The organism is Micromonospora cabrerizensis (assembly GCF_022230955.1).
Classification (GTDB): Bacteria; Actinomycetota; Actinomycetes; order Mycobacteriales; family Micromonosporaceae; genus Micromonospora; species Micromonospora cabrerizensis.
In genome coordinates, this window is the sequence record NZ_JAKKFI010000003.1 from 1 (window position 1) to 46,506 (window position 46,506).

General features: G+C 71.7%; 43 protein-coding genes. 13 read left to right on the plus strand and 30 right to left on the minus strand.

Annotated features, from left to right (window positions below):
- The 6 genes from LADH09A_RS00580 to nadD form a co-directional block, all read right to left on the minus strand.
- Positions 1-183: helix-turn-helix domain-containing protein (locus tag LADH09A_RS00580; RefSeq protein ID WP_238642671.1), on the minus strand; the 183-nt coding region annotated here is incomplete at its 3' end.
- A gap of 139 nt (positions 184-322) precedes the next feature.
- Positions 323-1,096: an SDR family NAD(P)-dependent oxidoreductase gene (locus LADH09A_RS00585; RefSeq protein WP_238642685.1), complete on the minus strand. Its 774-nt coding sequence runs from the start codon at positions 1,094-1,096 to the stop codon at positions 323-325.
- Positions 1,097-1,100: 4 nt separating this feature from the next.
- The gene (locus LADH09A_RS00590; RefSeq protein WP_238642688.1) at positions 1,101-1,955 is read right to left on the minus strand and encodes a DegV family protein; all 855 of its coding nucleotides are present in this window, start codon (positions 1,953-1,955) and stop codon (positions 1,101-1,103) included.
- Between the two features lie 48 nt (positions 1,956-2,003).
- The gene (locus LADH09A_RS00595) at positions 2,004-2,663 is read right to left on the minus strand and encodes a histidine phosphatase family protein (protein ID WP_238642691.1); all 660 of its coding nucleotides are present in this window, start codon (positions 2,661-2,663) and stop codon (positions 2,004-2,006) included.
- A complete protein-coding gene (rsfS, locus tag LADH09A_RS00600; RefSeq protein WP_088949720.1) occupies positions 2,660-3,067 on the minus strand; it encodes a ribosome silencing factor in 408 nt (135 codons plus the stop codon). The genes LADH09A_RS00595 and rsfS overlap by 4 nt, the downstream gene beginning before the upstream one ends.
- 110 nt (positions 3,068-3,177) lie before the next feature.
- On the minus strand, positions 3,178-3,774 hold the full coding sequence (nadD, locus tag LADH09A_RS00605; protein WP_238642693.1) for a nicotinate-nucleotide adenylyltransferase: 597 nt from the start codon (positions 3,772-3,774) through the stop codon (positions 3,178-3,180).
- A 208-nt stretch (positions 3,775-3,982) separates the two neighbouring features.
- Between nadD and LADH09A_RS00610 the strand changes: the two genes are divergently transcribed.
- Together LADH09A_RS00610 and LADH09A_RS00615 are read left to right on the plus strand one after the other, a co-directional pair.
- Complete coding sequence (locus LADH09A_RS00610; protein WP_238642695.1) at positions 3,983-4,747, plus strand: PadR family transcriptional regulator; 765 nt, start codon at positions 3,983-3,985, stop codon at positions 4,745-4,747.
- A gap of 153 nt (positions 4,748-4,900) precedes the next feature.
- Positions 4,901-6,115, plus strand: coding sequence for an FAD-dependent oxidoreductase (locus tag LADH09A_RS00615; protein WP_238642696.1), 1,215 nt, complete (start codon positions 4,901-4,903; stop codon positions 6,113-6,115).
- A 99-nt stretch (positions 6,116-6,214) separates the two neighbouring features.
- Here LADH09A_RS00615 and pepN read toward each other — a convergent pair whose 3' ends face one another.
- Positions 6,215-8,731 (minus strand): aminopeptidase N, encoded by a 2,517-nt coding sequence (gene pepN, locus LADH09A_RS00620; RefSeq protein WP_238642698.1) that lies wholly within the window; start codon positions 8,729-8,731, stop codon positions 6,215-6,217.
- Positions 8,732-8,800: 69 nt separating this feature from the next.
- Between pepN and LADH09A_RS00625 the strand changes: the two genes are divergently transcribed.
- Entirely contained in the window at positions 8,801-9,019 is a 219-nt protein-coding gene (locus tag LADH09A_RS00625; RefSeq protein WP_030336536.1) for a DUF397 domain-containing protein, read from the plus strand.
- A gap of 58 nt (positions 9,020-9,077) precedes the next feature.
- Here the strand turns inward: LADH09A_RS00625 and LADH09A_RS00630 are convergent, their stop codons facing one another.
- Positions 9,078-9,479 carry a hypothetical protein gene (locus LADH09A_RS00630; RefSeq protein ID WP_238642706.1) on the minus strand — a complete coding sequence of 134 codons (402 nt, stop codon included), beginning with the start codon at positions 9,477-9,479 and terminating at the stop codon, positions 9,078-9,080.
- Positions 9,480-9,638: 159 nt separating this feature from the next.
- Here LADH09A_RS00630 and LADH09A_RS00635 point away from each other — a divergent pair, with 159 nt between their 5' ends.
- Positions 9,639-10,886 carry a cytochrome P450 gene (locus LADH09A_RS00635; RefSeq protein WP_238642713.1) on the plus strand — a complete coding sequence of 416 codons (1,248 nt, stop codon included), beginning with the start codon at positions 9,639-9,641 and terminating at the stop codon, positions 10,884-10,886.
- 53 nt (positions 10,887-10,939) lie between these two features.
- Here LADH09A_RS00635 and LADH09A_RS00640 read toward each other — a convergent pair whose 3' ends face one another.
- Both LADH09A_RS00640 and LADH09A_RS00645 read right to left on the minus strand, forming a co-directional pair.
- Entirely contained in the window at positions 10,940-12,109 is a 1,170-nt protein-coding gene (locus LADH09A_RS00640; protein WP_238642714.1) for a zinc-dependent alcohol dehydrogenase, read from the minus strand.
- A complete protein-coding gene (locus LADH09A_RS00645; RefSeq protein WP_238642716.1) occupies positions 12,106-12,744 on the minus strand; it encodes an SRPBCC family protein in 639 nt (212 codons plus the stop codon). Before LADH09A_RS00645 ends, LADH09A_RS00640 begins: the two co-directional genes overlap by 4 nt.
- A 159-nt stretch (positions 12,745-12,903) precedes the next feature.
- Between LADH09A_RS00645 and LADH09A_RS00650 the strand changes: the two genes are divergently transcribed.
- Entirely contained in the window at positions 12,904-13,947 is a 1,044-nt protein-coding gene (locus tag LADH09A_RS00650; RefSeq protein ID WP_238642718.1) for a glycosyltransferase family 2 protein, read from the plus strand.
- 82 nt (positions 13,948-14,029) lie between these two features.
- On the opposite strand, the gene LADH09A_RS00655 is transcribed toward LADH09A_RS00650, so the two are convergent.
- From LADH09A_RS00655 to LADH09A_RS00665, 3 genes are read right to left on the minus strand one after another with little or no spacing between them, the layout of a single operon-like run.
- A complete protein-coding gene (locus tag LADH09A_RS00655; RefSeq protein ID WP_238642725.1) occupies positions 14,030-14,680 on the minus strand; it encodes a DUF3618 domain-containing protein in 651 nt (216 codons plus the stop codon).
- Positions 14,677-15,144, minus strand: a complete 468-nt coding sequence (locus LADH09A_RS00660; protein ID WP_238642727.1) for a phage holin family protein — start codon at positions 15,142-15,144, stop codon at positions 14,677-14,679. Before LADH09A_RS00660 ends, LADH09A_RS00655 begins: the two co-directional genes overlap by 4 nt.
- A gap of 31 nt (positions 15,145-15,175) precedes the next feature.
- Entirely contained in the window at positions 15,176-15,973 is a 798-nt protein-coding gene (locus LADH09A_RS00665) for a hypothetical protein (protein ID WP_238642729.1), read from the minus strand.
- Between the two features lie 230 nt (positions 15,974-16,203).
- Between LADH09A_RS00665 and LADH09A_RS00670 the strand changes: the two genes are divergently transcribed.
- Both LADH09A_RS00670 and LADH09A_RS00675 read left to right on the plus strand, forming a co-directional pair.
- The gene (locus LADH09A_RS00670) at positions 16,204-16,695 is read left to right on the plus strand and encodes a DUF4383 domain-containing protein (RefSeq protein WP_238642731.1); all 492 of its coding nucleotides are present in this window, start codon (positions 16,204-16,206) and stop codon (positions 16,693-16,695) included.
- A gap of 65 nt (positions 16,696-16,760) precedes the next feature.
- Positions 16,761-17,420 (plus strand): DUF6766 family protein, encoded by a 660-nt coding sequence (locus LADH09A_RS00675; protein WP_238642732.1) that lies wholly within the window; start codon positions 16,761-16,763, stop codon positions 17,418-17,420.
- 15 nt (positions 17,421-17,435) lie between these two features.
- Here LADH09A_RS00675 and LADH09A_RS00680 read toward each other — a convergent pair whose 3' ends face one another.
- The 11 genes from LADH09A_RS00680 to LADH09A_RS00730 form a co-directional block, all read right to left on the minus strand.
- Complete coding sequence (locus LADH09A_RS00680; RefSeq protein WP_238642734.1) at positions 17,436-17,885, minus strand: GNAT family N-acetyltransferase; 450 nt, start codon at positions 17,883-17,885, stop codon at positions 17,436-17,438.
- A gap of 70 nt (positions 17,886-17,955) precedes the next feature.
- Positions 17,956-19,431 carry a GTPase ObgE gene (obgE, locus tag LADH09A_RS00685; protein ID WP_238642735.1) on the minus strand — a complete coding sequence of 492 codons (1,476 nt, stop codon included), beginning with the start codon at positions 19,429-19,431 and terminating at the stop codon, positions 17,956-17,958.
- 94 nt (positions 19,432-19,525) lie between these two features.
- Entirely contained in the window at positions 19,526-19,780 is a 255-nt protein-coding gene (gene rpmA, locus LADH09A_RS00690; protein WP_007464062.1) for a 50S ribosomal protein L27, read from the minus strand.
- An 11-nt stretch (positions 19,781-19,791) separates the two neighbouring features.
- Positions 19,792-20,106 carry a 50S ribosomal protein L21 gene (rplU, locus tag LADH09A_RS00695; RefSeq protein ID WP_007464063.1) on the minus strand — a complete coding sequence of 105 codons (315 nt, stop codon included), beginning with the start codon at positions 20,104-20,106 and terminating at the stop codon, positions 19,792-19,794.
- Positions 20,107-20,272: 166 nt separating this feature from the next.
- A complete protein-coding gene (locus tag LADH09A_RS00700) occupies positions 20,273-20,746 on the minus strand; it encodes a hypothetical protein (RefSeq protein WP_238642737.1) in 474 nt (157 codons plus the stop codon).
- Positions 20,747-20,863: 117 nt separating this feature from the next.
- On the minus strand, positions 20,864-23,962 hold the full coding sequence (locus tag LADH09A_RS00705) for an Rne/Rng family ribonuclease (RefSeq protein WP_238642740.1): 3,099 nt from the start codon (positions 23,960-23,962) through the stop codon (positions 20,864-20,866).
- A 131-nt stretch (positions 23,963-24,093) separates the two neighbouring features.
- Positions 24,094-24,906, minus strand: a complete 813-nt coding sequence (locus LADH09A_RS00710) for a TIGR03936 family radical SAM-associated protein (RefSeq protein ID WP_274528766.1) — start codon at positions 24,904-24,906, stop codon at positions 24,094-24,096.
- Positions 24,907-25,056: 150 nt separating this feature from the next.
- Complete coding sequence (gene mycP, locus LADH09A_RS00715; RefSeq protein ID WP_238642747.1) at positions 25,057-26,433, minus strand: type VII secretion-associated serine protease mycosin; 1,377 nt, start codon at positions 26,431-26,433, stop codon at positions 25,057-25,059.
- Positions 26,434-26,443: 10 nt separating this feature from the next.
- Positions 26,444-27,913 carry a hypothetical protein gene (locus LADH09A_RS00720; protein WP_238642780.1) on the minus strand — a complete coding sequence of 490 codons (1,470 nt, stop codon included), beginning with the start codon at positions 27,911-27,913 and terminating at the stop codon, positions 26,444-26,446.
- 10 nt (positions 27,914-27,923) lie between these two features.
- Positions 27,924-28,364 (minus strand): AFG2-interacting ribosome maturation factor family protein, encoded by a 441-nt coding sequence (locus LADH09A_RS00725; RefSeq protein ID WP_238642749.1) that lies wholly within the window; start codon positions 28,362-28,364, stop codon positions 27,924-27,926.
- A 246-nt stretch (positions 28,365-28,610) separates the two neighbouring features.
- Positions 28,611-30,605, minus strand: coding sequence for a TIGR03960 family B12-binding radical SAM protein (locus LADH09A_RS00730; RefSeq protein ID WP_238642751.1), 1,995 nt, complete (start codon positions 30,603-30,605; stop codon positions 28,611-28,613).
- A 78-nt stretch (positions 30,606-30,683) separates the two neighbouring features.
- Here LADH09A_RS00730 and LADH09A_RS00735 point away from each other — a divergent pair, with 78 nt between their 5' ends.
- A complete protein-coding gene (locus LADH09A_RS00735; protein ID WP_238642782.1) occupies positions 30,684-31,904 on the plus strand; it encodes a hypothetical protein in 1,221 nt (406 codons plus the stop codon).
- A 117-nt stretch (positions 31,905-32,021) separates the two neighbouring features.
- On the opposite strand, the gene LADH09A_RS00740 is transcribed toward LADH09A_RS00735, so the two are convergent.
- Both LADH09A_RS00740 and ileS read right to left on the minus strand, forming a co-directional pair.
- Positions 32,022-32,711 carry a lysophospholipid acyltransferase family protein gene (locus LADH09A_RS00740; protein WP_238642753.1) on the minus strand — a complete coding sequence of 230 codons (690 nt, stop codon included), beginning with the start codon at positions 32,709-32,711 and terminating at the stop codon, positions 32,022-32,024.
- Between the two features lie 95 nt (positions 32,712-32,806).
- On the minus strand, positions 32,807-35,956 hold the full coding sequence (gene ileS / locus LADH09A_RS00745; RefSeq protein WP_238642755.1) for an isoleucine--tRNA ligase: 3,150 nt from the start codon (positions 35,954-35,956) through the stop codon (positions 32,807-32,809).
- Positions 35,957-36,391: 435 nt separating this feature from the next.
- Between ileS and LADH09A_RS00750 the strand changes: the two genes are divergently transcribed.
- From LADH09A_RS00750 to sigJ, 3 genes are all read left to right on the plus strand, one after another.
- Positions 36,392-37,549 (plus strand): acyltransferase family protein, encoded by a 1,158-nt coding sequence (locus tag LADH09A_RS00750; RefSeq protein WP_238642757.1) that lies wholly within the window; start codon positions 36,392-36,394, stop codon positions 37,547-37,549.
- 113 nt (positions 37,550-37,662) lie between these two features.
- Positions 37,663-38,103 (plus strand): carboxymuconolactone decarboxylase family protein, encoded by a 441-nt coding sequence (locus LADH09A_RS00755; RefSeq protein ID WP_099856627.1) that lies wholly within the window; start codon positions 37,663-37,665, stop codon positions 38,101-38,103.
- On the plus strand, positions 38,100-38,978 hold the full coding sequence (gene sigJ / locus LADH09A_RS00760) for an RNA polymerase sigma factor SigJ (protein WP_238642758.1): 879 nt from the start codon (positions 38,100-38,102) through the stop codon (positions 38,976-38,978). Before LADH09A_RS00755 ends, sigJ begins: the two co-directional genes overlap by 4 nt.
- Positions 38,979-39,054: 76 nt before the next feature.
- Here sigJ and ndk read toward each other — a convergent pair whose 3' ends face one another.
- On the minus strand, positions 39,055-39,480 hold the full coding sequence (ndk, locus tag LADH09A_RS00765) for a nucleoside-diphosphate kinase (RefSeq protein WP_238642760.1): 426 nt from the start codon (positions 39,478-39,480) through the stop codon (positions 39,055-39,057).
- A 142-nt stretch (positions 39,481-39,622) separates the two neighbouring features.
- Here ndk and LADH09A_RS00770 point away from each other — a divergent pair, with 142 nt between their 5' ends.
- On the plus strand, positions 39,623-41,137 hold the full coding sequence (locus tag LADH09A_RS00770) for a VOC family protein (protein ID WP_238642769.1): 1,515 nt from the start codon (positions 39,623-39,625) through the stop codon (positions 41,135-41,137).
- A 42-nt stretch (positions 41,138-41,179) separates the two neighbouring features.
- On the opposite strand, the gene LADH09A_RS00775 is transcribed toward LADH09A_RS00770, so the two are convergent.
- From LADH09A_RS00775 to LADH09A_RS00785, 3 genes are all read right to left on the minus strand, one after another.
- A complete protein-coding gene (locus LADH09A_RS00775) occupies positions 41,180-41,599 on the minus strand; it encodes a DUF4233 domain-containing protein (protein ID WP_372492198.1) in 420 nt (139 codons plus the stop codon).
- Between the two features lie 131 nt (positions 41,600-41,730).
- Complete coding sequence (locus LADH09A_RS00780; protein ID WP_238642772.1) at positions 41,731-43,065, minus strand: bifunctional folylpolyglutamate synthase/dihydrofolate synthase; 1,335 nt, start codon at positions 43,063-43,065, stop codon at positions 41,731-41,733.
- A complete protein-coding gene (locus LADH09A_RS00785; RefSeq protein WP_238642775.1) occupies positions 43,062-45,680 on the minus strand; it encodes a valine--tRNA ligase in 2,619 nt (872 codons plus the stop codon). The genes LADH09A_RS00780 and LADH09A_RS00785 overlap by 4 nt, the downstream gene beginning before the upstream one ends.
- A 69-nt stretch (positions 45,681-45,749) precedes the next feature.
- Here LADH09A_RS00785 and LADH09A_RS00790 point away from each other — a divergent pair, with 69 nt between their 5' ends.
- Positions 45,750-46,436 (plus strand): hypothetical protein, encoded by a 687-nt coding sequence (locus LADH09A_RS00790; protein ID WP_238642777.1) that lies wholly within the window; start codon positions 45,750-45,752, stop codon positions 46,434-46,436.
- The last annotated feature ends 70 nt before the right edge of the window (positions 46,437-46,506 follow it).

The window sequence follows — 46,506 nt, forward strand, 5'->3', positions numbered from 1 at the left end:
ACACTGTTGCCGTTCCGCTCTTGCAACGCCCTCGACGCGATAACGGTCGGCCCACCGTTTCGCGGTGGTAGGGCTGACCTGGAACCGTTCCGCAGCCCGGCGCAGCGGCCAGTCGTCGTCAACGACACAGCGAGCCAGCCGCAGCCGGCCGGTCTCGGACAAGGGTGCATTACGGTGGGGCATGAGGGCCTCCGCTGGTTCGGGGTAGGACGTCGCAATCCACACCGAACCCGAAGGCCCTCACCTATTTCAAGATCTCCCCGTCACCAACGTCCGTGGTCAGTACACCTAGAAATCCGATCGGCACGAACTCCCGGCAGCGTCAGCGGGCCTCCGGGTCGAGGCCGAGCACGGCCCGTCCCCCGTCCACCGGCAGGACCACCCCGTTGACGAAGCTCGCCGCCGGCGACAGCAGGTACGCGACGGCCTCGGCCACCTCGTCGGCCCGCCCGATGCGGCCCACCGGGTGCAGCCGGGTCAGCTCGGCGTCGATCCACCGAGCCTGGGAGGGTTCCTGCGCGGCCAGGAAGTCGGCGTGCCGCTCGGTGGCGATCGAACCGAGCGCGACCGCGTTGGCCCGGATGCCGTGCCTGCCGTACTCGACAGCCAGCGCCCGGGTCAGCCCCTCCACCGCGGCCTTCGCCGTCGCGTACGGCAGGGCGCCGGACACCGGCCGGCGGGCCTGGTGCGACGAGACGTTGACGATCGCGCCGCCGGCGGCGCGGGCCAGGAACCGGCGTACGGCCACCGCGGCACCCACCACGGCCGGGCGTAGGTTCAGCTCGATCAGCTCCAGCACCGTGTCGGCGGACGCGGAGTGCAGCGCGGCGTCGCGGAAGACCGCCGCGTTGTTCACCCAGCCGGACAGCGGCGCGGCGCGTTCGGCCAGCTCGGCGGCGTGCTCGGCCACCCGCTCGTCGGCGGCGTCGCCGATCACCGCGACGAGCCGGTCGGCGGCCGGGTGCCCGGTCAGCCAGTCGACCGCGTCCGCGTCGCGTTCGAGCACGACGACCGTGACACCGGTCGTCACCAGGCGCTCCACCACGGCCCGGCCGACACCACGGCCACCGCCGGTGACCACACAGGACGTCGCCATCGGCTCAGCCGGCCGGCCTGCGGTGGACGACCACGCTGGCCAGACCCGGGCCGGCGTGCGCGGCGACGACCGCGCCCGCCTCGGAGACGTACGTGTCGTGCAGCCGGTCACCGAACCGCCCGGTCAGCGCGGCGAGCAACGCCTCGGCCCGCTGCGGCGCGGCCAGATGATGCACCCCGAGGTCAACGTCATCGTCCCCGGCCGCCTCGACGGCCAGGTCCACGAGACGGGCCACTCCCCGACTGGCGGTGCGGACCTTCTCCCGCAGCACGATCGCCCCGTCCGGCATGTGCATGATCGGCTTGACGGACAGGGCGGTCCCGAGCAGCGCCTCGGCGGCGTTGATCCGGCCGCCTCGGCGAAGGAACTCAAGGGTGTCGACGTAGAACCAGACGGTGGTGCGGGCGACGGCGGCGAGCGCCGCGTCGCGTACACCGGTCAGGTCGGCACCGGACGCGGCGGCGGTGGCGGCGGCGATGGCCGGGAAGCCGAGGCCCATGCCCGTGGAGCGACTGTCCACGACCTCGACGCGGCCGTCGAAGTCGGCGGCGGCGAGCCGGGCGGCCTCCACCGTGCCGGACAGGGCGGCGGAGATGTGCACCGAGACGACGCCGTCGGCGCCGCCGTCGAGCAGTCGGCGGTACGTGCGGGCGAACTGCTCGGGTGCCGGCCGGGAGGTGGTTGCGGTGACCCGCCGGGCGCTCAGCGCCAGTGTGGCGTCGGCCGGATGGGTCTCCACCCCCTCCAGCCCCTCCGCGCCGTTGAGCACGACGGTCAACGGCACGACGGTCAGCCGGTGCGCCTGCACCAGCTCGGGCGGAAGGTAGGCGGTGGAGTCGATGACAACCGCGACGGGCATGCCCGGCACGCTAGCCGATCGAGAGGTCGAACGACGAGGCGGAAGCGGTCAGATCGCGTCGACGACGACCGGGGCGGTGACCAGGCCGACGTTGTGCGCCCGCAACTGCCAGCCCCGGACGTCCTGCGGACGCCCGACAGCCGGCGCGCGGTCGTCGTGCCGCAGCTCGCTCCAGTGGCAGTTGGCCAGGGAGCCGATGGTGCGCAGCACGCTGGTGTCCCAACCGAGCAGGTGACCGATGCCCTGCCGGGAGCCGCCACCGTGGGTGGCGATCACCACGGTGCCGCCCGGTGCCGCGTCGGCCGCCTCCCGCAACGCGGCGCCGACCCGCTCGCCGAGGTCGTGCAGCGGCTCCAGATCGGCGCCCGGATCGGGGTCACCGGCCCGCCAGCGCGCGTACTCCTCGGGGAAGCGCTCGGCGACCTCGGTGAGATGCAGGCCCTGCCACTGGCCGAAGTGCCGCTCCCGCAGCCGGGCGTCGGCGCGTACCGGTAGCCCCGTCAGCGCGGCGAGCGCGCCGGCGGTCTCCGCGGCGCGGCTCAGGTCGCTGGAGACGATCGCGTCGGGCCGCAGCGCCGCGAGCAGCGGGGCGGCGGCGCGGGCCTGGTCGCGGCCCAGCTCGTTGAGGGGTACGTCGGTCTGCCCCTGCACGCGGTTGGCGGCGTTCCAGTCGGTGTTGCCGTGCCGCCAGACGATCAGCCGGGTCATTCGGCTGCGGCGGACCCGCTGGCGTCGGCCTCGACCAGGTCGCGGTCGACGAACGGGATGGTCGGGCAGTCCTTCCAGAGCCGGTCGAGCGCGTAGAACTCGCGCTCCTCGGTGTGCTGGACGTGCACCACGATGTCGACGTAGTCGAGCAGCACCCAGCGGCCGCCGCGCTCGCCCTCGCGCCGCACCGGCTTCGCCTTCTCCGGCAGCTCCAGCAGGCTCGCCTCGATGGCGTCGACGATGGCCAGCACCTGACGCTCGTTGGGGGCGGCGGCGAGCACGAACGCGTCCGTGATGGCGAGCTGGTCGCCGACGTCGATGATCGTGATGTCCTGCGCCTTCTTGTCGGCAGCGGCCTGGGCAGCCGCGATAGCCAGCTCGTGAGCGCGTTCGGAAACTGTCACCGTTCTCCTTCGATCAAGCGTGCGATCCTCCAAGCGTCTCATACCCGCCGACACCCCGACCGGTCAGTTCTGGTCGCTTAAGCGCACAGACCAGGCCATACCGGGCGTGATCAGCCCTGATACAGGCTCCGCTTGGCGATGTACTGCACCACACCGTCGGGCACCAGATACCAGACCGGCTCCCCCCGGGCGACCCGAGCGCGGCAGTCGGTCGACGAGATGGACATCGCGGGCACCTGGATCAGGCTGACGGTGTCCGCCGGAAGGTGCTTGTCGGTCAACGGAAAGCCGGGCCGGGTCACACCGATGAAGTGAGCCAGCTCGAAGATCTCGTCCAGGTCCTTCCACGACAGGATGCGCTGCAACGCGTCCGCGCCGGTGATGAAGAACAGCTGCACCTTGGGGCCGTACTCGGCCTGAAGATCGCGCAGGGTGTCGACCGTGTAGGTCGGGCCACTGCGGTCGATGTCGACCCGGCTGACCTGGAAGCGAGGGTTGGAGGCGGTCGCGATGACCGTCATCAGGTAGCGGTCCTCGGCTGGGCTGACCGGCTCGTCAGCCTTCTGCCACGGCTGGCCGGTGGGGACGAAGACCACCTCGTCCAGGCCGAACCGGTCCGCCACCTCACTGGCCGCGACGAGGTGGCCGTGGTGGATCGGGTCGAAGGTGCCACCCATGATCCCGATTCGCCGGATGTCTTCCTCCACCCCGTGATCGTAGGCCGGACGTCGCGGCGCGCCGTTGCGGCCCGGGATCAGCGGGATCCGTCGATGATCGACTCGGGTTCCTGAAAATCGGGGTCTCACACCCGCCCGGAGACCACGACTTCCTGGAAAACCGGGTCGACTTCCTGGAAAACCGAGTCGAGGGCTTATACTCGTCTACGAGTAATCGTGGGCGAGCAGAGGAGATGTCGTGCAGAAACGGCGCAAGGTCGGCAACCTGCTGGCACTGGCCGTGCTGTCCGCCCTGGTCCAGCGGCCGATGCACCCGTACGAGATCGCCACCGCGCTGCGTACCTGGGGCAAGGACCAGGACATGGAGTTCAAGTGGGGGTCCTTCTACACGGTGATCCGCAACATGGACAAACACCGCATGATCGAAGCGGTGGAGAGCGTCCGCGAGGGTCGGCGCCCGGAACGCACCGTCTACCGCATCACGGACGTGGGTCGGGCGGAGCTGGTCGACTGGGCCCGCGAGTTGGTCTCCACCCCGATGCCGGAGCATCCCCGCTTCCGAGCCGGCTTGTCCGTCCTCGCCGCCCTGCATCCCGACGAGGCCGCCGACCTGCTGCGGCAACGACTCGACCTGCTCGAGGACGCGATCCGCCAGGACCGGGAAGCACTCGACGCACACCTGCGGGAGGTGCCACGCCTGTTCCTGGTGGAATCGGAGTACGACCTCGCCATGCGGGACGCGGAGGCCTCCTGGCTGCGAGGGCTGCTCGCGGAGCTGACCTCGGGCAGCTACCCGGGGCTGGACACCTGGCGGGCCTTCCACGAGACCGGCGAGATGCCCGCAGCGCTGACCGAGCTGTCCGAGAGAACCACCACGCCGAGGGCCAGCGCCGAGAGCTCCGGCACCACCAGCGCCCGGAAAACCCACGCCGAAAGCGCCGGCACCGACACCAACGCCCCGAAAATCACCGCCCCGAAAGCCAGCAGCCGGGAAGCCGACTGAAGGACGGCTCCGGCGGGGTGCGCCAACACCCCGCCGGAGCCCTTACCCCGAACCGATGCCTGGGAAGGCGCCCGGCCCGAAGCGGCAACCAGAGGATAACCGGGCTCCCTCCCAGGTCGGTCGCACGCGACCACACACCCCAGGGAGAAGAGCATGACCACGGTACGAACCGCGATCGTCATCGGCGGCGGTATCGCCGGACCGGTGACCGCACTCGCACTGCGCCGCGCCGGCATCACGGCCACCGTCCACGAGGCGTACCCCGCGACCGCCAGCGGAGTCGGCGGCATCGGCGGCACCCTCGCGCTTGCGCCCAACGGCGTGGCGGCCCTGCGCACTGTCGGCGCGGACCGGGCGGTGACGGCGACCGCCACCCCGATCACGCGCAGCGTCATGGCGGTCGGGCGACGCCGCATCGACCTGCCCACGCTGACCGGAGTGCCACCGCTGCACGTGGTGCACCGCGCCGAGCTGCATCGGGCGCTGCACGACCAGGCGGTCGCCGAGGGGATCGGTTTCGCGTACGGCAAGCGGCTGGTCGGCGCCGAGCAGACGGAGAACGGCGTGACCGCCCACTTCGAGGACGGCAGCACCGCCACCGCCGACGTCCTGATCGGTGCCGACGGCATCCGGTCGACCGTTCGTGGTCTCATCGACCCGGCCGCGCCCGGCCCCCGCTTCACCGGCCTGCTCGGCTTCGAGGCGGTGGCCCGCCACGAGGTGGACGCGGAGCCGGGCACTATGACGTTCGCGTTCGGGCGCCGCGGCTACTACCTCTACTGGCCGGAGCCGGGCGGTGGCACCCGGTGGGGGGCCAACCTGCCGTACCAGCGGCCGGTGAGCCTGGTCGAGGCTCGCACGGTGCCGTCGGCGCAGTGGCTGGCGACGCTGCGCGGCACCTACGGCGACGACGACCCGGGCCGGGAGCTGATGGCGACCAGCACCGCCGACGAACTCCAGGTGGTCGGGGCGTTGCAGATCATGCCGCCGGTGCCGCACTGGCACCGGGGCCGGATGGTGCTGGTGGGCGACGCGGCGCACGCACCGTCAAACAGCTCCGGGCAGGGCGCCTCGCTGGCCATCGAGAGCGCGGTGCAGCTCGCCCGCTGCCTGCGTGACCTACCGGACGTGGCGTCGGCGTTCGCCGCGTTCGAGCGGCTCCGCCGTGCCCGGGTGGAGAAGGTCGCCGCACGCGCGGCGCGGATCAACCACACCAAGGCGCCCGGGCCGGTCGGCCGGACGCTGATGCCGCTGCTGATGCCCCTGCTGGTGCGCACCGCGATGGATCCGGAGAAGACGATCGCGCACGAGCAGCGGTATGTCATCGACTGGGACGCGTCGGTGACGGCGGAGCCCGCGCTGCGCTGAGCTACGGGTGCGGGTTGGCCCTCATTGATCGAGTCGGGGTCCGGGAGTTCGGTGGGTCGAACCGTCCCGGACCCCGCGAGATTCGTGACGTCGAGCGGATCACGCGGACGCGGCGGCCACCGCCGTTCGGGCGACCAGCGCGCGGCGCAGGTCGTCGTCGGCGTCGGTCACCACCCGGCGTAGGCCGGGGGTCAGGTCGTCGCGGCCCAGCAACGCCGCGGCCGCCTCCCGGGTCGGCTGCGCCACGGCGTAGCGGGGGAACGCCAGGGCCGCCACCCGGTCGGCCGTCCAGGGGGTACGCCGACGCGCGGCGGCCGGCATGTCCGCGAAGTACCGATCGACGTACGCGGCGGTCAGCTCGGCCTGCTCGGGTTGCCAGAACCCCTCGGCGGTGGCCTCCAACGGTCGGCTGGACAGCTCGGTGTCGCGCACGATGATGTCCCAGGCGGCCTGCTTCGCGGCCGGGTCGGGCAGGGCGGCCCGGCAGCGGGCGGCGCGTTCCGCGCCCGTGGAGCTGTTGTCGGCGGCTGCCTCGATGGCGATCTCCGTCTCGCCGGCGACGCCCAGCACCACCAGTCGACGCAGCACCGCCCAGCGCAGCTCCTCGTCGACCTTGAGACCGGTCGGCACGTCCCGGCCGGCGAGCCAGCCGACGAGCAGGTCCGCGTCGGTGGTCGCGGCGATCCAGCCCCGGGCGGCGGCGAGTTGCAGCGACTCTCCCGCCGGCGCGCCGTCGAGCAGCCGCTGGCACGCCCCGGCGACCCGGGCCAGCGCGGCGGAGCGGGCCAGTGGGTCGAGGTAGCGGTCGATCAGCGACCGGCTGAGCGTCAGCACGTCCTCCGCGATGATCACCTCGGTCTCGGCCGGCAGCGCGGCGACCATCAGCTCGACGAGGCCGGTGACCGGCCGTTCTCCGTCGGTCGCCGCGTCCAGCGCCTCGCTCCACAGCACCGCCCTCGTCAGTGGGTCGGTCAGCCCGGGAAGCACCAGCGGGACGGCGTCCGCCGATGCCGGGTCGAGGCGCACCTTGGCGAAGGTGAGGTCACCGTCGTTGGGCAGGAGCAGCCGGGCCGCCGGGGCGCCGGTCAGCTCGCCCAGGACCGTGCGGCCACCGTCGGCGACGGGGTCGACGCCCACCTCGTCCCGCTGGACGGTGCCGTCGACCGAGTAGCGGCCCACGCCGATGCGGTGTGGACGCAACACCGGGTGTGACTCGGGCGCGGTCTGCACCAGGGCCACCTCGGCGTAGCGGCCGTCGGCGTCGACGGCGACCTCGGCGCGCAGGGTGTTGACCTGTGGGCGGCGCAGCCACAGCTCGGCCCAGCCGGACAGGTCTCTCCCGCTGGCTGCGGAGAGGCTGGTCAGCAGGTCGTCGAGGGTGGCGTTGCCGAAGCGGTGCGCCGCGAAGTGCGCGTTCAGGCCGGCGAGGAACGCCTCGTCACCGAGCCACGCGACCAGTTGCCGCAGCACGCTGGCGCCCTTGGCGTACGAGATGCCGTCGAAGTTGAGCAGGCCCTCGTCGGTGTCGGCCACCTCCTCCGGGGCGACCGGGTGGGTGGAGGGGCGCTGGTCGGCGGCGTACCCCCAGGCCTTGCGGCGCATCGCGAAGGTCGTCCACGCCTGGTCGAAGCGGGTCGCCTCGGCGGTGACCCGGGTGCCCAGGTATTCCGCGAAGGACTCGTTCAACCACAGGTCGTCCCACCAACGCATGGTGACCAGGTCACCGAACCACATGTGCGCCATCTCGTGCGCGATGGTGGTGGCGCGCTGCTCCCGCTCGGTGTCCGTGACCGCCGAGCGGAACACATAGTCGTCACGGAAGGTGACGATGCCCGGGTTTTCCATGGCGCCCGCGTTGAACTCGGGCACGAACGCCTGGTCGTACTTGCCGAACGGGTAACGCTCGGTGAAGAGCTGGTGGAACCGGTCCAGGCACTGCCGGGTGACGGTGAAGATCTCCTCGGCGTCGGCGTCCAGGTGCTCGGCGAGCGACCGGCGGCAGTAGATGCCCAGCGGCACGCCGTCGTGCTCGGCCCGCCGGACGTGGTACGGACCGGCGATCAGCGAGAAGAAGTATGTGGCCAGCGGCGCGGTCGGGGCGAACTCCCAACGGCCGGGCGTCGGGGTGGCGGCCACCTCGGCGTTGCCGGCCACCGTCCATTGCGACGGGGCGGTCACCGAGAGGGTGAACGGGGCCTTGAGGTCGGGCTGGTCGAAGGCGGCGAAGATGCGCTGCACGTTGTCGAGGAAGGACACCGCGTAGAGGTAGGTCTCGCCGTCGGCCGGGTCGACGAAGCGGTGCATCCCCTCGCCCGTGCGGGAATAGGCCATCTCCGCCTCGACGACCAGCGTGTTGTCCGTGACCAGGTCGTCGAGCGGCAGCCGGTTGTCGATGAGCAGATCGGGGTCCAGGTCGCGGTCGTTGAGGCGTACGCCGAGCAGTCTCGCGGGCTTGACCTCGGCGAAGGTGGCGGTGCCGGCGGTCGCCCGGAACCGGATCTCGACGCGGGAGCGGAACAGCTCGGTGCCACCGGTCAGGTCGAGGTCCACCTGATAGGACTCGACAGTAATCGCCGCGCCACGCGCGGTCGCCTCTACACGGGTCAGGCTCGGCATCCGCTTATCCTGCCCGATGGGGATCGGCACCCGGTCACCACACGTCCCTCGGCACTGGAGGAAAGAACCATGGCGCAGCACCCCAAGGGCGACTTCGACCTCTCTCGGGCGGTCTGGCAGCGGGCCGAAGGGGACACCTCCGACAGCGCCGTCGAGGTCGCCTTCGTCGACGATCTGATCGGGATGCGCAACTCGGCCGAGCCGGACGGGCCGGTGCTGGTCTTCACGCAGGCCGAGTGGGACGCGTTCGTGGCCGGCGCGCAGGACGGCGAGTTTGACCTGGACTGATCGCGCCCGCCGGTGTGCGGTGGCCGTCGACCCGGGATCGACAACCCCGGGTTGGCGGTCAGCCACGGGCGGGGCCGTCGCCGTCGCCCCAGCCGAGACCGCCGGGGCCCGGGGCGTGGTGGAACCCGGGGTGGTCGGCCACGTCGACGCAGCGCTCGCCGTCCGGGCCGAGAGCGCCGCAGAACAGCCGCTCGGCCCGCTGCCACGCATCGGCCGGTGACAGGGCTGCCGCCCCGAGCGCCACCTCCGGGCGGAGCAGGGTGAGCGCCTCCGCGTACGCGACGGCCAGCTCGCGTGCCTCGACCACGCTGGGGGCGGTGAAGCCCAGGTGCACGGTGAAGAAGCGGTGTGGCCGGGTGGGCCGCCGGGGCGGCCCGATGAGTGGCCTCGGGTCGCGGCCGTGGCCCAGTGCCCCGATCGCTCGTCGCTGCCGCCAGTGCGGTGATGTGTTGTCGCGCATCCGCCCTCCCCGTGGTTGCCCCACCAGCAGCAAACCAGGTTCCGCTGCCCCTGGGAGGGGCCAGCCGGCGTGCCGTCGGCGCGGGGATTCAGCGGCCGTGAGGGGGGTACACGCAGCCGGCCGGTGGCGACCCCGGCCGCACCCGCGTGAGGAGACCCGATGCCGACCATGCCGGCCGACCGCAGCCCGGACAGCACCCTCGCGTTGCTCCGTGCCGGCTACCGGTTCATCGGCGAACGGTGCGAGCGGTACGGCAGCGACGTCTTCCAGGCCCGGATCCTGCTGGCACCGACCATCTGCCTGCGTGGCCGGCCAGCGGCGATGTTGTTCTACGACACCGAACGCTTCGAACGCGCGACCGCCATGCCGCTGCGGGTGCAGCGGACCCTCACCGGTCGGCGTGGTGTGCAGGGGTTGGACGGCCCTGAGCACTCCGACCGCAAGGCCATGTTCATGTCGATCATGACGCCGACCGCCATCCGACAACTCGGCGAGCTCTTCGACGAGGAGTGGCAGGCACGGGTTCCCGCCTGGGAGGCCGCCGGGCCGCTGCCGCTCTACGACGAGCTGGGCCGGTTGCTGACCCGGGTGGTCTGTGCCTGGGCGGGGGTGCCGCTGCCCACGTCGCAGGTCGAGCGGCGCGCCGTCGACCTGCACGCGATGATCGAGGCTCCGGCGGTGGTCGGTCCCCGGCACTGGCGGGGACGGCTCGCCCGTCGCCGCACCGAACGCTGGCTCGCCGACCTCGTCGAGCGGACCCGGGTCGGCTTCTGTCCGGCGCCGCCCGGCAGCGCCCTGGCCGTGATCGCCGAGCACCGGGACCGGCAGGGCCAACTGCTCCCCCGCCGGGTGGCGGCGGTGGAACTGCTCAACGTGCTGCGGCCGGTGGTCGCGGTGGACCAGTACATCGCGTTCGCCGCGCTCGCCCTGCACGACCACCCGGGCTGGCGGGAACGGGTCCGGGGCGACGGCGGGGCCACCGACAACTTCGTCCAGGAGGTACGCCGCTACTACCCGTTCTTTCCGATCGCGGCGGCCCGGGTCCGGCACTCCTTCGACTGGCAGGGCCACCACTTTCCGCAGGGACGCCGGGTGCTGCTCGACCTGTACGGCACCAACCACCACCCGACCCTCTGGCCGGAACCGGAACTGTTCCGCCCGGAGCGGTTCGCCGACCGTCGCGTGGACCCGTTCGAGCTGATCCCGCAGGGCGGCGGTGACCACTGGGCCGGGCACCGTTGCGCGGGCGAATGGATCACCATCGACCTGATGAAGCGGGCGGTCACCAACCTGACCAGCACCATGCGCTACGACGTGCCCGTCCAGGATCTGGCCCTGGACCTGCACCGGATGCCGGCGATGCCGCCGCTCGGCCTGACCCTCAGCAACATCCGTCGCACCACCTGACCTGCGCCTCGCCGGTCTTTCAGGGTGACCGGCGAGGCGGCGCGCCCAGCGGGTCAGGGGTGCAGGACGCTGCGGAGACAGCCGTCCTGCTTCTTCTCGAACAGCTCGTAGCCCTTTGCGCCCTCTTCCAGGGAGATCGGGTGGGTGGCCAGGTAGCCGGGGTCGATCTCGCCGGCGGCGAGCCGGTCGAGCAGCATCGGGATGTAGCGCTGCGCGTGCATCTGCCCCATCCGCAGCACCAGGGCCTTGTTCATGGCCGCGCCGAGCGGGAACTTGTCGACCAGACCGGCGTACACGCCGACGATGCTCACCGTTCCACCCTTACGGCAGGCCATGATCGCCTGGCGTACGGAGGTCGGCCGGTCGGTCTGCGACCGCGCCGCCTGCTTCGCCCGGTCGTACGCGTAGGTCGGCCCGACGTCGTGCGACTCCATGCCGACGGCCTCGATGCAGGCGTCCGGCCCACGGCCGGCGGTCAGCTCCCGCAGCGCCTCCAGCACGTCCGTCTCGGCGTAGTTGATCGTCTCGACGCCGACCCGCTCGGCCGCCGTGGCGAGCCGGTCCGGGAAACGGTCGATCATGATGACCCGCTCGGCGCCAAGGAGTTGCGCCGACCGGGCCGCCATCTGACCGACACCGCCGGCGCCCCAGACGGCGACCACCTCACCACCGGTGAGCCCGCAGAAGTCCGCCGCCATCCACCCGGTGGGCATCGCGTCGGAGGCGAACACCACCGAGTCGTCCGGCACCCCGTCGGGCACCCCGAACGCACCCACGTCACCGAACGGCACCCGGATGTACTCGGCGTGCGACCCCGAGTAGCCACCGGCGGCGTGCGAGTAGCCGAGGATGCCTGCCGGTGAGTGCCCCCACAGCTTCTCGGTGAACACCGGCTGGGGGTTGGAGTTGTCGCAGAGCGAGTACTGCTCGGTGCGGCAGTACCAGCAGCCACCGCAGGCGACCACCGACCCGACCACCACCCGGTCACCGACCTTGTGCCGTCGTACGCCGGGCCCGGTCTCCACCACCTCGCCCATGAACTCGTGGCCGAGGATGTCGCCCTCCCGCATCGCCGGCAGGTACCCGTTGATCAGGTGCAGGTCGGAGCCACAGACACTGCTGGCCCGGACCCGGACGATGATGTCCCCCTCGGCGCGGATCCTGGGCTCCGGCACGTCCCGCACCGCCAGCTTGCCGACGCCTTCCCAACACAGTGCCCTCACGCCCGGCCTCCCGTCATCAGCTTCTCCCGGACCTTGTCGGTCGCCTTCTCCTGCCTCGGGCTGCGGCCGGACGGGTCGTCGCGGGTGTCCATCACCTGGCCACACTCGATCAGCGACTTCACCCGCCGCAGGGCGTCCCGCAGCGCCAGATCGGGGTCGTCCCCACCGATCAGGCCGAAGACCCGGCGCACCGGGCCCGAGCGGTACCGCAGCTCGGCCCGGATCTCGGTGCCCCGGCCCTGGGGCGCGTCGACCAGCTCGATCCGCCCCTCCTGCGGCGCCGGCCCGTCCTCGACCCGCCACCGCAGCGTGCCCGGACCGTCGACGGTGATCTCCGCCCGCCACTCGGTGTCGCCGCCAGCCCGGTCGCGGGCCACGCACCGCCAGCGCCGGTCGTCGAGCTGCTCCAGGGTCGCCCACCCGGCCAGCGCGCGGTCCAGCCGTTCCCGGTCGGTCCAGAAGCCGATCACCCCGTCCCGGGACCGGTCCACGGTCACCCCGCGACGAACCACGTACCAGCCGTCCTGCCGCTCCGGCTGATGCCGGTGCCGACGTCGCGCCACCGCCCGACCCACACCGACCGCCGTGACCGCGGTGACGCCGAGCACCGCCCATCTCGTTCCGTTGTTGGTCATCTCGTCTCCTCCACCCGGACATCCGGGGATGGACAGCTCTTTCCGGCAGCGCTACCCGGCGGCGGGCGGTCGAAACAACACGTCCGTTTGATCGCCGGGAATGCGGGCAGGTGCTGCTCAGCCACCGGCTCACCGCTGTCCTGCCGAGGAGGGACGTCGATGTCCTTGTTCAGCCCACCTGGTGACGCCCGGCCCGCCGCCCGCGGGTGGGGCGTCGCAGACGACCGCGCCGGCACGGCGCCGGTCCGACTGCCGATGACGTACGTGCTGCCACTGCGTTGGCACTCCGACACCGGCCTGGCCGAGTTGACCGGCTACCTGCGGTGGCTGGCCGACCGGGTCGACGTGATCGTGGTCGACGGCTCCGCACCGGATCTTTTCGCGCGGCACGCCGACGTCTGGCGGGGGCTGGTCCGGCACCTTCCGCCCGACGCTGCCACTCGCGGGCTCAACGGCAAGGTGCTCGGCGTACGCACCGGCGTGCGCGCGGCGGACCACGAGCACGTGGTGATCGCCGACGACGACGTCCGGTACGACGGGGCCGGGCTGACCGCCGTGCACCGGCTGCTGGACCGGGTCGACCTGGTACGACCGCAGAACTACTTCGACCCACTGCCCTGGCACGCCTGGTGGGACACCGGCCGGACGTTACTCAACCGGGCGCTCGGCGCGGACTACCCGGGGACCCTCGCGGTGCGGCGCAGCACCTTCCTCGCCATGGGCGGCTACGACCCGGACGTGCTCTTCGAGAACCTGGAGCTGATCCGCACCCTGCGCGCGTACGACGGCACCGAGGCCGCCCCGGCCTGGCTCTACGTACGCCGGCTGCCTCCGGACGCCGCGCACTTCCGCGGTCAACGGGTCCGTCAGGCGTACGACGATCTGGCCCAGCCGGCCCGCCTGCTGACCGCGCTCGCGGTCCTGCCGGCGCTGGCCGCGGCGGTCGCGGCCCGGCGGCCCGCGCTGTTGCTCGGCGCGGCGGCCGGCACCGTGGCCCTCGCCGAGCTGGGTCGCCGTCGCGCCGGCGGCACCGCGGTCTTCCCCGCGGCGACGGCGCTGGCGGCTCCGGTCTGGCTGCTGGAGCGCGGCGTGTGCGGCTGGCTCGCGGTCGCCCAGCGGGTCCTGTTCGGCGGTGTCCGCTACGGCGACACCCGAATCCGCCGGGCCGCCCACCCGATCCGCGCCCTGCGACGCCGCCGCTGATCACACCCCGCCCGTGGGCGGCACCGACGCGACAGCTCGCGGTCACCGAAGTGGCCGCGAGCTGTCGGGATCGAGGGTGGGGTCAGGAGTTGACCTGGTGCCGGGCCTGCTGGGCATGGTCCTTGACGTCCTGCGCGGCCGACTTCGAGTCGTCCTTGACCGCGTGCACGGCGTCCTGGGCGGTGGACTTCACCGACTCGGCGGCGTGCTGGGCCGGGTCCCGCAGCTCTTCCTTGAGCTCGCTGGCAACCTCGCCCAGCTTCTCCTTCACCGCACCGCTGTGCTCGCCGACCCGCTCCTTGAGCTGGGTCGCGGCCTCCTGCTCACGGCGGGAGGCCGGGATCAGCGACGAGGCCAGCCAGCCGACCCCGAACGCGATCAGACCGGCGGCGAGGGGGTTGCCCTGGGACTTCTGCCGGATCACCCGCGGAGCGCTGTGGGCGGCGTCGCTGACAGTGGTCGCCGCCGACTGCGCGGCGTCGCTGACGCTGGAGGCCGCCGACGAGGCGCGGTCACCCACCGAGTGGGCGGCCTGGCCGGTGCCGTGGCCGAGGTCAGACGCGGTTCCCATGACCTTGTCCCTCACATTCTGCAGAGCGGAACGGGCCCGCTGCTTGCGGTCGTCGACGATGCGGCTGGGGCTGACCTTGTACGCCAGCGCGTCCACATCGGAGCTGAGGCTGTTACGGGTGGCTTCGATCTCGCGGCGGATCTGATCGGGATCGGTGCTCATCGGGTGACTCCCTCCGGGTGCGGCTTGAGCGCGTCGGGGATCCGCTGCACGCTGTCGTTGGTCTGCTTGAGCCCGCGTACGTGCTGGGCGTTCTTCTTCGCCTTGGAGTAGAGGACCGCGGCGACCACGGCCCAGACGACGGCCACGATCAGTGCGGCCAGGCCAGAGTCCATGACGTTATCCAGGAACTGCCACACGGCGATGGACACGAACAGCGCCACCATGTAGCCGCCGAAGCCGGCACCGCCGAAGAGCCCGGCGGCCTTGCCGGCCTTCTTGCCCTCCTGGCGGATCTCGGCCTTGGCCAGCTCGACCTCCTGACGCATCAGCGTCGACAGGTCGGTGGTGACCTGACGCATCAGGTCACCCAGCGAGCTGCCCTTCACCTCCGTGGCGGTGTGCGGGGCACCCGCGTCGGGGTGGTATCCGGAGTCCAGCCCGGACCCCTGCGTCGGCATGCTCATGCCGTCGCCTCCCTTCGGATGACTCGGTGGCTCACGGGCGCGGGCTGCCGCTGGACGGCACGCCCGGCAGCGGGTCGGTCTGGGTCACCGGCGGCAGCGGCTGCCCGGTGCCGGTCGGCTCGGTGTACGTGCCGGGGGTCGGGTCGGTGTAGCCGCCGGGGGTCGGCTCGGTGTACGTGCCGGGCGTCGGATCGAGGTAGCCACCCGTCGGGACGGCGTCCGGCGCGGTGCGGGGTGCCGGCGGCGGCGTCGGGATCACGGCGGTCTGCTCCGGGTCGTACGCTCCGGCGCCCCGGTAGGTCGAGGATCCGTTGCCGGAGTCGTCGCCGGCGGCGGAGATGCTGCGGGTCAGCCGGCCGGCCAACACGCCGAGAACCGCCGCGCCGACCAGGAAGGTGCCCGGGTTGCGCCGCGCGTAGTCGCGTACCTCGGTGACCAGGTCGCCGGGCTCGCGCGCCTCGAGCCAGCCGGCGACGCCCTGCACCCGGTCGGCGGCCTGACGGGCCAGCTCGGTCACCGGGCCGGCCTGGCCACCCTGCTCCGCCATCGAGCGCATCTCGTCGGCCAGCGACCGCAAACCGCCGGCGGCCCGGCGCTGCTGCTCACCGGTCTGGCTGGCGAGCTGGGTACGGGCCTCGCCGTACAGGTTGCGGGCCTGCCGGGCCGCCTCGCGGCCAACCTCGGTGCCCTGCTCCTTGGCGGTCTGGGCGACCGCGCCACCAGCCTGCGCGGCCTCGGAACCGACCTGGCGCGCCTGGCCGCGAACGCCACCGCCGTTCGTCGACTCCTGCCCGTACGTGGAAGACGTAGGTGAAAGATCGTAAGACATAATTTCCCTTCCGCTCAGAAAGTCGTCGCGGTTGTGCTGCGGGGATGCGGCGCGTTGCCGCGGCCGCTGACCATTCACCTACCCTGCGTTTCGGCTTCCATACTTCTTCGCGCATTTCTCTGCGGGACCGGCCGCTCCGACTTCAAAATGGAGGATCGTCGGGCTGCGTCACGTCGCCGCTGCGGACAGTGAGGTTCGCGAGTGCTGGCAGATCCACGGAGGGGGCAGCGATGGCACGAGACGCGCGAGGGGGCCGAGCGGCCGTCCCCCGACCCCGGGTCCAGCTGGCCGCGTTGGCCGTCGCCGGGGTCTTCCTGCTGATCGGCGTGCTCGGCTTCATCCCCGGCATCACCACCGACTACGGCGAGCTGAGATTCGCCGGACACCACTCGGACGCCCGACTGCTGGGGCTGTTCCAGGTGTCGATCCTGCACAACGCGGTGCACCTGCTCTTCGGGCTGGTCGGCCTGGTGATGGCCCGCAGCATCGCCGGCGCACGCGTGTTCCTGGCCGCCGGCGGCGCGATCTACCTCGCTCTCTGGCTGTACGGCCTGGCGATCGAGGCGATCAACCCGGAGGGCGGGGCGAACATCCTGCCGGTCAACGACGCCGACAACTGGCTGCACCTCGCGCTCGGCTTCGGGATGCTCGCGCTCGGCCTGCTGCTGTCGAACCAGGCTGGCACCGGCGGGCGCCTCGACAATCCCGCCGACCGGCACTGACCTGGAGTTCTGGTGGTTTCGCCGCCACGCCGGCAGGGGTAATCGACCGGCGAAGGAGGTACGTCATGCCTCGTTGGCTACGCGACAACGGCCTGGCCGTCGCCATGCTGGGGGCCTTCCTGGTCTTCCTGGTGTTGCAGAGCGTCTTCGGCTGGCAGACCCACAATGAGGAGCTGACCGAGTTCGGGGCCGCGCCGTTGAGCTGGCCGGCGTACCTCACCAGCGGGCACTTCGCCGAGTCGGTCTTCGAGAACTGGGAGTCGGAGTTCCTCCAGATGGGCGGGTACGTGCTGCTCACCGCGCACCTGGTGCAGCGGGGCTCGGCCGAGTCGAAACCGGTGGACCAGACCGACCGTCCGGAGGACGACGAACACCGGGCCACCCCGCAGTCACCCTGGCCGGTGCGTGTCGGCGGCCTGCCGCTGGTGATCTACCGCAACAGCCTCTCCCTCGCGCTGCTGCTGATCTTCGCCGGTTCGTTCGTCGGTCACCTGCTCGGTGGCACCGCCGCGTACAACCAGGAGCAGGCGCTCCAGAGCGGCGCACCGCCGATCGGGGTGTGGGAGTTCCTCGGCACCAGCGACTTCTGGTTCCAGTCCATGCAGAACTGGCAGAGCGAGTTCCTCGCCGTCGGTGCGCTGATCCTGCTGAGCATCGTCCTGCGCCAGCACGCCTCACCCGAGTCGAAGCCGGTGACCGTCGAGCACGCCAGCACCGGTGCCTGACCGGCGACGCGACCCTCAGGCCGCGACCGGCAGCCGCTTGGCGAAACAGACGCTGTACGGGTTGCTCACGTACTCGCCGAAGACCGGGATCTGCTCGTAACCACACGAGGTGTACAGGCCGATCGCCGCCGGCAGATAGGTGCCGGTCTCCAGGCAGACCACCGAGTGCCCCTGCCGGAACGCGCACTCCTCCAGGGCGGCCAGCAACTGACGGGCGATGCCCCGCCCCCGGTACGCGGGCCGCACGTACATCCGCTTGACCTCGCCGGTCTCGGCATCGAGCGACTGGAGCCCTCCGCAGGCGACCGCCCGACCGGTGACCACCACCGCCAGGTAGCGGACGTCGTCGTGCGGCATGAAGACCTGCCCGTCCAACCCGCCGTCGGCCTCGCGCAGCTCACGCTGCTGTGCGACGACGAGGGCGGCGATCTCCGGATCGGTGCCAGGCCGGGACTCGATCAGCATCACCCCACGCTAGATCGGGTGGATTTCGCGGAGGTTTCCGGAAATCAACCCGATCACAGAGTGCAACGAACTACTCGGCGTCGTCCTCGTCGTCGATGTCGTCGTCGAGGTCGTCGGACGCGTCCGCGCCCACCTCGTCGGCCGACCGCACCCGGCGGGCCTTGCGGGCGGCGAGCCGGTCCGCCGCGGAGGCCCGGTTCGACTTCTCCTCCAGGCGGACGTCGGTGCCCCGGTTACCGGGTACGAAGTCCACGCCGGCGAAGAGCGTCGGCTGCCAGTCGAACTCGCGGGCGCCGATCCGGACCAGGTCACCGGGCTGCGCGCCGGCCTTGGCCAGCTTGTCCTCCACCCCGAGCCGGGCCAGCCGGTCGGCCAGGTAGCCGACCGCCTCGTCGTTGTCGAAGTTGGTCTGCTTGACCCAGCGCTCCGGGCGGACACCGCGGACGGTGAACGACCCGTCGGCCTCGGCCGTGATGGTGAAGCCGTCGTCGTCCACGGCCATCGGACGGATCACGATCCGGGTCGGTTCGGCGGGCGGCGCGGCCTTGCGCTCGGCCTCGACCAGATCGGCCATCGCGTAGGTCAGCTCCTTGAGCCCCTCCCGGGTGGCCGCGGAGACCTCGAACACCTGGTAGCCGCGTTCCTCCAGGTCGGGACGCACGATCTCGGCGAGGTCGCGGCCGTCCGGCACGTCGATCTTGTTGATGGCGACCAGCCGTGGACGGTCGGTCAGACCGCCGTACTGGCTCAGCTCGGCCTCGATGGCGTCGATGTCGGCCACCGGGTCACGGCCGGGCTCCAGGGTGGCCGAGTCGATGACGTGCACCAGCACGGCGCAACGCTCGATGTGCCGCAGGAACTCCAGGCCCAGGCCCTTACCGGTGGCCGCGCCGGGGATCAGGCCCGGCACGTCCGCGACGGTGAAGGTGTGGTTGTCCATCCGGACCACGCCGAGGTTGGGCACCAGGGTGGTGAACGGGTAGTCGGCGATCTTCGGCTTCGCGGCGGAGATCACCGAGATCAGCGACGACTTGCCGGCCGACGGGAAGCCCACCAGGCCCACGTCGGCGACGCTCTTGAGCTCCAGCACGATGTCGAGCTGGTCGCCGGGCTCCCCCAGCTCGGCGAAGCCGGGCGCCTTGCGCTTGGCGTTGGCCAGCGAGGCGTTGCCCCGCCCGCCGCGCCCACCGCGGGCGACCTCGAAGGTGGTGCCGGCGCCGACCATGTCGGCCAGCACGGTGCCGTCGGTGGTCTGCACCACGGTGCCGTTGGGCACCTTCAGCACCAGGTTGTGGCCGTTGGCCCCGTCCCGGTTCGAGCCGGCGCCGCCCTTGCCGTTGTCGGCCTTGACGTGCGGGTGGAAGTGGAAGTCGAGCAGCGTGGTCACCTGCGGGTCGACCACCAGCGACACGCTGCCCCCGTGCCCACCGTTGCCGCCGTCCGGCCCACCGAAGGGCTTGAACTTCTCGCGGTGGATCGAGGCACAGCCGTGCCCGCCATCGCCGGCCTGCAGATGCAGAACGACCCGGTCAACGAACGTTGCCACGGCGTCAATCCTTCCAGCGAGGTCCAACCCCGCACTTCGAAAAAAAGCCAAACGGGCCGGGACCCGTAGGTCCGCGGCCCGCTTGGCTCGAGAACTACTGCTGCGGAACGATGCTGACGGTCTTGCGACCGCGCTTGGTGCCGAACAGGACCGCACCGGCCGACAGCGCGAACAGCGTGTCGTCGCCGCCACGGCCGACCAGGTCACCGGGGTGGAACTTGGTGCCACGCTGCCGGATGATGATCTCACCGGCGCTGACAACCTGACCACCGAAGCGCTTCACGCCGAGTCGCTGGGCCGCGGAGTCACGACCGTTACGCGAGCTGGACGCACCCTTTTTGTGAGCCATTGGAGGACGACCTACTTCCCGCTGGAGATGCCGGTCACCTTGACCTGGGTCAACGGCTGGCGGTGACCCTGGCGCTTGTGGTAGCCGGTCTTGTTCTTGAACTTGTGGATCCGGATCTTCGGGCCCTTGGTGTGCGCGGCGATTTCGCCGGACACCGCGACCTCGGCAAGCTTCGCCGCGTCGGTCACCAGGTCGTCACCGTCGACGAGGAGCACCGCGGTGAGCTTCACCGCGTCACCGGGGGCACCGGTGAGCTTCTCGACCTCGATCACGTCGCCCTCGGCGACCTTGTACTGCTTGCCGCCGGTCTTGACGATCGCGTACATCGGAGGCGGACTCCCTGTCGTTGAGGCTGCTGGCGGTCGTCCCCGCGGCGGCTCGCCGGGTAGCAGTGCACGGCGGCGCGGGCACACGGGAACTCGGCACACCAAAGGTGGGCCGCAGGCAAGAGTACGCCATTGCCGGCCCGTACCCCAAACCGGCCCGCCCTGGTCAGCGCGCGCAGAGCTGGTCGAGACGTTGCTGGAGCCGGTCCAGCTCGGTCTCGTCGATCGACTCGACGTCGGCGCCGAGCGCCGCCACCTCGGTCCCGAGATCGGTGAGCAGAGTCTTGAGCTGCGGATCGGGGGCCCGCTCCGACTGCTCCCGCAGCTCGGTACGCCAGCCGTCCAGAGCCTCCTGGGCCCGCCCACGGGCAGCCTCGGCCGTGCTGCTGTCCCCGGCACCCACCGCGGCGACCATCCGGCCCAGCTCCGCCACGTACGTCCGTACGGCGGTGGTGCTGGCCTGCTGGGCGGCGACGCAGACCTCCGTGGCGCCGCCCGCCGCGGCACCACTGGCCGGAATACCGCTCGGCCCGGAGGCCGGGGCACCCGTGGCCGAGCCTGGCCCGACGCTTTCGGGCCGGTCGGCGGAGCAGCCGGCCAGCACGGTGACCAACGCGGTGACGGCGAGCAGACGACGCATCTTCTTCTCCTGACCCGGGACGACCGATCCTGGACCGGGGTGGCCGCAACGGCGAGGTCCCTCCCCCGTCACTTTGCCGGGGAAGGGACCTCGTCAAACACTGGGCCGGTCAGGCGGTCAGGGACGCGTCCGCCGGCGGGCGCCACCCCGGCGTGAACGGCGTCGGCCGGCACCGCCCTCGGCGGTCTCCTCGTCGCCGTCACCGTCGGCGAGCGCGTCCGGGTCGTCCGCCGCGGCCAGCCGAGCCGACTCGCCCTGCTGGCTGTCCGAGATCGCCGGCGCGGCGGCGGTCTCCGACTCGTAGCGGGACAGGTCGTAGCCCATGGTGTCCTGGTAGTCGGCGTCCGGTTCGGCGCTGGTGTCGGTGTCGACGACCTCCACGACGGCCCGCTCGGCCGGGGCGTTCTTGCGCGCCCGGCGACGGGACGAGGCGGGTGCCTGCTCGGCGGCCGGGGCGGGGGCGGCCACCGACGAGGCGACCGCCTTGACCTTCTCCCCCGCGCCGGCAGCCCGCGGCTTCTCCGGCACCGGCTCGGTGTGCATGATGACGCCTCGGCCCTTGCAGCACTCGCAGGTCTCGCTGAACGCCTCCAGCAGACCCGCGCCGATCCGCTTACGGGTCATCTGCACCAGACCGAGCGAGGTGATCTCGGTGACCTGGTGCTTGGTGCGGTCCCGGCCCAGGCACTCGGTGAGTCGGCGCAGCACCAGCTCACGGTTCGACTCCAACACCATGTCGATGAAGTCGATCACCACGATGCCGCCGATGTCGCGCAGCCGGAGCTGGCGGACGATCTCCTCCGCCGCCTCCAGGTTGTTGCGGGTGACGGTCTCCTCCAGGTTGCCCCCGGAGCCGGTGTACTTACCGGTGTTGACGTCGACGACCGTCATCGCCTCGGTGCGGTCGATCACCAGCGAGCCGCCGGAGGGCAGGAAGACCTTGCGGTCCAGGCCCTTGATGATCTGCTCGTCGATCCTGTACTCGGCGAAGACGTCGCTCGTCCCGACGTGCCGGCGCACCCGGTCCACCAGGTCCGGAGAGACGTGCGACAGGTAGGACTCGACGACGTCGTACGACTGCTCGCCCTCGATGACCAGCTCGCGGAAGTCCTCGTTGAACAGGTCACGGACCACGCGGATGACCAGGTCGGGCTCCCCGTAGAGCAGCGCCGGGGCGCCACCCTCGGCGGCCTTGGCCTGGATGTCCTCCCATTGCGCCTGGAGCCGCTTGACGTCGCGGGCCAGCTCGTCCTCGCTGGCGCCCTCGGCGGCCGTGCGGACGATCACGCCCGCGCCGTCCGGGACCAGCTTCTTGAGCACGTCGCGCAGCCGCTTGCGCTCGTTGTCCGGCAGCTTGCGGCTGATCCCGGACGCGTTGCCGTTGGGCACGTAGACCAGGTGCCGACCGGAGAGCGCGATGTGGCTGGTCAGCCGAGCGCCCTTGTGCCCGATCGGGTCCTTGGTGACCTGGACCAGCACCGAGTCGCCGGAGCGCAGCGCCTGCTCGATCGAGCGGGCCCGCCCTTCCAGGCCGGACGTGTCCCAGTTGACCTCGCCGGCGTACAGCACGGCGTTGCGGCCCCGGCCGACGTCGACGAATGCCGCCTCCATGCTCGGCAGCACGTTCTGCACCTTGCCCAGGTACACGTTGCCGGCCATCGTGCCGGAGGAGTTGCGGGTGACGTAGTGCTCGACCAGCACGCCGTCCTCCAGGACGGCGATCTGGGTGCGGTCACCGCGCTGGCGGACCGCCATCACACGATCGACGGCCTCCCGGCGGGCCAGGAACTCCGACTCGCTGAGGATCGGCGGCCGGGTACGCCGCTGCTCGCGGCCGTCGCGGCGGCGCTGACGCTTGGCTTCCAGGCGGGTCGAGCCGGAGACGCCCTGCACCTCGTCGACGGTCCGGCGCGGCTCGCGGATCTTCACGACGGTCGGCACACCGTCGTCCGCGGCGCCCTCCGTGTCACCCGCACCACGGCGGCGACGACGACGCCGACGACGGGTCAGGCCATCGCCGCCCTCGGCCTCCTCGTCCTCGTCACTCTCCGCCTCGACCTCGGCGGTCTCTTCCTCGTCGGCCTGCGCCGCCTCCTCGGACTCGTCGTCCTCGGCGTCGTCGGCCCCGCCCTTGCCGCGGCCCCGGCCGCGGCGACCACGCCGGCGGCGACGGCGCGCGGCGGCGCTGTCCTCGTCGTCCTCATCCGTCTCGGTGGCCTCGTCGGCCTCCTCGACCGGCTCCTCCTCGGCCTCGATCGCCTCGACCGGCTCGACCGGCTCGATGTCGCGGCGACCACGCCGGCGGCGGCGGGACGGCTCGACGGCCTCCTCCACAACCGGCTCCTCGGCGACCGGGGCCGGCTCCGCCGGCCGGGTCACCGGCACAGCGTCCGGCTGGGGTGCCATGAACAGCACGGTGGGCGCCGAGAGGGCGGCCCTCCGACGTCGGGTACGCGGCTGCTCCGGCTCGGCCTCGGCCGGCTCGTCGGTCACACCGGAGACGGCCACACCTGGCGGCACCTCGCCCGAGCGCTCCTGCGCGCCACTGGTCCAGGCCAGCTCGGCGGCGCTCGCCCTCGGAAGGGTCTCCGTGTCGTTCAGCTCGGCCTCGGCCTCGCGCAGGTCGGACTCCGCCGGCTCCTCGGCGACAACCGGCTCCTCGGCGGCAGCCGGCTCCTCGATCGAGGGCGGCTCCTCGGTGGCAACCGGCTGCTCGGTGGCGGGCGGCTCCTCCACGGCGGCCGGCGTGGCCTTCTTGCGCCTGGTCCGGGTCACCTTGACCGGCGGGACCACCTCGGCCGAGGCCGCCTCCGCGGAGGCGGCGACCAGCGGCTCCTCGGCCGTGGTCTCGACAGGGGTGGCCTTGCGGCGGCGCCGGGGGGTCTTCGGTGCGACGTCCTGGTCGCCGGAGATCGGAGCGAAGACCTCCGCCTGCGGCGACTCGACGCTGCCGGACCCACCCGTGGACGCCTCGATCGGCGCGTCGGTCTGCTCCGGCTGGTTGAGCGGGGCGGCCCGACGACGGGTAGTCCGCGCACGCCGCACCGGCGCGGCGGGCTCAGCCGTCTCCGTGCCTGCCGGTTCGACCGGGGCTGAGCCGACGGCCGTGGTGGGGGTAGCGACGGCGGCGCCGTCGGCAGTGGTGCTCTCGTCGGCGTTGGCACCGGCCGGCTGTGAACCGGTCCGTTCGCCGCCCTCGGGCTCGTTCTCGAGCATGGACGTTCTCCAGTTCTGGCTAGCCCGGGCGCGGGTGAGCGCTGCCACGCAGGGTCGCCGCAAAAGTGTTTCCGCCGGGCGCGCGTGGTGCGCGACCGCCGAAGTCTGCCTGCCAGAACACCGACCGTCGGTCAGTGCCCAACGATGGCTGCCCCGTCGCGGTCCGCATCCAACGGATCCACGATCGCACCCTGCGCGGTCAACGTGCCCTGAGCCAGCCGGGTCACCCTCGGCGAAACCGGCGGCTCCAGGTCGGCCACCACGCGGAGGCCGGAAAGGACGTCATCGGGCCGTACGGACGGGGTGACCTGCCGCACGACCAGTTCGAGTATCGCACACGGTACGGCCGGCGCCCCGGAAGGCGTCGGCGTCGGTGCCGGGACATCGATGGACATCACGGCTGCACGCGCGTCGAACGTGCGTCGGCCCTGCTTGGTCATCCGCTCCACCAGCACCTCGTCGGCCGCGACGAAGGCGTCCACCGCGGCGCGCAGCACCGCCGGGTCGACCTCGGGCATCTCGATGTACCAGCGCGACACCTCGATCCGGTCCGGGAGACTGCCCCCCTCGGCGATCACGGCGTCCAGGACGTCCAGCCCCGGTGAGAGCGCGGCGTCCAACGCGGCGCGCAGCGCCTCCGGGTCGACCTCCGCCTGGAGGGCAATCTCCAGGTACTCCGCCTCGCTCGCCACCCCGGTGGGCGCGGCGCTGGCGTAGGAGATCTTCGGGTGCGGGTGGAAACCCTGAGAAAAGGCGATCGGCACGGCGGCCCGGCGCAGCGCGCGTTCGAACGCCCGGGCGAAGTCCCGGTGCGAGGTGAACCGCAGCGGCCCGCGCTTGGCGTACCGGATGCGGACGCGCTGGACGACCGGTGCCTGGCCGCCCTCGGGTTGAGGCTTCTTGGCGATCGTGGGCTCCTCGGGGGTACCTGCGTGTGCACCCATCCTGGCGCAGGGTCCGTGACGGTACGCAGCCGGGGCGGTCACCTCGCACCCAAGAACCAGGTTGAACCGGACACCACGGCCATGATCACCCGTCGGAGACGCCGATGGCCGGCAGGTGACAGGTGCAGTCACCGGCCGGCCATCCGGCGGTCAGGACCGGTTGTCGCGCCCCGGTGGGGCCGACCGGCCAGGCGGGCCATAGCTCGGCGGCTGCGGCGCGTACCCGGACGGTGGGGCGTAGCCCGGGGGTGCGGGGTATCCGGGAGGCGGGGCGTAACCGTCGCCCGGTGGGGCGTACCCGTCGGAAGCAGCCTGGTCGAGCAGATCGTCCGGTAGGTCGGCCGCCAGGGCCGCCTCACGGCGGTAGCGACGTCGGTTCCAGATCAGGAACACCGCCAGCCCCAGCAGCAGCACCAGCACCACGGCGATGCCGATGACGACCACCATGACCTGCTGGTCGGTGGGGCCGCCGCGGTCACCGTGCTGGGTGACGTCGAACTCCTCGGCCGCGTCCGCTGTCCGAGCGGGTGTCGGGTTGGCGGCTGCGGCCGGGTCGAGCAGCGGATTGGCGCTGACCGTCGGCACGTTCGCGCTCAGCGCGGTCACCGGGTCGATCAGGCCGAACCCGTACTGCGGGTCGCGGCCGGCGGGGCCGGCGTCCCGGGTGGTCCGGATGATCCGGTTGATCACATTCGGGGCGTCGAGGTTCGGGTACTTCGATCGGATCAACGCGGCCAGGCCGGAGACGATCGCTGTGGAGTCGGAGGTGCCGTCTCCCCAGCCGTAGCCCTTGTTGCGGCCGGCGTTGTAGATGTCGTGGCCAGGTGCGGCGACCACCGCCTCAGGACCCTGGACCGAGCCGGACCAGAAGCTGCCGCCCCGGGTCGTCCCGGTCACGGCGATCACGCCGGGGACGCTGGCGGGAGCATCGACCCTGCTGCTGCCCTTGGCGGTGTTACCGGCGGCGACCACCACGACGACGTCGCGCTCCAGGGCGTACCGGATGGCGCTGACCTCTTCGGGGGTGACGGCCGACGGCTTGCCCAGTGACATGTTGATCACCTTGGCGCCACCGTCGACGGCCATCCGGATGCCGCGGGAGATCGCCGCCTCGTCGTACCCTTCCGCCTTACCCGCCTGGACCTTGATCGGCAGGATCTTCACGCCGGGTGCGATGCCGTCCACGCCGTCGGGGCTGGCGTTCGTCGCCGCGATGATGCCGGCGATGTGCGTGCCGTGCCCGTCCTCGTCGGCCCGCCCGTCACCGTCGCCGCCGTAGCTGCGGCCACCGGGGAGCACCTGACCCCTGAGCTCCGGGTGCGCGGCGTCGACACCGCTGTCGACCACGGCCACGACCACGCCGCGCCCGGTGGACAGTTTGTGCGCCTGCGCGATGCGGAGCTCGTCCAGATACCACTGCTCGGCCCGCCGCGGCGCGGCGGCCGCCGGTTGGGCGGCCCCCACCACCAGCAGCCCCGCCAGTAGACCGGCGACAACCGGCCGGAGTGCTCCGACGTCCACCCTCATCCGTCCGTCCTCATCGAAGGACGCCCGGGGACGCCCCGTCACCAGGGCCCCACGGATCGTCATCCTCAGTCAACCACGACGAGTGTTCGGAGCCGGTGCCGCCGCCCTGCCCGGCACCGCCCGCGCCGCCCATCATGCCGCCACCCATCATCCCGGCGCCGCCCATCCCGGCGCCGCCACGCGCGCCGCCCGACATGCCTGCACCGCCGGCGCCACCGGCACCCGCGCCAGCGGCGGCACGCAGGGCGTTGGCCGCGCTCGTCACCGGCGGAATCTTTCCGTTGCCGCCACCCACCATGCCGGGGATACCGCCGACACCGATCCCGCTGGCGGCGCCCAGACCACCACCGGACCCGATCCCGCCGCCCCCGCCGACGCCACCACCGAAACCGCCGCCGGCTCCACCGAGACCGGCGCTGCCGACCCCGGTGCCGCCGAGGCCGCCACCCACGCCGCCAATGGTGCTGGGCGCGGCACCGGCCAGACCGGTGCTGTAGTCGTCGTCGGCACCCGGATAGCCCGACCCGGTGGGCGGAGGGGTGAACGAACCGGAGCCGTCACCGAGCCCACCGGTCGGGGGCGGGGAGAACGGGCCCCCGACGGATGTGGGCCCACCGCCGATGCCGGCGCCGCCACCGGGCAGCCGGCTGCCGAGGTCCCCGCCACCGCCGCCGCCACCCCCGCCGCCACCGCCACCGATGCCGCCAGTGTCGGGGAGACCCTTCGGGGGCACCCGATCGTCGGGGCGGTAGGTGTCCGAGGTGAAGGCCGGATCCCCGACGACAAGCTTCGGACGCTCGGTGTAGACGGCCGGGGGCAACGGTGACATCGCGGTGTTGGCCGCCTGCTGGTTGTCCCGGTACCAGTTGTCCAGATGGGCCTTGGTGTCCCAGAAGCCGCCGCGCTTCTGGTCACCGGCCTGGCCGTCGACCTTCATGGTCGCTTCCAGGTCGTCGGCCTTGTCGCGGAACGCCCCGTCGGCGTACGACGCGGGGTTGTTCTGGTAGTCCGCGCGCAGCGCGGCGAGGAAGCCCGACGAGCTCTCGCCGTCGCGGGCGTCGTCGAGCTCGGTGCCGTTGGGCAGGCTCCACTCGTTCCACCCGAAGTCGTCCCCCAGCGGGATCGGGATCGTGGCGACCGCCTTGCGGATGTCGCCCTCGATCCGCGTCAACGCGCCGCTGATGTTGCTCGCGTCGGTGATCAGATCCTCGATCTGCTGGCCGATCTTGCCGAGGTGCTCGCGGTAGGCGTCACCGCCGCTGCCCTTCCACCCGGCGAGCATTCCGGGCAGACCACCCACGTGCGGGCGCTCCTGACCCGTCGCGACCGGGCCGACGAACGACCGGCCGACGAGCGAGTCGCGCAGATGACCCAGACCGGCGGAGAGGTTGCTCCACCCCATCCCGACCGAGCCGACCGTTTCCGGGTCCGCGGAGAGCGTCACCTCGCGGACACACCGCTCCCAGGTTCCTCCAGCCATGACGTTCCCCTCAGGCCGTGTGCGGGTAGGTGGGCGGGGCGCCGGCAGCGGGCGGCGGAGCCGCGGACTCGAGCAGGCGCTCGATCTCCTTGCCGTTGGCGCCGTTGCGCGCCTCGGCGTCGCGGAACGCCTTGGCGATGTCCTCGGTGCCCTGCTTCAGCGAGGCCAGCTTCTGCGAGAGCGACGTGAGGTGCGCCTCCATGGCTGCGGTGGAGGTCTCCAGCGTCCGCCACTGGAGGCGGGCATCCTCGAACGCACCGAAGGGGGTGCCGTTCGGGACGGCCTGGGCGTTGTTGCTGTCGCCCTTCATCCGCTCCTTGATGCGCTCCATCTCGTAGCTGAGGGTGTCCTCGACATACTGCTTCAGCCGTTCGACGTACGCGGCGGTGGCGTCCAGGTCCTCGACGCTGACGTGCAGATCGCCGGTGTTCGGCGGCGGCATGCTCCCCATGCGGTTCCTCCCCCGTTTCCGACCCGCCGGGGTCGGTCCATGTCAGACGCAGCGTATCGAAGTCTGACCACGTCGGGGCAGCCCTGGTCGCCGCCCGAGCCAAACGACAGACGTCGATGCCTCTTGCGGGTGGGGCGTCAGGAAGCCCGACCAACGCCGACGGGTCCGCAAGGCGCGGACCCGTCGGGTGATGTCGGATGTGGAGAGTAGTGGGTCACCGCCGCCCGGCGCTGCCCCGCAGGCGCGTCAGTGTGAGTGGCCGGAGGCCGGCACCTTCATACCCTTGCCGCCCAGCGGGGTGAGCGGCAGCAGCTTCTTGCCGGTGGGACCGATCTGGATCTCGGTGTCCATCGACGGGCAGACACCGCAGTCGAAGCAGGGCGTCCAGCGGCAGTCGTCCTGCTCGAACTCGCTGAACGAGTCCTGCCAGTCCTGCCAGAGCCAGTCCTTGTCCAGGCCGGAGTCCAGGTGGTCCCAGGGCAGGACCTCCAGCTCCTCGCGCTGCCGGGTGGTGTACCAGTCGAGGTCCACCCCGAACGCGGGCAGCGTCTCGGCTGCCGCGTCCACCCAGCGCTGGTACGAGAAGTGCTCGCTCCACCCGTCGAACCGGCCGCCGTTCTCCCAGACCCTGCGGATCACCGAGCCGACCCGGCGGTCACCCCGGGAGAGCAGCCCCTCGATCAGCGACGGCTCGCCGTCGTGGTAGCGGTAGCCGATGGCGCGGCCCAGCGAGCGGTCCGAGTTGATGGCCTGCTTGAGGATCTTGAGCCGGTGGTCGATGACCTCCGGACGGTCCATCGCGGCCCACTGGAACGGGGTGTGCGGCTTCGGCACGAACCCGCCGATGGAGACCGTGCAGCGGATGTCCTTGGAGCCGGTCGCGGCCCGGCCGGCCCTGATCACCTCGTGCGCCATTTCGGCGATCTCGAGGACGTCCTCGTCGGTCTCGGTGGGCAGGCCGCACATGAAGTAGAGCTTCACCTGCCGCCAGCCGTTGGTGTACGCGGTGACGACGGTGCGGATCAGGTCTTCCTTCGTCACCATCTTGTTGATGACCTTGCGGATCCGTTCCGACCCGCCCTCCGGGGCGAAGGTCAGGCCGGTCCGCCGCCCGTTGCGGGACAGCTCCTGCGCGAGGTCGATGTTGAAGGCGTCCACCCGGGTCGAGGGCAGCGACAGCGACACGTTCGTGCCCTCGTACTGCTGGGCGAGGCCCGAGCACATGTCGCCGATCTCGGAGTGGTCGGCCGACGAGAGCGACAGCAGGCCGACCTCGGAGAAGCCGGAGAACTCCAGGCCGTCGTGGACCATCTGCGCGACAGTGGTGATCGACCGCTCCCGCACCGGCCGGGTGATCATCCCGGCCTGGCAGAACCGGCAGCCCCGGGTGCAGCCCCGGAAGATCTCCACCGCGTACCGCTCGTGCACCGTCTCGGCCAGCGGCACGAGGGGCTTCTTCGGGTACGGCCAGGCGTCCAGGTCCATCGTCGTGCGCTTGTGCACCCGGAACGGCACGTCCGGCCGGTTCGGCACGACCCGCTGGATGCGCCCGTCCGGGAGGTAGTCGACGTCGTAGAAGCGCGGCACGTAGACGCTCTCGGTGCGGGCCAGCCGCAGCAGCAGCTCGTCGCGGCCACCCGGGGAGCCCTCGGCCTTCCACTCCCGGACGATCGCGGTGATTTCCAGGACCGCCTCCTCGCCGTCACCGAGCACCGCGGCGTCGATGAAGTCGGCGATCGGCTCCGGGTTGAACGCGGCGTGCCCGCCGGCCACGATCACCGGATCGGCGTCGGTGCGGTCGGCGGCCAGCATCGGGATGCCGGCCAGGTCGATCGCGGTGAGCATGTTGGTGTAGCCCAGCTCGGTGGAGAAGGAGATGCCGAACACGTCGAAGCCGCGCACCGCGCGGTGCGCGTCGACGGTGAACTGCGGCACGCCGTGCGTGCGCATCAGGCTCTCCAGGTCCGGCCAGACCGCGTACGTCCGCTCGGCGAGGGTGTCGGGCAGCTCGTTCAGCACCTCGTAGAGGATCTGCACGCCCTGGTTGGGCAGGCCCACCTCGTACGCGTCGGGATACATCAACGCCCAGCGAACGGCTGCGGCATCCCAGTCCTTGGTCACCGCACCCAGCTCGCCCCCGACGTACTGGATGGGCTTGGAGACCTGGGGCAGCAGCGACTCAAGCTGGGGCCAGACCGAATTGGTCGCGGCCGCGGGCGGCGTCGTGGACGGGGCACTCATGATGGCCAAGGGTACGCGCCCGTCCGACGGTGGCGACGCGGTACTAACCTCGGACCGGCGCGAGAGGAGATTGCCGCGATGCCCGAGCCCCAGTCGGGAGCAGGACCGGCCGACGGGAAGACCCCGGGCGCGGAGCCGGACCGGGATCCGGCGGCCGCCGACGAGCCGACCTCCCCACCCGTACCATCGGACCAGCCTGACCCCTCGGCGCAGCCCACAGCTGCGGACCAACCGTCGGGCCAGCCCGAGTCGACCGCCACCGCGGACGTCCCCGCGCCCAGGTGGAGCGGCTCGGCCCCGGTGCCGCCTCCGTCGCCGCGCCGACCGGCCTGGGGCGAGTCGGCCGAGCCGACGCCGCCGCAGGCCGTGCCCGTCGGGCCGCCGGAGCACCAGACCCCGGTCGACCCGTGGGCCGGCGTGGACACCGGCGGCTGGGACCTGCCGTCCGCCGAGCTGCCCCCGCTGCCCCCGACGACGCCGACCGCGCCCTACCCGACGACGCCGGCGACCCGGCAGTGGTCCGCTCCGCCCGCAGCCCCGGTCGGGCCTCCCCCGATGCCGCCGCCGGCCGCCCCGGTGCCACCGCAGGCCGCCAGGCCCACGATGCCGAGTCGGCCGATGTCGCCGCCCGCGCCTCCCCCGACGCCGGCACGACCGCCGAAGCAGCGCCGCGGCCGCCGGTCCAGCCCGACACCACCGGCGCCGCCGAACTGGCAGGCCCCCAAGGGGTACGTTCCGGTGCCGGTCCGCCGACGCCGCCGCTGGCCGTGGCTGCTGCTGCTCACCCTGGCCTGCTGCTGCGGGTGCCCCGCCTACTACGGGTTCCCGATCTCGGCCCAGTACCCGGCCAGCGCGGCACTGCCCGTCCAGATCGAGGACCTCAGCCTGCGCCAGGACAGCCGCAGCGCGGAGACGGCCAAGCAGTTGGAGAACGAGGTACGCCAGGAGCACTGGCTGGCCGAGGACACGTTCGCTGGCGTCTACTCCACGACCAGCGGCAAGCGGGTGACCGTCTTCGGCGGCACGGGCTTCCGGCTGAGCCCGGAGTCGGACGCGGAGGCCGAGATCAGCCGGCTCACCGACCGCTACGCGCTGAAGGCCGCCGAGACCGTCGACACCGGCATACGGGGCCGGCACGAGCGCTGCGCTGTCGGCCAGGCGGACGGCAGTGACGTGGTGGTCTGCACCTCGGTCGACCACGGCAGCATCGCCACCGGAGTGTTCACCCGGCTCTCCGTCGACGACAGCGCCACCCTGTTGAACACGCTGCGCGCCCAGATCGTCCAACCCAAGGCCTGAGGAACCCCCCACCCGGGTTGATCAAGAGGTTTCGGTCAGAACCAGCGCCGCAATTGACGCAAACTTCTTGATCAACCGGGTGGCGGGTGGGGCAGGTGCGGGGTGGGGTGGGGTGGGTCAGGCTTCGCCGGTGGGGTCGGGGTGGGCGCGCGGCGGGGCGTAGCGGGGCACGTACTCCTGGCCGGTGAGCTTCTGGATCTCGCTCATCAGCTCGTCGGTCATCTGCCGCAGCGAGGTGCGGTCGTCCGGTCGGCCGCTGAAGTCCAGCGGCTTGCCGAACCGGACAGTGATCTTGGCGGTGCCGGGACGCGGCACCCGGGCGCCGATCGGCTGCGCCTTGTCCGTGCCGATCATGCCGACCGGGATGATCGGCACACCGGCGGAGATCGCCAGCCGGGCCGCCCCGGTCCGCCCTCGATAGAGCTTGCCGTCCGGCGAGCGGGTGCCCTCCGGGTAGACCACCACGAGGTCGCCGCCCTTGAGCGCCGGGATCGCCGCGTCGAACGCGGACAGCGCGGCCCGACCGCCGGCCCGCTCGACCGGGATGGCACCCAGGCCGGTGAGCACGAACTTCGAGATCGCGCCCTTCACACCGGTGCCCTTGAAATACTCCGACTTGGCCCAGAACGCCAGGTGGCGGGGCACGACCGTGCCGAGGAACAGCTCGTCGGCCACCGAGAGGTGGTTGCCGGCGAAGACCGCGCCGCCGGTCTCCGGCACGTGTTCCAGCCCCTCCACGGTCGGGCGGAACGCCAACCGCAGCGTGGGCGCCACGGTGAGCTTGCCGATGGTGTAGAGCAGGGGCACTGGTCCTCCGGCAGATGAGGTGCGAACAGGCGGTGTCACGGTAGCGGACGCCTCCACACTCCGCCGACGGAGGTGTGGAGGCGTCCGTACCGTGCCTACACCCGGCGGACGGTGACCGTCACCCGCTCGCCGTCGCCGCCGACCTCGCCGGCGAAGCCGTCGAGGCCCTCGGCGAAGTCCACCGAGTCGGCCAGCACCTCCCGGGAGACGAAGTCGACGTACGCCGCCACGGCCGCCCGCACCTCGTCGGACGCCGACACCGACACCACGATCCGGTCCGACACGTCCAGGTCGGCGTCCCGGCGGGCCTGCTGCACCACCCGCACCACGTCGCGGGCCAGCCCCTCGGCGGCCAGCTCCGGGGTGACCTCGGTGTCCAGCACCACCACACCCTCACCGCCCGGCAGTGGCGCCGAGTGCTCGGCGTCGGCGGCGACCAGGCGCAGCTCGTACTCACCCTCGGCGAGGGTGACGCCGGCAGCCACCGGGGCGCCGTCGACCAGCTCCCAGTCGCCCGCCTTGACCGCCTTGATGACCTGCTGCACCTGCTTGCCCACCCGCGGGCCGAGCGCCCGGGGCACCACGGTCAACACCTGCTCGCAGTACGCGGACAACTCCGCGCTGAACTCCACGGCCTTCACGTTGACCTCGTCGGTGACGAGGTCGGCGAACGGGCGCAACTGCTCCGCCGCCGGCGAGGCCACGGTCAGCTTGGACAGCGGCAGCCGCACCCGCAGACCCTTGGCCTTGCGCAGCGACAGCGCCGCCGAGGCGACCGCCCGGGTGGCGTCCATCGCGGCGACCAGATCGTGGTCGGCCGGGAACTCGGTCGCCTCCGGCCAGTCGGTCAGGTGCACCGACCGCTCCCCGGTCAGGCCACGCCAGATCTCCTCCGCGGTCAACGGCGCGAGCGGCGCCACCACCCGGCAGAGCGTCTCCAGCACCGTCCAGAGCGTGTCGAAGGCGTTGACGTCACCGGACCAGAACCGGTCCCGGGAGCGACGCACGTACCAGTTGGTCAGCGCGTCCAGGTAGGAGCGGACGGTGGCGCACGCGCCGGAGATGTCGTACGCGTCCATCTGCGCGCCGACCGTGGTCACCAGCTCGTTCGTCTTCGCCAGCACGTACCGGTCGAGCAGGTGCGTCGAGTCGGTGCGTCGACGCGCCTGGTGCCCGTCGGCGTTGGCGTAGAGCGTGAAGAAGTACCAGACGTTCCACAGCGGCAACAGCACCTGCCGGACGGCGTCGCGGATGCCGGCCTCGGTGACCGCCATGTCGCCGCCGCGCAGCACCGGCGAGGACATCAGCATCCACCGCATCGCGTCCGAGCCGTACGCGTCGAAGACGTGGTAGACGTCCGGGTAGTTGCGCAGGCTCTTGGACATCTTGCGCCCGTCGGAGCCGAGCAGGATGCCGTGGCTCAGGCAGTTGCGGAACGCCGGCCGGTCGAACAGCGCGGTGGCCAGCACGTGCATCGTGTAGAACCAGCCGCGGGTCTGCCCGATGTACTCGACGATGAAGTCACCCGGGTAGTGGTGCTCGAACCAGTCCGCGTTCTCGAACGGGTAGTGCACCTGGGCGAACGGCATCGACCCGGACTCGAACCAGCAGTCCAGCACCTCCGGCACCCGGCGCATCATCGACTGACCGGTCGGGTCGTCCGGGTTGGGGCGGACCAGGTCGTCCACCGCCGGCCGGTGCAGGTCGGTGAGGCGTACGCCGAAGTCCCGCTCGATGTCGGCGAGCGAGCCGTAGACGTCCAGGCGCGGGTAGTTCGGATCGTCGGACTTCCACGCCGGGATCGGCGAGCCCCAGAAACGGTTCCGGCTGATCGACCAGTCCCGGGCGTTGGCCAGCCACTTGCCGAACGAGCCGTCCTTGATGTGCCCGGGCGTCCAGTTGATCTCCTGGTTCAGCTCGACCATCCGGTCCCGGAACGTGGTCACCGCGACGAACCACGAGGACACGGCCTTGTAGACCAGCGGGGTGTCGCAGCGCCAGCAGTGCGGGTACGAGTGGGTGTAGGTGTCCTGCTTGAGCACCACCCCCCGCTCCTTCAGCTCCCGGATCACCGGCTTGTTGACGTCGAAGACCTGCTCACCCTGGTACGGCGGGACCAGCGCGGTGAACCGGGTGTGGTCGTCCACCGTGACGATGGTCGGGATGCCCGCGGCGTTGCAGACGTTCTGGTCGTCCTCACCGAACGCCGGGGCGAGGTGCACGATCCCGGTGCCGTCCTCGGTGGTGACGAACTCCGCGCCGAGCACCTGGTAGGCGTTCTCCCCGGCCTGCTCGACGAGGAAGTCGAACAGCGGCGTGTAGCGGCGTCCGGCCAGGTCACGGCCGTACACGGTGCCGATCTGCTCGAAACCGTCCAGCTCCTTGGCGTACGCGGCCAGCCGCGCCGCGCCGACGACGTACCGCTCGCCGTCGCGTTCGAGCACCGCGTACTCGATGTCCGGGCCGACGGCGAGCGCCAGGTTCGACGGCAGGGTCCACGGCGTGGTGGTCCAGACGCCCAGCTTGACCGGCCCGCGCACCAGCTCCGGGGCGGACTCGTCGGCGGTCAGCCCGAACCACACCGACAGCGTCGGGTCGTGCCGGTCCCGGTAGACGTCGTCCATCCGGGTCTCGGTGTTCGACAGCGGCGTCTCGCAGCGCCAGCAGTACGCCAGCACCCGGAAGCCCTCATAGATCAGACCCTTGTCGTGCAGGGTCTTGAAGGCCCACATGACGCTTTCCATGTAGTCCAGGTCGAGGGTCTTGTAGTCGTTGGCGAAGTCGACCCAGCGGGCCTGCCGGTTGATGTAGCGCTCCCAGTCCTGGGTGAACTCCAGCACCGAGGCGCGGCAGGCGTCGTTGAACCGGGCCACGCCCAGGTCGATGATCTCCGCCTTGCTGGTGATGCCGAGCTGCTTCTCGGCCACCACCTCGGCGGGCAGGCCGTGGCAGTCCCAGCCGAAGCGCCGCTCGACGTGCCGGCCGCGCATGGTCTGGTAGCGCGGCACCACGTCCTTGACGTACCCGGTGAACAGGTGGCCGTAGTGCGGCAGGCCGTTGGCGAACGGCGGGCCGTCGTAGAAGACGTACTCGTTCTTGCCGTCGTCGCCGGCCGGGCGGGCCTCGACGCTGGCCTCGAAGGTCTTGTCGGCCGTCCAGTGCTCCAGGACCCGGCGCTCGACCGCGGGCAGGTCCGGGCTCGCCGGGACACCGGCGGCGGTCGGGTCGTGCAACGGATAGGCCATCGGGGGTCGCTCTCCTCATGCAGCTCACTCAACGTGGGTCTGCGAGGACGAACCTTCCGGGGTACGCCTCGAACGGCGCTCCCGGGTGGTCCGCGGTACCACCCCGCTTGGCGGTCAGGATCGACCGCCCGCTCATTGCCGGCTGTGACGGGCCGCACCCGTCCGGTTCTACTGGGCCGGTTGCCCGGCCGTTCTTCCGGAGGCTCACCGGTGATGGCCGGGTCATCGCCTTACGGTGCTCAACGATACAAGACCCGGCCACCACCCCGCCGCCGAGTAAACACGCGCGCCCTCTCCCCCGTCGATCATGAAGTTGTTGCGCGCCGCGGCGGCGTGTCGGGACAACAACTTCATGATCAACCTGGCCTGTCGGGCGGAGATGACCAGGGACGGTCGCCGCTTGACCCTGGTGGGGCGCTCACGCAAACTTCGCCGGTGCGTTCGCTTCGGTACGACGAGTTCCAGGCCATGCGTCGGTTCCCCGCCCTGGACGGGCTGCGGGCGGTGGCCGCGATCATGGTCTTCGCCTTCCACTACGGCGGGCCGTCGTGGAAGTGGTTGACCGGGTGGATCGGCGTACACCTGTTCTTCGTGCTCTCCGGCTTCCTGATCACGACCTTGCTGCTGCGCGAGGAGCACCGGTACGGAAAGGTCTCGCTGCGGGCGTTCTACCTGCGGCGGTTCTTCCGGATCATGCCGGTCTACCTGCTGGTGCTCTTCCTGACCTGGGCGCTGGCCAAGCTCAACGGCACCGCCGACGCGGTCGAGCGCCTGATGGCGTACTACCTGCTCCTGCTCAACGACTTCATGCCGTCGAACGCCCCCTACCTGCACTCCTGGACGATCGGCATCGAGCAGAAGTTCTACCTGTTCTGGCCGGCCATCGCGTTCGTGCTGGTGACCGCCGTCTTCCGCCGTCGGCTGGCGGTCACCGCCGGTCTGATCGTGCTCCTGATCGCGATGATCCCGCCGGACATCGCCTGGCTGAGCTGGCCGATCCACTACGTCGCCATCCTGTTCGGTTGCCTGGTCGCGGTGGTCGTGCACCACCCCCGGGGCTTCGCCGTGTTCCGACCGCTGACCCACCCGGTGACGGCCACCGCGGTGATCGTGCTCTTCGTGGCGTTCCAGTGGGCCGTGCAGTACTGGCCGGTCCGGTTCGGGCAGGAGGCGCTGATCGGCACCTACGCCGCCGCTGCCGCGGTGCTGCTGCCGGCTCTGCTCTCCCGCAGCGTGCTCGCCCGTGGGCTGGGGCTGCGGCCGCTGGTCTTCGTCGGCGAGCGGTCGTACTCGATGTATCTGATCCAGTCCATCGCGGCGCGGGCGACGATCGGGCTGCTGCCGGCGCTGGGGCGGCGCAGCACCGGTGTCTTCCTGGGCGCGGTGGTGGTGGCGCTGATCGCCGCCGACGTGCTCTACCGCTGGGTCGAACTACCCATGATCGAGACGGGCCGCCGGCTGGCCGCCCGCGTGACCCGGCGCGGGCCGAGCGTTGGCGACGGCACGACGCCCACCCCGCCCGCCGCCGAGGACGTCCAGGTTCCCCGCCCGCGTGCGGTACTGGCAGACACCGCCCCGGCAGTGCGCGGCTGACCCTCCCCGAACCGCTCCGGCGGGCATGAGCGAGGTCACACCGCAGGCTGTCACGGCAGCCCCCGCCCGGTCCGTCGTCTCGCTGTCGGAACCGATCAGGGAGGTAGTCAGTCATGCAACGGATGAACACCGCCGAGGTCATGCCACAGGGATACCGGGCCGTGCTGGGCCTGGAGAAGTACGTCCAGACGAACGTCGACAGCACCGTCCTGGAGCTGGTGAAGCTGCGGGCGTCGATGCTCAACGGCTGCTCCTACTGCGTGGACATGCACAGCCGGGACGCGCTCGGTGCCGGCGAGTCGAGCCGTCGGCTCTTCGCGGTGGCCGCCTGGCGTGAGGCGCCCTTCTTCGACGAGCGGGAACGGGCCGCGCTGGCGCTCACCGACGCGGTGACCCGCCTCGGCGACCACGGCGTACCGGACGACGTCTGGGACGCCGCCGCCAAGGTGTGGTCGGAGAAGGAGCTTGCCGACCTGGTCCTCGCGATTGCCACAATCAACGTGTGGAACCGACTGGCGATCACCACGCGCACGGAGCCCCCGGCGCAGGTGTGACAACCGAGGCGGCGCAGGCGGCCGGTGCGCTCCAGGCGCACCGGCCGATGCTGCTCGGGCTGGCGTACCGCCTGCTCGGCAGCCGGCACGACGCCGAGGACGTGCTCCAAGAGGCGTACCTGCGCTGGCTGGGCGTGGACCGCTCGTCGGTGGCGGAGCCGCGCCGCTACCTGTCCCGGGTCGTCACCCGGCTGGCCCTGGACCGGCTGCGGGCCCGGCAGGCGACCCGTGAGACGTACGTCGGGCCGTGGCTGCCCGAGCCGGTGCCCACCGAGCCCTCACCGTTCGGGCCGTTGGACCGCGCGGAACTGCGCGACTCGCTGTCCACCGCCCTGCTGCACGTGCTGGAGCGGCTCACCCCGCCGGAGCGGGCGGTGTACGTCCTGCACACCGCGTTCGACCTGCCGTACGCCGAGATCGCCGAGATCCTGGACCGGACTCCCGAGGACTGTCGGCAGCTGCACCACCGGGCGGCCTCCCGGGTACGCCAGGAGCAGCGACGGTTCACCGCCACCCGCTCGGAGCGGGAACGGCTGCTCGACGCGTTCCTCGCCGCCGCCCGCGACGGTGACCTGGCGACGCTGACCGGCCTGGTCGCCAGGGACGCCACGGCGTGGAACGACGGCGGTGGCCGGGCGCGGGCCGCCCGCAACCCGGTCACCGGGGCGGACCGGATCGCCCGCTTCTTCGCCGGGATCTACGGCCCGGGAAGCCGGAGCTGGACGCTGCGTCGGCTGGAGTTGAACGGCGAACCCGGCGCCCTGCTGGTCCGTTCGGACGGCAGTCGCTACACGATGACCGTCACGGCGGCCGACGGCCGGATCACCGGCGTCTACGTGGTGGGTAACCCGGCGAAGGTGCCGACGGTCGACTGAACCCGCCGCCCGCCAGCCCCGCGTCGACGGGCGAGGTCAGCCCAGCTCGGGCCTGGTCAGCCCAGCTCGGGCCTGGTCAGCCCAGCTCGGGGAACCAGAGCGCGATCTCGCGCTTGGCGCTGTCCGTCGAGTCGGAGGCGTGCACCAGGTTCTCCCGGTTGGACAGCGACAGGTCGCCCCGGATGGTGCCGGCAGCGGCCTTGCGCCCGTCGGTGGCGCCGACCAGACCGCGGACCACGTCGATGACCTGGTCGCCGGAGAGCACCAGGGCGACCAGCGGGCCGCCGGTCATGAAGTCCTTCAGCGGCGGGTAGAACGCCTTGTCGACGTGCTCGGCGTAGTGCTCGTCGGCGAGCGTCGCGTCCATCGTCCGGTGCGCCATCGCGTCGATCCGCAGCCCCTTGCGCTCGAAGCGGGAGAGAAGCTCGCCGACCAGGCCGCGGCGGACCGCGTCGGGCTTGATCAGAACGAGGCTGCGCTCATCCGGGCTGTTGCTGGACACGCTGGGTTCCTCCTGTACGCGTTGGACGCTCGAGATCGGTACGGTCAGCCTAGCGACCCGGTCCCGGCGCCGGCGCGGCGGCCGGTCTTTCCCCCGGTGGCCGATCCGGCCTAGCCTGGCCCTGACCCCCGGGAGGTCCACTGTGGCGAATGGCGGAAGCCGGCCCATCGCGCCGGTACGCAAACTGATCGGCACGGTGCTGGGCACCGTGGCCACGTTCGTCGTCCTCTTCGGGCTGGGCATGACCAGCTGGGCCATCGTGGCTCTCGGGGTCGCTCTGCTGGTGCTGGCCATCGCGCTGGCGACCGTGCGCGGCGGCGGGCGCACCTGGGTGGTCGGCGTCGGGCACGTGCACAGCGCCTCCGAACCACCCACCCAGTACGCGTTCGGCCGCTGCGAACTCCAGCTGGTGATCGACGCGCCTGGTCTGCCACCGCGATCCAAGAAGATCATCGAACCACGGGTGCCGGTCTCGAAGTGGCCGTCGCTGGGTCAGACCCTGCCGATCCGGGTCGCGCTGGACGACCAGCGGCACGTCAAGGTCCTCTGGGACGAGGTGCCGACCCACGCCGAGACCGCCGCCGCCGTCGCCGACCTCCCGCCGGAGTTCGCCGAGGTCGACGCGGTGGACGAGGTGTTGATCCAGCAGGACGCCCCACCGTGGGCGGACCGTGGGCCGGACGACGACTTCCGGGACGACTTCCGCGACACGCACGGTGACCCCTTCCGCGACCCGCACGGTGACCCGTTCCGCGACCCGCACGGTCCCGACCCGGTACGCGCCGATCACCTGCGTACCGACCCCCTGCGCGACGATCCGCTGCGCGACGACCCGGGTGTCGCGCCCGAGGAGCGCGAGCCCGTGGTGATGCACCAGAGCCCGGGTGGCCCGGTGGTGTTGGAAGGCGTCCTCGTCGAGCAGCAGGCCGGTGGTGGGCTGCCCCGGCGGGCCACTCCGGCACCACGCACGCCCGCTGAGGAGCGCTTCGACGAGCCCGACGCCGACCGGTACGACCGGCCGGAGGCCGACCGGGCGACCCCGTCCGCCGGGAACCCCTTCGATCCGCCGCCCGCCCAGCGCGCAGACCCGCCGCCCGCCCAGCGCGCCGACCCGCCGCCCGCCCAGCGGTCCGGGCCGGGCGCGACCGACCCACTGGACCCCCTCGACCTCCCGCTGGACGACCCCTCCCCCGCCGCGGCGGTACGCGAGTCGGTCACCGACGAGGAACTGGACCAGGCGATCTTCGGGTTCGCCTCGGGCGCGACCGCCGATCCGACCGCGCCGATCAGCGGGGTGGGTCTCACCCTGCTGGTGACCGACCTGTCCCGCTCACTCGGCTTCTACCGCGACGTGCTCGGCTTCACCGAGGTCGACCAGGGCGCCCACAACGCCATCCTCGCCTCCGGCACGACCCGGCTCGTCCTGCGCGAGGTGACCGGGGCGGCACCGATCAGCCGCCGACTGGTGCACGTCAACCTCGAGGTGAACGACATCGAGGCGGCGTACGAGCGGCTCCGCGGGTCGGGCGTCCGCTTCACGTACGCACCCCGGGTGGTCAACCGGGGCACGAAGCTGGAGGTGTGGGCGGCGGCGTTCCGTGACCCGGACGGGCACGGCATCGCCCTCACCCAGTGGCGTGAACGCGCCGACGCCTGACCCGGCCCGTTCGCCTCGGGCTGACGGCCGACGGGTCGGCCGTCAGCCGAGGATGACCCGGCGGACGTGCAGCGCGTACGCCCAGACCAGGGCGAAGATGATGCCCAGCCCGAGCAGCGACCAGTGCAGCAGGCCGCCCAGCATCAGCAGGCCCTGGAGCACGGTGCCGGCATTCCACGCCCACGGACGGCGCATCATGCCGGCCAGCACGATTGCCGCCACCGCCAGTGCCACCACGACACCGATGGCGGCGCCGCTCAGGTCACCGCCGACCACCCGGATCGGCTGGATCGCCAGCAACAGCACCAGCGCCTCCAACCCGAGGGTGCCCGCACCCAGGCCGCGTACCGCCGCCTCCGGGTTGCGCAACCCGGACCGCCGCGGCTGCCCGACGACGGGCTCCCCCACGGGTCCGTCGGCCGGCGAGCCGGCTGCGGCCTGCTCAGCCGGAGGGCCTGGCACAGCCTGATCAGCCGGCGAGCCAGGCACAGCCTGATCAGCCGGCGGGCCAGGCACAGCCTGATCAGCCGGCGAGCCGGCCACGGCCCGGTCGGTCGGGTCGTCGGTGGTGTGCGGGTCCCGCTCCGGGCCGGTCATCGCTTCAGCAGCCGGCGGGCGTCGGCGACCGTCACCACCGAACCGGTGACCAGCACCCCGACCCCGCTGAGCTCACCCGGGACGTCCTCCTCGGCCATTGCCACCGCCAGCTCGATCGCGTCCGGCATCTCGTCGGCCGTCGACACCCGCTCCTCGCCGAAGATCTCGGCGGCCAGAGCGGCGAGGTCGTCCGTGGGCATCGCCCGTGGCGAGCTGTTGCGGGTGACCACCAACTGGTCGAGCACCGGCTCCAACAGCTCCAGCAGCCCTTCCGCGTCCTTGTCGGCGAGGACGCCGACGACCCCCACCAGCTTGCTGAACGCGAACTCCTCCTGGAGCGCGGTGACGGTGGCGGCCATGCCGTGCGGGTTGTGCGCGCCGTCCAGCAGGATGGTCGGGGCGTTGCGCACCCGCTCCAGCCGCCCCGGAGAGCTGGTCGAGGAGAAGCCCTCCCGGACCGTCTCGACGTCGAGCTGCCGGCGACCGCCGGCACCCAGGAAGGCCTCCACGGCGGCGAGCGCCACAGCGGCGTTCTGCGCCTGGTGGGCGCCGTGCAGCGGGATGAACACGTCGTCGTAGACGCCGCCCAGGCCCTGGAGGCTGAGCACCTGGCCGCCGACGGCGACGGCCCGGCGCAGTACGCCGAACTCGCCGCCCTCCCGCGCGATGGTGGCGCCGACCTCGGCGCACCGGTCGAGGAGCGGGCCGGCTGCCTCCTCGTCCTGCGCCGCCGCGATCACGGTGGCGCCCGGGTGGATGATGCCGGCCTTGGCCAGCGCGATGTCCTGGAGGGTGTCACCGAGCCACTCGGTGTGGTCCAGACCGATCGGGGTGATCACGCAGACCCCCGCCTGGATGACGTTGGTGGCGTCCTCGGCACCGCCGAGACCCACCTCGACCACCGCGATGTCGACCGGCGCGTCGGCGAACGTGGCGAACGCCAGCGCGGTGGTCATGTCGAAGTACGTCAGCGGCTCGTCGGACCGCGCGTCGATCAGCTCGGCCAGTGGCTTGATCTCCCGGTACACCGACGTGAACCGTTCCTCGCTGACCGGCTCCCCGTCCAGGCTGATCCGCTCCCGGACGGTCTCCAGGTGCGGGCTGGTGTACCGGCCGGTGTGCAGCCCGTGCGCCCGCAACAGCGAATCGATCATCCGCGCGGTGGAGGTCTTGCCGTTGGTGCCGGTCAGGTGGATCGCCGGGTACGCCCGCTGCGGGCTGCCGAGCAGGTCGAGCAGCGACTCGATCCGGTCCAGCTCGAAGACCATGCGGGTGAAGCCACGGGCGTTCAGCTCGGCCTCGACGGCGGCGAATTCGGTACGGTCGGTCACGAGGAAAGTGTCTCCAGAGCAGCGTCGATCCGGACCAGGTCGGCCTCGGCGGTGGCGAGCCGGTCGCGGATCTTCGCGACCACCGGCTCGGGGGCCTTGCCGATGAAGGCAGGGTTGTCGAGCTTCGCCCGGGCCTGCGCGACCTCCTTCTCGGCGGCGGCGCGGTCCTTCGTCAGCCGGGCCCGCTCGGCGGCCACGTCGATCGACCCCCGGGTGTCCAACGCGACACCGACCGCGCCGGGCATGGCCAGCGTGGCGCTGGCCTGGAAGTCGTCCCCGGCCGGGTCCAGCCGGACCAGCGAACGGATCAGCGGCTCGTGGGCGGCGATGCCCGCCCCGGTCAGCCCGTCCAGCCGGGCGGCGACCCGCTGCGTCGGGCGCAGCCCCTGGTCGGAACGGAACCGGCGGATCTCGGTCACCACCCGCTGCACACTGATCAGCTCGGCCTCGGCGGCGTCGTCGATCAGCGCACGGTCGGCCACCGGCCAGGCGGCGGTCTGCACCGTCTCGCCGCCGGTCAGCGCGAGCCACAGCTCCTCGGTGACGAACGGGATGACCGGGTGCAGCAGCCGCAGCAGCTGGTCCAGCACGTGCCCGAGGACCCGGCGGGTCGCCTCGGCCCGCTCACCGCCCTCACCGAGCACCGGCTTGCTCAGCTCGACGTACCAGTCGCAGACGTCGTCCCAGGCGAAGTGGTAGAGCAGGTCGCACACCTTGGCGAACTCGTACGCCTCGAACTGCTCGTCGACCTCGGCGGTGACGTGCGCCAACCGGGACAGGATCCACCGGTCGACGGTGGAGAGCTGCTCGGCGGGCGGCAGGTCGCCCGTGGTGTGCGCACCGTTCATCAGGGCGAAGCGGGTGGCGTTCCAGAGCTTGTTGCAGAAGTTGCGCGAGCCCTGGCACCACTCCTCGCTGACCGGGACGTCCTGCCCGGGGTTGGCGCCACGAGCCAGCGTGAACCGGGTGGCGTCGGCACCGAACCGGTCGATCCAGTCCAGCGGGTCGACGACGTTGCCGAACGACTTGGACATCTTCTTGCCGTGCTCGTCGCGGACCATGCCGTGCAGGGCCACCACGTCGAACGGCTGCTGGCCGTCCATCGCGTACAGGCCGAACATCATCATCCGGGCGACCCAGAAGAAGAGGATGTCGTAGCCGGTGACCAGGACGCTGGTCGGGTAGAACTTGGCCAGGTCCGGGGTCTGCTCCGGCCAGCCGAGGGTGGAGAACGGCCAGAGCGCGCTGGAGAACCAGGTGTCCAGGACGTCCTCGTCCTGCCGCCAGCCGTCGCCGGTCGGCGGCTGCTCGTCCGGGCCGACGCAGACGATCTCGCCCTGCGGGCCGTACCAGACCGGGATCCGGTGCCCCCACCAGAGCTGGCGGGAGATGCACCAGTCGTGCATGTTGTCGACCCAGGCGAAGTAGCGCTTGGCCAGCTCGGCGGGCTCGATCCGGACGCGCCCGTCGCGCACCGCGTCACCGGCGGCCTGGGCCAGCGGGGCGGTGTTGACGAACCACTGCAACGACAGCCGCGGCTCGACGGTCGTCTTACACCGCGAGCAGTGCCCGACCGCGTGCACGTACGGCCGCTTCTCGGCCACGATCCGGCCCTGCTCGCGCAGCGCGGCCACGATCGCGGGCCGCGCCTCGAACCGGTCGAGCCCCTCGAACGGGCCGGGCACGGTGATGACCCCACGCTCGTCCATCACGGTGACCGCGGGCAGGTCGTGACGCTGGCCGATCTCGAAGTCGTTGGGGTCGTGTGCCGGGGTCACCTTGACCATGCCGGTGCCGAACGACGGGTCGACGTGCGCGTCGGCGACGATCGGGATGCGGCGACCGGTGAGCGGCAGCTCGACCTCGGTGCCGATCAGGTGCTGGTAGCGCTCGTCGTCCGGGTGCACCGCCACGGCGGTGTCGCCCAGCATCGTCTCGGCGCGGGTGGTGGCCACCACGACCTCGTCGCTGTACCGGATGGAGATCAGCTCACCGTCGTCGTCGGTGTGCTCGACCTCGATGTCGGAGAGCGCGGTGAGGCAGCGCGGGCACCAGTTGATGATCCGGTTGGCCCGGTAGATGAGCCCCTCGTCGAAGAGCTTCTTGAAGATCGTCTGGACGGCGCGGGTCAACCCCTCGTCCATGGTGAAGCGCTCACGGTCCCAGTCGACGGAGTCGCCGAGGCGCCGCATCTGCCCGAGGATCGCCCCACCGGACTCGGCCTTCCACTGCCAGACCCGCTCGACGAACTTCTCCCGGCCGAGATCGTGCCGGGACAGGCCCTCGGCGGCGAGCTGGCGCTCCACCAGGTTCTGGGTGGCGATGCCGGCATGGTCCATGCCGGGCAGCCACAACGCCTCGAAGCCCTGCATCCGCTTACGCCGGGTCAGCGCGTCCATCAGCGTGTGCTCGAACGCGTGGCCCATGTGCAGGGAGCCGGTGACGTTCGGCGGCGGGATGACGATCGTGAAGGGGGGCTTGTCGCTGTCGGCGGACGCCCGGAAGTGCCCGTCGGCTACCCACTGCTCGTACCGTCGCTGCTCTACCTCGCCGGGCTGGTACTGGCCGGCAAGGGTCGGGGCGGCGGGGCGGTGGGCATCCAGTCTCTCGGTCACCTGACAAGTCTACGGAGGGCTTCGTCGGACCTGACGTGCGCCACCTGTGGTTCGCGTACGGTGTCGGCTATGTCCGACGCACATCTCACCGAGCGTTCGCTCGACGGCGGCCACGAGCCGGTCGAGCTGACCGAAGAGCCGATCCAGCTGAGCACCCGCGACTCCGGTGGCGACCCCGACGAGCGGTCGGCCGGCTGGTCCCGGCGGCGCAAGATCGCGTGGACGGTCGCGCTGGTGGTCGGTCTCGCCGGCGCCGGAGTGTTGGGCGTCGGTGGGTGGCGGATCGCACAGCAGAAGGACACCCAACTGACCTCGCCCGATCAGGTGGCGGGTCTGACCCGGGACGACAGCGAACGGGCGAAGAGCACCGCCGACTATCTGCGCAGCGGCCTGGCGGCGGACATCGAGTTGGACCGCAGCTTCGGCACCGTCTATCGGGACCCGGCCGACGACAAGCGCTCGGTGCTCATCTTCGGGGGCACCACACTGCTGTGGCAGCCGGAACGGGACCTGGACAGTCTCTTCCGCCTCATGTCGGACGAGACCGGTGCGGTGAGCGGCCTGCGCGAGGTGCCCGCCGGTGACCTGGGCGGCGTGATGAAGTGCGGCAGCACCAGCGGCGAGGGCGGCGACTTCGCGGTGTGCGGCTGGGCCGACCATGGCAGCGTGGTGATGGCGATGTTCCCGGGACGCTCGGTCGGCGACGCCGGCGGTCTGCTGCGTAACCTCCGCAACGGAATGCAGACCCGCGACTGACGCTCGCCGCGGCTCCCATTCGGCGGTCGCTCACCCTCACCCGGACACGCAGAAAGGGCCACCCGATGGA

Coding starts and splice junctions, on each gene's coding strand:
- rplU (WP_007464063.1), bottom strand. CDS start 20,106: ATGTACGCGATCGTCAAGACCGGCGGCAAGCAGTACAAGGTCGCCGAG.
- LADH09A_RS00630 (WP_238642706.1), bottom strand. CDS start 9,479: ATGCGCGACAACACATCACCGCACTGGCGGCAGCGACGAGCGATCGGG.
- LADH09A_RS00675 (WP_238642732.1), top strand. CDS start 16,761: ATGCCTCGTTGGCTACGCGACAACGGCCTGGCCGTCGCCATGCTGGGG.
- LADH09A_RS00635 (WP_238642713.1), top strand. CDS start 9,639: ATGCCGACCATGCCGGCCGACCGCAGCCCGGACAGCACCCTCGCGTTG.
- LADH09A_RS00585 (WP_238642685.1), bottom strand. CDS start 1,096: ATGGCGACGTCCTGTGTGGTCACCGGCGGTGGCCGTGGTGTCGGCCGG.
- LADH09A_RS00615 (WP_238642696.1), top strand. CDS start 4,901: ATGACCACGGTACGAACCGCGATCGTCATCGGCGGCGGTATCGCCGGA.
- LADH09A_RS00625 (WP_030336536.1), top strand. CDS start 8,801: ATGGCGCAGCACCCCAAGGGCGACTTCGACCTCTCTCGGGCGGTCTGG.
- LADH09A_RS00645 (WP_238642716.1), bottom strand. CDS start 12,744: ATGACCAACAACGGAACGAGATGGGCGGTGCTCGGCGTCACCGCGGTC.
- ileS (WP_238642755.1), bottom strand. CDS start 35,956: ATGGCCTATCCGTTGCACGACCCGACCGCCGCCGGTGTCCCGGCGAGC.
- LADH09A_RS00790 (WP_238642777.1), top strand. CDS start 45,750: ATGTCCGACGCACATCTCACCGAGCGTTCGCTCGACGGCGGCCACGAG.
- LADH09A_RS00650 (WP_238642718.1), top strand. CDS start 12,904: ATGTCCTTGTTCAGCCCACCTGGTGACGCCCGGCCCGCCGCCCGCGGG.
- LADH09A_RS00720 (WP_238642780.1), bottom strand. CDS start 27,913: ATGGCTGGAGGAACCTGGGAGCGGTGTGTCCGCGAGGTGACGCTCTCC.
- LADH09A_RS00670 (WP_238642731.1), top strand. CDS start 16,204: ATGGCACGAGACGCGCGAGGGGGCCGAGCGGCCGTCCCCCGACCCCGG.
- LADH09A_RS00590 (WP_238642688.1), bottom strand. CDS start 1,955: ATGCCCGTCGCGGTTGTCATCGACTCCACCGCCTACCTTCCGCCCGAG.
- LADH09A_RS00725 (WP_238642749.1), bottom strand. CDS start 28,364: ATGGGGAGCATGCCGCCGCCGAACACCGGCGATCTGCACGTCAGCGTC.
- LADH09A_RS00655 (WP_238642725.1), bottom strand. CDS start 14,680: ATGAGCACCGATCCCGATCAGATCCGCCGCGAGATCGAAGCCACCCGT.
- LADH09A_RS00680 (WP_238642734.1), bottom strand. CDS start 17,885: ATGCTGATCGAGTCCCGGCCTGGCACCGATCCGGAGATCGCCGCCCTC.
- LADH09A_RS00710 (WP_274528766.1), bottom strand. CDS start 24,906: ATGGGTGCACACGCAGGTACCCCCGAGGAGCCCACGATCGCCAAGAAG.
- LADH09A_RS00660 (WP_238642727.1), bottom strand. CDS start 15,144: ATGAGCATGCCGACGCAGGGGTCCGGGCTGGACTCCGGATACCACCCC.
- rpmA (WP_007464062.1), bottom strand. CDS start 19,780: ATGGCTCACAAAAAGGGTGCGTCCAGCTCGCGTAACGGTCGTGACTCC.
- LADH09A_RS00755 (WP_099856627.1), top strand. CDS start 37,663: ATGCAACGGATGAACACCGCCGAGGTCATGCCACAGGGATACCGGGCC.
- pepN (WP_238642698.1), bottom strand. CDS start 8,731: ATGCCGAGCCTGACCCGTGTAGAGGCGACCGCGCGTGGCGCGGCGATT.
- LADH09A_RS00735 (WP_238642782.1), top strand. CDS start 30,684: ATGCCCGAGCCCCAGTCGGGAGCAGGACCGGCCGACGGGAAGACCCCG.
- LADH09A_RS00730 (WP_238642751.1), bottom strand. CDS start 30,605: ATGAGTGCCCCGTCCACGACGCCGCCCGCGGCCGCGACCAATTCGGTC.
- LADH09A_RS00665 (WP_238642729.1), bottom strand. CDS start 15,973: ATGTCTTACGATCTTTCACCTACGTCTTCCACGTACGGGCAGGAGTCG.
- LADH09A_RS00700 (WP_238642737.1), bottom strand. CDS start 20,746: ATGCGTCGTCTGCTCGCCGTCACCGCGTTGGTCACCGTGCTGGCCGGC.
- mycP (WP_238642747.1), bottom strand. CDS start 26,433: ATGAGGGTGGACGTCGGAGCACTCCGGCCGGTTGTCGCCGGTCTACTG.
- LADH09A_RS00595 (WP_238642691.1), bottom strand. CDS start 2,663: ATGACCCGGCTGATCGTCTGGCGGCACGGCAACACCGACTGGAACGCC.
- LADH09A_RS00705 (WP_238642740.1), bottom strand. CDS start 23,962: ATGCTCGAGAACGAGCCCGAGGGCGGCGAACGGACCGGTTCACAGCCG.